General features: G+C 74.5%; 45 protein-coding genes (1 of these 45 running past the window's edge). 20 read left to right on the top strand and 25 right to left on the bottom strand.

Annotation, left to right across the window (positions count from 1 at the left end):
* The 3 genes from ACZ407_RS21525 to ACZ407_RS21515 form a co-directional block, all read right to left on the bottom strand.
* Positions 1 to 3659, bottom strand: the 5' portion of a protein-coding gene (locus tag ACZ407_RS21525; RefSeq protein ID WP_468130531.1) for a UvrD-helicase domain-containing protein. 124 nt of this gene lie to the left of the window's left edge; 3659 of the gene's 3783 nt are visible here — the first part of the coding sequence; the start codon lies at positions 3657 to 3659; the stop codon falls past the left edge of the window.
* 122 nt (positions 3660 to 3781) lie between these two features.
* Positions 3782 to 7429 (bottom strand): ATP-dependent helicase, encoded by a 3648-nt coding sequence (locus tag ACZ407_RS21520; RefSeq protein WP_468130529.1) that lies wholly within the window; start codon positions 7427 to 7429, stop codon positions 3782 to 3784.
* A 425-nt stretch (positions 7430 to 7854) separates the two neighbouring features.
* A complete protein-coding gene (locus ACZ407_RS21515; protein WP_468130527.1) occupies positions 7855 to 8271 on the bottom strand; it encodes an MGMT family protein in 417 nt (138 codons plus the stop codon).
* Between the two features lie 137 nt (positions 8272 to 8408).
* Here ACZ407_RS21515 and ACZ407_RS21510 point away from each other — a divergent pair, with 137 nt between their 5' ends.
* Entirely contained in the window at positions 8409 to 11228 is a 2820-nt protein-coding gene (locus tag ACZ407_RS21510; RefSeq protein ID WP_468130525.1) for a lysylphosphatidylglycerol synthase domain-containing protein, read from the top strand.
* 22 nt (positions 11229 to 11250) lie between these two features.
* Here the strand turns inward: ACZ407_RS21510 and ACZ407_RS21505 are convergent, their stop codons facing one another.
* Entirely contained in the window at positions 11251 to 12027 is a 777-nt protein-coding gene (locus ACZ407_RS21505; RefSeq protein ID WP_468130523.1) for a YwiC-like family protein, read from the bottom strand.
* A 391-nt stretch (positions 12028 to 12418) separates the two neighbouring features.
* On the opposite strand from ACZ407_RS21505, the gene ACZ407_RS21500 reads away from it, so the two are divergent.
* The 7 genes from ACZ407_RS21500 to ACZ407_RS21470 all read left to right on the top strand — a co-directional run bounded on the left by ACZ407_RS21500 (position 12419) and on the right by ACZ407_RS21470 (position 23350).
* On the top strand, positions 12419 to 16075 hold the full coding sequence (locus tag ACZ407_RS21500; protein ID WP_468130521.1) for a nitrate reductase subunit alpha: 3657 nt from the start codon (positions 12419 to 12421) through the stop codon (positions 16073 to 16075).
* A 4-nt stretch (positions 16076 to 16079) separates the two neighbouring features.
* Entirely contained in the window at positions 16080 to 17618 is a 1539-nt protein-coding gene (gene narH, locus ACZ407_RS21495; RefSeq protein WP_468130519.1) for a nitrate reductase subunit beta, read from the top strand.
* 14 nt (positions 17619 to 17632) lie between these two features.
* On the top strand, positions 17633 to 18292 hold the full coding sequence (gene narJ, locus ACZ407_RS21490; RefSeq protein WP_468130770.1) for a nitrate reductase molybdenum cofactor assembly chaperone: 660 nt from the start codon (positions 17633 to 17635) through the stop codon (positions 18290 to 18292).
* Positions 18292 to 19017: a respiratory nitrate reductase subunit gamma gene (gene narI / locus ACZ407_RS21485; protein ID WP_468130768.1), complete on the top strand. Its 726-nt coding sequence runs from the start codon at positions 18292 to 18294 to the stop codon at positions 19015 to 19017. The genes narJ and narI overlap by 1 nt, the downstream gene beginning before the upstream one ends.
* A complete protein-coding gene (locus ACZ407_RS21480; protein ID WP_468130517.1) occupies positions 19014 to 20279 on the top strand; it encodes a TIGR04053 family radical SAM/SPASM domain-containing protein in 1266 nt (421 codons plus the stop codon). Before narI ends, ACZ407_RS21480 begins: the two co-directional genes overlap by 4 nt.
* 65 nt (positions 20280 to 20344) lie before the next feature.
* Complete coding sequence (gene hemG / locus ACZ407_RS21475; protein ID WP_468130515.1) at positions 20345 to 21733, top strand: protoporphyrinogen oxidase; 1389 nt, start codon at positions 20345 to 20347, stop codon at positions 21731 to 21733.
* 102 nt (positions 21734 to 21835) lie between these two features.
* The gene (locus tag ACZ407_RS21470) at positions 21836 to 23350 is read left to right on the top strand and encodes an alpha/beta hydrolase (RefSeq protein ID WP_468130513.1); all 1515 of its coding nucleotides are present in this window, start codon (positions 21836 to 21838) and stop codon (positions 23348 to 23350) included.
* A gap of 107 nt (positions 23351 to 23457) precedes the next feature.
* Here the strand turns inward: ACZ407_RS21470 and moeZ are convergent, their stop codons facing one another.
* The 12 genes from moeZ to ACZ407_RS21410 form a co-directional block, all read right to left on the bottom strand.
* Positions 23458 to 24636 carry an adenylyltransferase/sulfurtransferase MoeZ gene (gene moeZ, locus ACZ407_RS21465; RefSeq protein ID WP_468130511.1) on the bottom strand — a complete coding sequence of 393 codons (1179 nt, stop codon included), beginning with the start codon at positions 24634 to 24636 and terminating at the stop codon, positions 23458 to 23460.
* A gap of 75 nt (positions 24637 to 24711) precedes the next feature.
* Positions 24712 to 25479 (bottom strand): spherulation-specific family 4 protein, encoded by a 768-nt coding sequence (locus ACZ407_RS21460; protein ID WP_468130509.1) that lies wholly within the window; start codon positions 25477 to 25479, stop codon positions 24712 to 24714.
* Entirely contained in the window at positions 25467 to 26462 is a 996-nt protein-coding gene (locus tag ACZ407_RS21455; RefSeq protein WP_468130508.1) for an NAD-dependent epimerase/dehydratase, read from the bottom strand. The genes ACZ407_RS21460 and ACZ407_RS21455 overlap by 13 nt, the downstream gene beginning before the upstream one ends.
* A gap of 129 nt (positions 26463 to 26591) precedes the next feature.
* Entirely contained in the window at positions 26592 to 27581 is a 990-nt protein-coding gene (locus ACZ407_RS21450; protein ID WP_468130506.1) for a hypothetical protein, read from the bottom strand.
* Positions 27578 to 29269, bottom strand: a complete 1692-nt coding sequence (locus ACZ407_RS21445) for a DUF3492 domain-containing protein (protein ID WP_468130504.1) — start codon at positions 29267 to 29269, stop codon at positions 27578 to 27580. Before ACZ407_RS21445 ends, ACZ407_RS21450 begins: the two co-directional genes overlap by 4 nt.
* Before the next feature lie 387 nt (positions 29270 to 29656).
* On the bottom strand, positions 29657 to 31375 hold the full coding sequence (locus ACZ407_RS21440; protein WP_468130766.1) for a dipeptide ABC transporter ATP-binding protein: 1719 nt from the start codon (positions 31373 to 31375) through the stop codon (positions 29657 to 29659).
* 101 nt (positions 31376 to 31476) lie between these two features.
* The gene (locus tag ACZ407_RS21435; protein ID WP_468130502.1) at positions 31477 to 32466 is read right to left on the bottom strand and encodes an ABC transporter permease; all 990 of its coding nucleotides are present in this window, start codon (positions 32464 to 32466) and stop codon (positions 31477 to 31479) included.
* Positions 32463 to 33470, bottom strand: a complete 1008-nt coding sequence (locus tag ACZ407_RS21430; RefSeq protein WP_468130500.1) for an ABC transporter permease — start codon at positions 33468 to 33470, stop codon at positions 32463 to 32465. The genes ACZ407_RS21435 and ACZ407_RS21430 overlap by 4 nt, the downstream gene beginning before the upstream one ends.
* Positions 33467 to 35209 carry an ABC transporter substrate-binding protein gene (locus ACZ407_RS21425; protein ID WP_468130498.1) on the bottom strand — a complete coding sequence of 581 codons (1743 nt, stop codon included), beginning with the start codon at positions 35207 to 35209 and terminating at the stop codon, positions 33467 to 33469. Before ACZ407_RS21425 ends, ACZ407_RS21430 begins: the two co-directional genes overlap by 4 nt.
* A gap of 172 nt (positions 35210 to 35381) precedes the next feature.
* The gene (locus tag ACZ407_RS21420; RefSeq protein ID WP_468130496.1) at positions 35382 to 35477 is read right to left on the bottom strand and encodes an Ms4533A family Cys-rich leader peptide; all 96 of its coding nucleotides are present in this window, start codon (positions 35475 to 35477) and stop codon (positions 35382 to 35384) included.
* A 56-nt stretch (positions 35478 to 35533) separates the two neighbouring features.
* Positions 35534 to 37057 carry a DUF3152 domain-containing protein gene (locus ACZ407_RS21415; protein WP_468130494.1) on the bottom strand — a complete coding sequence of 508 codons (1524 nt, stop codon included), beginning with the start codon at positions 37055 to 37057 and terminating at the stop codon, positions 35534 to 35536.
* An 8-nt stretch (positions 37058 to 37065) separates the two neighbouring features.
* Positions 37066 to 38028, bottom strand: a complete 963-nt coding sequence (locus ACZ407_RS21410; protein WP_468130492.1) for an alpha/beta fold hydrolase — start codon at positions 38026 to 38028, stop codon at positions 37066 to 37068.
* Between the two features lie 141 nt (positions 38029 to 38169).
* On the opposite strand from ACZ407_RS21410, the gene ACZ407_RS21405 reads away from it, so the two are divergent.
* The 4 genes from ACZ407_RS21405 (at position 38170) to ACZ407_RS21390 (ending at position 40092) form a co-directional block, all read left to right on the top strand.
* Positions 38170 to 38385, top strand: a complete 216-nt coding sequence (locus tag ACZ407_RS21405) for a hypothetical protein (RefSeq protein WP_468130490.1) — start codon at positions 38170 to 38172, stop codon at positions 38383 to 38385.
* A 168-nt stretch (positions 38386 to 38553) separates the two neighbouring features.
* Entirely contained in the window at positions 38554 to 39210 is a 657-nt protein-coding gene (locus tag ACZ407_RS21400) for a TetR/AcrR family transcriptional regulator (RefSeq protein ID WP_468130488.1), read from the top strand.
* Positions 39211 to 39361: 151 nt separating this feature from the next.
* Positions 39362 to 39589 carry a DUF3107 domain-containing protein gene (locus tag ACZ407_RS21395; protein ID WP_468130486.1) on the top strand — a complete coding sequence of 76 codons (228 nt, stop codon included), beginning with the start codon at positions 39362 to 39364 and terminating at the stop codon, positions 39587 to 39589.
* Between the two features lie 212 nt (positions 39590 to 39801).
* Entirely contained in the window at positions 39802 to 40092 is a 291-nt protein-coding gene (locus tag ACZ407_RS21390) for a hypothetical protein (protein WP_468130484.1), read from the top strand.
* 168 nt (positions 40093 to 40260) lie between these two features.
* Here the strand turns inward: ACZ407_RS21390 and ACZ407_RS21385 are convergent, their stop codons facing one another.
* Entirely contained in the window at positions 40261 to 41079 is an 819-nt protein-coding gene (locus tag ACZ407_RS21385; protein ID WP_468130482.1) for a ferritin-like fold-containing protein, read from the bottom strand.
* A gap of 422 nt (positions 41080 to 41501) precedes the next feature.
* Here ACZ407_RS21385 and ACZ407_RS21380 point away from each other — a divergent pair, with 422 nt between their 5' ends.
* From ACZ407_RS21380 to ACZ407_RS21370, 3 genes are all read left to right on the top strand, one after another.
* Positions 41502 to 43166, top strand: coding sequence for a DEAD/DEAH box helicase (locus ACZ407_RS21380; protein WP_468130480.1), 1665 nt, complete (start codon positions 41502 to 41504; stop codon positions 43164 to 43166).
* A gap of 85 nt (positions 43167 to 43251) precedes the next feature.
* Positions 43252 to 44133, top strand: a complete 882-nt coding sequence (locus ACZ407_RS21375; RefSeq protein ID WP_468130478.1) for an alpha/beta fold hydrolase — start codon at positions 43252 to 43254, stop codon at positions 44131 to 44133.
* A 233-nt stretch (positions 44134 to 44366) separates the two neighbouring features.
* Positions 44367 to 44519, top strand: coding sequence for a hypothetical protein (locus ACZ407_RS21370; RefSeq protein ID WP_007266367.1), 153 nt, complete (start codon positions 44367 to 44369; stop codon positions 44517 to 44519).
* A 111-nt stretch (positions 44520 to 44630) separates the two neighbouring features.
* On the opposite strand, the gene ACZ407_RS21365 is transcribed toward ACZ407_RS21370, so the two are convergent.
* The 4 genes from ACZ407_RS21365 to ACZ407_RS21350 all read right to left on the bottom strand — a co-directional run bounded on the left by ACZ407_RS21365 (position 44631) and on the right by ACZ407_RS21350 (position 47765).
* Positions 44631 to 45236 (bottom strand): MarC family protein, encoded by a 606-nt coding sequence (locus tag ACZ407_RS21365; protein WP_468130476.1) that lies wholly within the window; start codon positions 45234 to 45236, stop codon positions 44631 to 44633.
* A gap of 118 nt (positions 45237 to 45354) precedes the next feature.
* Complete coding sequence (locus ACZ407_RS21360) at positions 45355 to 46221, bottom strand: PHP domain-containing protein (RefSeq protein ID WP_468130474.1); 867 nt, start codon at positions 46219 to 46221, stop codon at positions 45355 to 45357.
* Between the two features lie 143 nt (positions 46222 to 46364).
* A complete protein-coding gene (locus tag ACZ407_RS21355) occupies positions 46365 to 47009 on the bottom strand; it encodes a DUF6758 family protein (RefSeq protein ID WP_468130472.1) in 645 nt (214 codons plus the stop codon).
* A 171-nt stretch (positions 47010 to 47180) separates the two neighbouring features.
* Positions 47181 to 47765, bottom strand: a complete 585-nt coding sequence (locus ACZ407_RS21350; protein ID WP_468130470.1) for a suppressor of fused domain protein — start codon at positions 47763 to 47765, stop codon at positions 47181 to 47183.
* Positions 47766 to 48166: 401 nt separating this feature from the next.
* Here ACZ407_RS21350 and ACZ407_RS21345 point away from each other — a divergent pair, with 401 nt between their 5' ends.
* Positions 48167 to 49279 (top strand): magnesium and cobalt transport protein CorA, encoded by a 1113-nt coding sequence (locus ACZ407_RS21345; RefSeq protein WP_468130468.1) that lies wholly within the window; start codon positions 48167 to 48169, stop codon positions 49277 to 49279.
* A gap of 92 nt (positions 49280 to 49371) precedes the next feature.
* Positions 49372 to 49887, top strand: a complete 516-nt coding sequence (locus ACZ407_RS21340) for a hypothetical protein (protein ID WP_468130466.1) — start codon at positions 49372 to 49374, stop codon at positions 49885 to 49887.
* Positions 49888 to 49930: 43 nt separating this feature from the next.
* On the opposite strand, the gene ACZ407_RS21335 is transcribed toward ACZ407_RS21340, so the two are convergent.
* A complete protein-coding gene (locus ACZ407_RS21335; protein ID WP_468130464.1) occupies positions 49931 to 50737 on the bottom strand; it encodes a hypothetical protein in 807 nt (268 codons plus the stop codon).
* Positions 50738 to 51032: 295 nt separating this feature from the next.
* On the opposite strand from ACZ407_RS21335, the gene ACZ407_RS21330 reads away from it, so the two are divergent.
* The 3 genes from ACZ407_RS21330 to ACZ407_RS21320 all read left to right on the top strand — a co-directional run bounded on the left by ACZ407_RS21330 (position 51033) and on the right by ACZ407_RS21320 (position 54186).
* Entirely contained in the window at positions 51033 to 52304 is a 1272-nt protein-coding gene (locus ACZ407_RS21330; RefSeq protein WP_468130462.1) for a magnesium transporter MgtE N-terminal domain-containing protein, read from the top strand.
* Between the two features lie 91 nt (positions 52305 to 52395).
* Positions 52396 to 52983 carry a DUF1003 domain-containing protein gene (locus ACZ407_RS21325; protein WP_468130764.1) on the top strand — a complete coding sequence of 196 codons (588 nt, stop codon included), beginning with the start codon at positions 52396 to 52398 and terminating at the stop codon, positions 52981 to 52983.
* Positions 52984 to 53025: 42 nt separating this feature from the next.
* On the top strand, positions 53026 to 54186 hold the full coding sequence (locus ACZ407_RS21320) for an Mrp/NBP35 family ATP-binding protein (RefSeq protein ID WP_468130461.1): 1161 nt from the start codon (positions 53026 to 53028) through the stop codon (positions 54184 to 54186).
* Positions 54187 to 54239: 53 nt separating this feature from the next.
* Here ACZ407_RS21320 and ACZ407_RS21315 read toward each other — a convergent pair whose 3' ends face one another.
* The 3 genes from ACZ407_RS21315 to ACZ407_RS21305 form a co-directional block, all read right to left on the bottom strand.
* The gene (locus ACZ407_RS21315; protein ID WP_468130762.1) at positions 54240 to 54953 is read right to left on the bottom strand and encodes a hypothetical protein; all 714 of its coding nucleotides are present in this window, start codon (positions 54951 to 54953) and stop codon (positions 54240 to 54242) included.
* A gap of 263 nt (positions 54954 to 55216) precedes the next feature.
* A complete protein-coding gene (locus tag ACZ407_RS21310; RefSeq protein ID WP_468130459.1) occupies positions 55217 to 55645 on the bottom strand; it encodes a sec-independent translocase in 429 nt (142 codons plus the stop codon).
* Positions 55646 to 55748: 103 nt separating this feature from the next.
* On the bottom strand, positions 55749 to 57128 hold the full coding sequence (locus tag ACZ407_RS21305) for a S1C family serine protease (protein WP_468130457.1): 1380 nt from the start codon (positions 57126 to 57128) through the stop codon (positions 55749 to 55751).
* Positions 57129 to 57671: the final 543 nt, after the last annotated feature.

Raw genomic sequence — 57671 nt, 5'->3', positions numbered from 1 at the left:
GTGGTGACCCGCTCGGGGTCGATGCCGAGGGATTCGGCCCAGGCCAGGCGGTAGACGGCGAGCTGGAGGGGGTCGGCCTCGGTGCCGTGGCCGGTCTTCCAGTCGACGATCTCGTACATGTCGCCTGCGGGGTCCCCGTCGGGGGCGGGCTCGCGGTAGACGGCGTCGATCCGGCCGCGGATCACGGCCCCGGCGAGGGTGAGCTGTACGGGGACCTCCAGCCGGTACGGGGTGCGGGCGGCGTACGGGCTGCGCTCGAAGGCGTCCTTGAGCAGGGCGAGGTCCCGCTCGTCGGCGATGTCGAGGGGGTCGTCGGGGTCGGATCCGGGGAGCTCGTCGGGGTCGGTGAAGGGGAGCTCCAGCTCGTCGAAGCGGGTCTCGACCCAGGCGTGGAAGCGGGTGCCGCGGCGGGCGGCGGGCTGCGGGGGCTTGGGCATGGGGCGGGCGAGCTCGCGTGCGAAGGCCTGCTCGTCGGCGGCCAGGCGCAGGAGGGCGCTGGCGGAGAGCGAGGCGGGCAGCGGCACGTCGCGCACGGCGGCACGGGAGCGGCGCAGTTCCCCGGCGAGCGCATCGAGGTCCCGGTCCCAGGACGCGACGAGCCGGGCTTCCTCGGGGCTGAGCCGGGGGCCGCCGGGGCGCGCGCCCCGGCCGCCGGGGGGCGCGGTCCGGGGGCGGGGTCCGGGCGCGGGGTGGGGGTCGGGGCGGTGGGCGCGGCGGGGCTCGCCGCCGTCCCGGTCGGGCTCGCCGGCCCAGAGGTCTTCGGCGGGGTACGGCTCGTCCCCCGGGTACTCCCCGTACGGGTCCGGACCGGCCGGGTCCCCGTACCCGTCGGGGGCCGCGACGGCGGGGTGCGGGTACGTGCCGGGGTCCGAGGGGTCGGCGTACGGGTCGGGGTCCGAGGGGTCGGCGTACGGGTCCGGGTCCGAGGGGTCGGCGTACCGGTCCGGGTCGGGGTCCGGGTACGGGTAGGGAGCGGTCGGGTCCTCATACGGGTCCGCGTACGGCTCGGGGTACGGGTCCGGGTCCGGGTGGGTGTCCGGGGGCGGGGTGGGGTCCTCGCCGTGGGGGGGCCGGAGGCGCTCCTCCGGGGTGGGCGGAAGCGGAACCGGGGGCCGGGGGGCAAGCGGAAGGAGTTCCGGGGTGTCCAGGAGGTCGAGGACGGTGTCGGCGGCCCGGCGGCGCCGGCGGAAGGAGACCGGGTCCAGCGGCAGGGGCCAGGACCGGTCGGCGGTGCCGGTCTCGGCGAGCGCCGGGTTCTCGGCGCCCTCCTCCGGCTCGTCCGCCCAGGCCTCGATCTCGCCGTGCCCGGCCGCGCAGTGCTCGTACAGCGCCCGGAGGAACGCGGAGGGGCCGCGGCGCTTCTTCTGGGCGGGCCCCCACCAGTGGCCGGAGGCCAGGAGGAGGGAGCGGGGCCGGGTGAAGGTCACGTAGCCGAGCCGGAGCTCCTCGGTGGCCTGGTGGTCCTTCTGGGCGGCCTTGAAGGCCTTGAGCGCGCCGGCGGTCCACTCGTCGAGGGCGGGCAGGGTCTGCGCGTCGCCGCGCAGGGCGTGCGGGAGGACCTGCGGCTGGGCGGTCCAGGACTCGCGGGGCCGCTCGCTGGGGAAGGCGCCCGCGACCAGGCCGGGGACGGCGACGACGTCCCACTCCAGGCCCTTGGACTTGTGCGCGGTGAGGACCTTCACGGTGTTCTCCCCGCCGGGGAGGGAGTTGTCGAGGCCCTTCTCGTACTGGGCCGCGGTGCGCAGGAAGGAGAGGAAGGCGAGGAGGGAGGCCTCGCCGTCGAGGGCGGCGAAGCCGGCGGCCACGTCGAGGAAGTGGGAGAGGGTCTCGCGGCGGCGGGCGGCGAGGGCGTGCGGGGAGGCGGAGAGCTCCACGTCGAGGCCGGTGGCGGCGAGGACCCGGTGGAGGATGTCCATGAGCGGGTCGGCGAGGGAGCGGCGCAGGTCGCGCAGCTCGGCGGCGAGGCGGGCGAAGCGGACGCGGGCGTCGGCGGAGAAGGGGAGGCCGTCGTCGGCGGTTCCGTCGTGGACGTCGAGGAAGGTGTCGAGGGCGTCGGCGAGGGAGACGACCTCGGAGGGGTCCACACCTTCGACGGCGGCGGCGAGGCGGGCGTGGTCCTGCGGGTCGGCCGCGGCCGGTCCGGGCTCGGCCGCGGCGGCGCGTTCGCGGGTGACGAGGAGGCGGGCGCGGCGGCCCAGGAGGGCGAGGTCGCGGGCGCCGATGCGCCAGCGGGGTCCGATGAGGATGCGGACGAGGGCGGCGTTGGCGCCGGGGTCCTGGAGGACCTCGCAGACGGAGACGAGGTCGGCCACCTCGGGGAGGTGCAGGAGGCCGGAGAGGCCGACGACCTCGACGGGGACCTCGCGGGCGACGAGGGCGGCCTGGATGGCGGCGAAGTCGCCGGCGGAACGGCACAGGACGGCGACCTCGCCGGGTGCGGTGCCGGTGCGGACCTGGTGGGCGACCGCGTCGGCGAGCCAGTCGATCTCCTCGGCGTGCGTGGGCAGCAGGGCGCAGCGTACGGAGCCGTCGCGTTCGGCGCCGGGGGCGGGGCGCAGGGCCTCGACCCCTTCGTGCATGGCGCGCAGCGGGGCGGCGAGTCCGTTGGCGAGGTCGAGGAGGCGGCCGCCGCTGCGGCGGTTCTCGCTGAGGGACTGGCGGGTGGCGGGGCGGCCGTCGGCGTGGGGGAAGTGCTGCGGGAAGTCGTCGAGGTTGGCCACGGAGGCGCCGCGCCAGCCGTAGATGGCCTGGCAGGGGTCGCCGACGGCGGTGACGGCGTGTCCGGTGCCCCCGCCGAAGAGCCCGGAGAGCAGGAGCCGCTGGGCGACGGAGGTGTCCTGGTACTCGTCGAGGAGGACGATGCGGAACTCCTCGCGCAGCAGGGCGCCGACCTCGGGGCGGGTGGTGGCGAGCTGTGCGGAGAGGGCTATCTGGTCGCTGAAGTCGAGGAGGTCGCGGGAGCGTTTGGCGGCCCGGTAGCGGGTGGTGAGTTCGAGGAGTTCGAGGCGGGCGCGGGCGGCCTCGGGGATCTTGCGGAGGTCCTCGTTGGTCAGCCGGGTGCCGGCGAGGGTGTCGAGGAGGGCGGTGTCGTGGGCGCGGAGGGCGGCGGGGTCGACGAGGTGTTCGGAGAGCTCGGCGTCGAGGGCGAGGAGGTCGCCGACGAGGTCGGGCAGGGAGCGGGTGAGCGCGGGGTACGGGCCGGGGGCCTCGCGCAGCACGCGGGCGGCGAGCTGGAAGCGGGTGGCGTCGGCGAGCAGCCGGGAGCTGGGTTCGAGGCCGATGCGCAGGCCGTGGTCGGTGAGGAGCTGCCCGGCGAAGGCGTGGTAGGTGGCGATGCGGGGCTCGCCGGGGGGTTCGGCGGCGGGGGACGGGTCGGGGTCGGTGACCCCGGCGCGTACGAGGGCGCCGCGGACGCGTTCGGCGAGTTCGGCGGCTGCCTTGTTGGTGAAGGTGAGGCCGAGGACCTGTTCGGGGGCGACCTGTCCGGTGCCGACCAGCCAGACCACCCGGGCGGCCATCACCGTGGTCTTGCCGGAGCCGGCTCCGGCCACGATGACCTGCGGGGCGGGCGGCGCGGTGATGCAGGCCGTCTGCTCCGAGGTGAACGGGATCCCGAGGAGCTCCTTGAGCTGGTCGGGGTGGGTCAGGGGTGCGGGCACGGTTCACCAGGCTAGCGGGCGGGTCGGACATTGCGGGCGGGCCGGCTTCCGGGGCTCCGGCCCGGGGGACGGGGCCCCGGCGGGCGGGGTGCCGGGAGGGCGGAGCCCCGGGCGGCGGGCGGTCAGTCGATGATCTGGCGGCCTTCGGGGAGGGCCGTGCAGGCGCTGCGGAAGGTGCAGTGCGTGCAGTGGCGGCCCGTGGCCGGGGTGAAGCGTTCGTCGAGGACGCGGCCGGCGGCGGTGGCGAGGAGCTCGCCGACCCATTCGCCGGCCAGCGGTTCCTGGGCCTGGACCTTCGGGTGCTCGTCGCCGCCGTCCTTCTTGGCCGCGCCCTGCCGGAGCTGGACGAGTTCCGCGCCGCCGGGCGCGGGGCGTACCCCGTCGAACGCCTCGTCGACGGCGCCTTCGCGGACGGCGAGCTGGTAGACGGCGAGCTGGGGGTGGCGGGCGACCTCGTCGCGGGTCGGGGCGGACTTGCCGGTCTTGAAGTCGACGACGTACGCGCGGCCCTGCGGGTCGGTTTCGACGCGGTCCATGGAGCCGCGGATGCGGACGCGGACGGTGCCGTCGGAGTCCCGGTCCGCGTCCGCGTCCGGGTCCGGGCCTGCGTCGGAGCCCGGCCGGTTCCCCGTACCCGTACCCGCTTCGAGGGTGATGTCGAACTCGTGCTCGGTGGCGACGGTGGTGCGGCCGGCGCGGTCGGAGACGTGCCAGCGCAGGAAGCGTTCGAGGGCGGCCCGGGCGTTCTCCTTCTCCTGGCGGGACTTCCAGGGCGCGTCGAAGGCGAGGGCGTCCCAGACGGAGTCGAGGCGTTCCATGAGGACGGCCAGGTCGGCGGGGGTGCGGCCGGAGGCGACCTCGTCGGCGAGTACGTGGACGACGTTGCCGAAGCCCTGGGCGGCGGTGGCGGGGGCGTCGGCCTTGACCTCGCGGCTGAGGAACCACTGGAGGGAGCAGGTGTTGGCGAGCTGGTCGAGGGCGCTGCCGGACAGGGCGACGGGCTGCCGCCGGTCGCGCAGCGGGACGCTGCTGCGGGTCGGCTCGTACAGGCCCCACCAGCGCTGCGGGTGGGCGGCCGGGACCAGCGGCTGGCCGTCCTCGTCGGCGAGGGCGGCGAGGGTGGCGAGGCGGCGGGCGGCGGCCTCGCGCAGGGCGGGCGAGGCCTCGGGGTCGACGGTGGTGGCCCGCAGTTCCGCGACGAGCGCGGACACGGCGAGGGGGCGGCGCGGGCGGCCGGTGACGTCCTTGGGCTCCACGCCGAGTTCGGCGAGGAAGCGGGAGGGCTGGTCGCCGTCCTCGGCGGGGGCCTTGACGGCGGTGACGACGAGGCGGTCGCGGGCGCGGGTGGCGGCCACGTAGAAGAGCCGGCGTTCCTCGGCGAGGAGGGCGCCGGGGGTGAGGGGTTCGGCGAGGCCGTCGCGGCCGATGCGGTCGGCTTCGAGGAGGGAGCCGCGGCGGCGCAGGTCGGGCCAGAGGCCTTCCTGCACGCCGGCCACGACGACGAGGCGCCACTCCAGGCCCTTGGAGCGGTGGGCGGTCATGAGGCGGACGGCGTCGGGGGCGGCGACGCGCTTGGCGAGGGTGTCGGCGGCGATGTCCTCGGCGTCGAGCTGTTCGAGGAGGTTGAGGGCGCCGCGGCCGCCGGTGCGCTCCTCGGCGCGGGCGGCGGTCTCGAAGAGCGCGCAGACGGCGTCGAGGTCGCGGTCGGCGTTGCGGCCGGCGGGCCCGCCGCGGCGGGCGGAGCGTTCGAGGCGGGCGGGCCAGCCGGTGCCGTCCCAGAGGGTCCACAGGGCCTCCTCGGCGGTGCCGCCGCCTTCGAGGAGCTCGCGGGCCTTGCGCAGCAGCAGGCCGAGGGTCTGGGCGCCTCGGGCGTAGCGGGGGTCGTGGGCGACGAGCCGCTCGGGCTCGGCGAGGGCCCTCGCGAGCAGCACGTCGGAGGGCGCGGGTACGGCGACCCCGGCGGCCCGCTCCTCGTCGCGCAGCGCCCGGCCCAGGCGCCGCAGGTCGGCGGAGTCCATGCCGCCGAGCGGCGACCCGAGCAGCTCGATGGCGGTCTCGACCCCGATCCACCCGGCCTCGGCGGCGGCCGACGGTACGGGCTCCTGCTCGGCGGCGGTGGACGACCGTACGGGGCCCTGCTCGGCGGCTTCGGGCGCGCCGGCGGGGTCACCGTCCCGGTCACCTGCGACTGCGATGCGCGTGTCGGCGGCGGCGCCGCCCCCGGCGGCTTCGGTCCCGGACGCAGGCCCGGTCCCGGACGCGGACCCGGTCTCGGGCGCAGGCCCGGTCCCGGACGCGGACCCGGTCTCGGGCGCAGGCCCGGTCCCGGACGCGGACCCGGCGGGTCCAGAGGCCGCGGGGAGGTCCTGCGGGGCCGCGTCGGCCGGGGCCGGGGCCGGCTCGGCAGACGCGGCGGCCGCGGGGGCCGTGGTGGGGGCCGGGGTGGCCGAGGCGTCGGCCGAGGCGGTGGAAGGCGGGGGCGCGGCGGCCGAGGGCGGGTGCGGGGGGAGGCCGGCGGCGGCGAGGGCGGTGACCCGGAGGGCGGTGAGGAGGGGGGCGACGGCGGGTTCGTGGCGGAGGGGGAGGCTGCTGGTGTCGGTGGTCGCGGGGACGCCTGCGGAGATCAGGGCGCGGCGGAAGGCGGGGAGGGTGCGGCCGCCGGCGCGGACCAGGACGGCCATCTCCTGCCAGGGGACGCCGTCCTCCAGGTGGGCGCGGCGCAGGATGTCCGCGATGTTGTCGAGTTCCGCGCCGGCGGTGGGGTACGTGTAGACCTCGACTCGGCCGCCCTCGCGGGTGGGCTTCAGGTCGCGGTGGGCGCGGACGGCGGCCGCGGGGAGCCGGGGCACGGGCATGCGGGTGGTCAGCAGCCGGGTCGCGGCGAGCAGGGCGCTGCCGGAGCGGCGGGCCGTGTCCAGGACGCGGACGGCGGCGCCGGGGAAGGCGTCGGGGAAGCCGAGGATGCCGCCTATGTCGGCGCCGCGGAAGGCGTAGATCGACTGGTCGGGGTCGCCGAAGGCGATCGTGTCCCGGCAGCCGAGGGCCCTCAGCAGCCGGACCTGGGCGGCGTCGGTGTCCTGGTACTCGTCGACGAAGACCGCGTCGTAGCGCTTCCACAGCTCGGTTTCGGGCCGTTCGGCGAGGAGGACGGCCCGGTGCACCAGTTCGGCGTAGTCGAGGGAGCCGGACAGGTCCAGGACGTCCAGGTATTCGGCGAGGAAGCCGGCGGCGGCCCCCCAGTCGGGGCGGCCGGTGCGGGCGGCGAAGGCGCCGAGGGCGTCCGGGGACAGGCCGAGCTCGCGGCTGCGCGCGAGGACGGCCCGTACCTCGTCGGCGAAGCCGCGGGTGGTCAGGGCGGCCCGCAGCTCGTCGGGCCAGCGGATGGAGCCGACCTGGCGCGTCCCGTCGAGGAGCTCGCGGACCATGACGTCCTGTTCGGCGCCGGACAGCAGGCGCAGGGGTTCCACGAACAGGTCGGCGTCCTGGTGGGCGCGGACCAGGGCGTAGCAGAAGGAGTGGAAGGTGGTGGCCTGCGGGGCGCGGGCGCCGCCGAGGCGCAGGGCGGTGCGGTCGCGGAGTTCGACGGCGGCCTTGCGGCTGAAGGTGAGGACGAGGATCCGGCCCGGGTCGGCCCCCGCTTCGACGCGGGCGGCGACGGCCTCGACCAGGGTGGTCGTCTTGCCGGTGCCGGGTCCGGCGAGCACGAGCATCGGCCCGCCGGGGTGGTCAACCACCGCCTGCTGCGCTGCGTCCAGTACAGGAGGATCCACCTGCCCCGGCCCGGTACGCACCAGTCGGTACGCGTCATGGGTCCGCGTACGACGGCCGGAAGGGGAGGAGCTCACGTGGATCGCCGGTCCTGGTGGTGGGTGTGCTGACGGTGTCTCGGGGGGCGCGCGGCGCGTCCGGGGCGGACGTGCGGGGATGCGCGCGAGGGAAAGACGCTACGCCACAACCGGTCCCCCGCGCACGGATCCCGGAAGCTCCCCCGTGCGGGCGTACCGGGCTCCGTACGGCCCTTGCATGGCCGAAGCTGTCCAGTGTGAGGTTCGTCAACTCCGGCGGCCCGGCCGTGCCGGGGACCCCGGCCGGCGGGCGCTCGGGACCGGCCGCCCGCCCCGCGCGCCCCGGCCGCCCCGTGCGGTCGGCGGCGGCCGGTGCCGCGCGCCGCGTCCCGTCAGCGCCCGGCGTGCCGTCAGGGCGCCCCCGCTCCGGGCCCGGGCCCGGTGCCGTCCCAGCGGGCCCGGGCCATGTCGAGGCGCGGTACGTGGCCCTCGGCGGAGCGGGGTGCGGGGCGCAGCGGGGTGCCTTCCTCGCGGTAGTGGCCGAGGGCGCGCAGTTCGCTGCCGGGCAGCAGCTGCCCGTCCGAGCGGACCACGCGCCACCAGGGGACGGCCCCGCCGTAGAGGGCCATGGCGCGGCCGACCTGGCGGGGGCCGACCCGTTTGCCGGGGCCGGTCCGACCGGTGCGGGCCTCGTGTTCCTCGTCCTCCTGGGCGAGCCATTCGGCGACGTCGCCGTACGTCATCACCCGGCCGGGCGGAATCCGCTCGGCCACCTCCAGCACCCGCTCCGCGTATTCGGGGAGCTCGGGCAGCACCGCATCGCTCATCCGGCCCATGCTGCCGTACCGCACCGACACCGCACCCTGCCGAAGGCCCGTACCGTCCGGACGTGCCACCATCTTCCGGGCGGTGACTGGTGATACGAGATCAAGAAGAGACGGCGGAGACGGCGAAGGAGCAGGGTGTGAGCCCTCCGGATGCGGAGTCCACTCCCGGGAGCGCGCACCCCGGGCAGCCGCCCCTGCCTGCCTCCGGGTCCGAGCGGCCGCCCGGCCGGGACGGCGCACCCGCCGGTGACGGGGGAAGCGGCGTGAACGGCGGGGCCGACGGGACCGGCGGGGCCGACGGGGCCGACGGGGCCGACGGGGCCGACGAGCAGCGCGGGACCGGCGGGGAAACCGTGTCCGGCGGCGGGGACGCCCCGCTCCCCGGGCAGGCCGAGCAGGTCGAGGTGGACGAACCGCTGCTCGCCGCCCGCGTGCACCGCCCCTCCGACCTGGTGCGGGTCCTCGTCGGCATCCTCGGCATCGCCGTGGTCCTCGCGATCGCCGCCTTCGCCCACGGCACGACCGTGGGTCTGGAGGCGGACATCACCAAGGGCACCGGCCAGGCCCCCGCCCTGCTCATCAAGATCGCCGGTCTGGTGTCGAGCATCGCGGTGCTGCTGGTGCCGGTCGCCTTCGCCATCGAGCGGCTGATCAAACGCGACGGCCTGCGGATCGCGGACGGGGTGCTCGCCGCGGTGCTCGCCCACGGGGTCACCCTCGCCACCGACCTGTGGGTGGCCCAGGCCGCCCCGGACACCATCCGGGACGCGCTGACCCGCCCGCAGGCGGGGGACGCGCTGAGCGATCCCGTGCACGGCTACCTGGCGCCGGTGATCGCGTACATGACGGCGGTGGGCATGACCCGGCGGCCGCGGTGGCGCGTGGCGCTGTGGGTGGTGCTGCTGCTGGACGCGCTGGCCATGCTGGTCGGCGGGTACACGACCCCGTTCTCGATCCTGCTGACGGTGCTGATCGGCTGGTCCGTCGCGTACGGCACGCTGTACGCGGTGGGTTCCCCGAACGTGCGGCCCACCGGGCAGAACCTGCTCGCGGGCCTGCGCCGGGTCGGCTTCCAGCCGGTCACGGCGATGCGGATCGAGGAGCCCGAGGTCCCGGAGCACAACGACCGCGGCCGCCGCTACCTGGTCACCCTGGAGGACGGCCCGCCGCTGGACGTGACGGTCGTGGACCGCGAGCAGCAGGCGCAGGGCTTCTTCTACCGGGTGTGGCGGCGGCTGACCCTGCGCGGGATCACCACGCGCCGCAGCCTGCAGTCCCTGCGCCAGGCCCTGGAGCAGGAGGCGCTGCTCGCGTACGCGGCCATCGCGGCGGGTGCGAACGCCCCCAAGCTGATCGCCACCTCGGAGCTCGGCCCGGACGCCGTGATGCTCGTGTACGAGCACCTGGGCGGGCGGACCCTGGACGCGATGCCCGACGAGGAGATCACCGACGAGCTGATCCGGGGGGCGTGGCGGCAGGTCAAGGCGCTTCAGTCGCGGCGCATCGCGCACCGGCGGCTGGCGGGTGACGCGCTGGTGGTGGATCGTTCCGGCACGGTGATCCTGACGGATCTGCGCGGCGGCGAGATCGCGGCCGGGGACCTGGTGCTGCGCATGGACATCGCGCAGCTGCTGACCACGCTGGGCCTGCGGGTGGGCGCGGAGCGCTCGGTGGCCGCGGCGGTGGCGGTGCTGGGCGGGGACGCGGTGGCGGACTGCCTGCCGCTGCTCCAGCCGATCGCGCTGACCCGGTCCACGCGGGCCACGCTGCGCCGGCTGGCCCGGGAGCGCTCGCAGCGCGAGCGGGAGGCGGTGCTGGAGGCTTCGCGGGCCGCCAAGGAGGCCCGGGAGGCGCTGTCGGAGGCGGCCCGCAAGTCCCCGAAGGCGGAGAAGAAGGCCGACAAGAAGGCCGAGAAGCAGGCGCTGGACGTGGCGCTGGACGAGGCCCGCGAGGAGGACCTGCTCTCGCAGATCCGCAGGCAGGTGCTGCTGATCCGGCCGCAGGCGCCGGTGGAGCCGGCCCGGCTGGAGCGGATCCGGCCGCGGACCCTGGTGAGCTTCATCGCGGGCGCGTTCGCCGCGTACTTCCTGCTCTCGCAGCTCACGCACGTGCAGTTCGACAAGGTGATCGGCGAGGCGCAGTGGGGCTGGGTGGCGGCGGCGGCCGCGTTCTCGGCGCTGAGCTACTTCGCGGCGGCGATGAGCCTGCTGGGCTTCGTGCCCGAGCGGGTGCCGTTCCTGCGGACGGTGCTCGCCCAGGTGGCGGGGTCGTTCGTGAAGCTGGTGGCGCCGGCGGCGGTCGGCGGCGTGGCGCTGAACACGCGGTTCCTGCAGCGGCAGGGGGTGCGGCCGGGGCTGGCGGTGGCCAGTGTCGGTGCCTCGCAGCTGTTCGGGCTGGGGAGCCACATCCTGCTGCTGCTGTCGTTCGGGTATCTGACGGGGACCGAGAAGACCCCGGAGATGACCCCGTCCCGGACGGTGATCGCCGGTCTGCTGACGGTGGCCGTGCTGGTGCTCGTGGTGACGGCGATCCCGTTCCTGCGGAAGTTCGTGGCGAGCCGGGTGCGGGCGCTGTTCGCGGGGGTGGTGCCGCGCATGCTGGACGTGCTCCAGCGGCCGCAGAAGCTGCTCACGGGCATCGGGGGCATGGTGCTGCTGACGGGCTGCTTCGTGATGTGCCTCGATGCGTCGATCCGGGCGTTCGGCGGGGGGCAGGCGATCAGTTACGCGAGCATCGCGGTGGTGTTCCTCGCGGGGAACGCGCTGGGGTCGGCCGCGCCTACGCCGGGTGGTGTGGGGGCGGTGGAGACGACGTTGACCCTGGGTCTGATCGCGGTGGGGCTGGACAAGGAGATCGCGATCTCCGCGGTGCTGCTGTTCCGGCTGATGACGTTCTGGCTGCCGGTGCTGCCGGGGTGGCTGTCGTTCAACCACCTCACGCGCAAGGAGGCCCTGTAGGCCCTCGGGGCTCCGCCCCCGGTCAGAAGGCCGCGGGGAGGGTGGCCAGGAGGAGGGCGGAGCAGGCGATCTCGAGCGCGCCGACGACCGCGACCCGGGGACGCCGCGGGGGCATGAGGACGGCCCGCCCCAGGTAGACCGCGAAGGGCAGGGCCAGCCGGGGCGAGAGCCACACGGCCACCGCGAGGGCCGCGACGTGGCTCGCGGCCGAGCCCCACCGGTAGGCGGCGGAGTCCCGCTCCCGGATCATCGTCTTCACGTACGGCACGGTGCCGGCGAAGTACAGCAGGCAGGCCAGGACGGCCGGCCAGGCCCCCGCGTACCCGCCGCTGCCCAGCCGGTACGTCACCGCGAGCATCCCGCAGGCGGGCACCACGGCCGCGAGCCCGTTGAGCAGGGCCCGCTCCCGGTTGCGCCACGCGTGGTACGCGTTGACGGCGAGGAAGGGCAGGGCGCAGGCGGCGGCCGACAGCAGCCAGGGGTGGGCTGCGGCGAGCGGCAGCCCGAAGGCCGCGGACACCGCCGCGAAGACCAGCCCGGGCCGTACGTGCCGGTCCGCGGCCCGCGGGTGGCGCCGGCCGGCCCTGCGCCGGGCGAGCGCGCGCAGCCGCAGCCACTGCTGCCCGTGGTGCACGGCGACGTACCCGGCCGGCCAGGCGACGAGCAGCGGCAGGTCGGCGAGGGCCGGGCCGCCGAGCAGGATCCCGGCGAGGCAGGGCACGGCGAGCATCGCCCAGGCGCCGTGCTGGTCGGGCAGCCAGCGGGTGCGCCGGCCCGGCCGGGTGTTCGTTCCGCCCACGGACGGTCCCCTTTCCCTGTTCCGCGTTCCGTTTTCCCGCGCTCCGTTCCGCGTTCCGTTCCGCGTTCCGTTCCGCGTTCCGTTTTCCCGCGTTCTGTTCCGCGTTCCGTTTCCACGTGCCGTCCCCGCGTTCCGTTCCGTGTTCCGTTCACGGGAATTCCGGCGCGTCATCTCTTTCCCCCGGCGCGAGTTGGGGTTTTCCAGGATGGCATCCGGGAGGCCCGGAAAACTCCGGAAGGAGGTCACGGCCGTACGGGACCTTTGGCACCGGGACGGCTCCCGCGGCGGGCGTACGGTCGAAGTGCGGGGCTGCCTGCCCGGAATTCCGCCAGGGAATCGCCCGGTGCACCGCGCCCCTCCCCATTCGCGTGTTCCGGCCTGGAGGGTCGCTTTGCAGGAGCATCAGGGCGGGCCCCGGGGGGCCGCCGATTCGCTGGTCAGGGCGGGGAGTTTCTTCACCCGCGCCGAGGTGTCCGAGGACCTGCGCACGGTCCACCGGACGGGCGGCCGGGAGGCGGAGGCCTTCTACCGGGACCGCTGGAGCCACGACAAGGTCGTGCATTCCACGCACGGCGTGAACTGCACCGGTTCGTGCCGCTGGAAGGTCTACGTCAAGGACGGGATCATCACCTGGGAGACCCAGGCCACGGACTATCCGTCGGTGGGTCCCGACCGGCCCGAGTACGAGCCCCGCGGCTGCCCGCGCGGCGCCTCGTTCTCCTGGTACAGCTACTCCCCCACCCGGGTCCGCTACCCGTACGTGCGCGGCACGCTGCTGGAGATGTACCGGGAGGCGAAGAAGCGGCTGAAGGACCCGGTGGAGGCCTGGGCGGACATCCAGCGCGACCCGGGCCGGCGGCGCCGCTACCAGCGGGCCCGCGGCAAGGGCGGGCTGGTCCGGGCGAGCTGGGAGGAGGCCGTCGAGCTGGTGGCCGCCGCGCACGTGCACACCATCCGCGAGCACGGCCCGGACCGGGTGGCGGGCTTCTCGCCCATCCCGGCGATGTCGATGGCCTCGCACGCGGCCGGGGCCCGGTTCCACTCCCTCATCGGTGCGCCGATGCTGAGCTTCTACGACTGGTACGCGGACCTGCCGGTGGCCTCCCCGCAGGTGTTCGGCGACCAGACCGACGTGCCCGAGTCGGGCGACTGGTGGGACGCCGCCTACCTGATGATGTGGGGCTCGAACGTCCCGGTGACGCGGACCCCGGACGCGCACTGGATGGCGGAGGCCCGCTACCGCGGCCAGAAGGTGGTCGCGGTCTCCCCGGACTACGCGGACAACACGAAGTTCGCCGACGAGTGGATGCACCCGCACCCCGGCACGGACGGGGCGCTGGCCCTCGCCATGGGGCACGTGATCCTCAAGGAGTTCTTCGTCGAGCGGGAGACCCCCTTCTTCGCGGACTACGTGAGCCGGTACACCGACCTGCCCTTCCTGGTGTCGCTGAAGGAGACGGAACGGGGCCTGGTCCCGGGCAAGTTCGTGACGGCGGCCGATCTGGGGCAGGACACCGAGAACGCGCAGTGGAAGACGGTCCTGGTCGACGACGCGACCGGCGGGCCGGTGGTGCCGAACGGCACCCTCGGGCACCGCTGGGGCGCGCCGGACACCCCGGACTGGAACCTCGACCTCGGGGGGACCGTGCCGCGGCTGACCCTGTACGGGGAGGGCGGCGGGGCCGCGGAGGTGGTCCTGCCGCGGTTCGAGGAGGACGAGGCGGGCACGGTGGTGCGCGGGGTGCCGGTGCGCCGGCTCGGCGGCCGGCTGGTGACCACCGTCTTCGACCTGATGCTCGCGCAGTACGGGGTGTCCCGGCCGGGTCTGCCGGGCAGCTGGCCGGTCTCGTACGAGGACGCCTCCGCGCCCGGTACGCCGGGTTGGCAGGAGTCGCTCACCTCGGTGCCGGCGGCGCAGGCGGTGCGGGTGGCGCGGGAGTTCGCGCGGACGGCGGAGAGTTCGCGGGGCCGCTGCATGATCCTGATGGGGGCGGGCACCAACCACTGGTTCCACTCCGAGACGATCTACCGGGCCTTCCTGGCCCTGCTGACGCTGACCGGCTGCCAGGGCCGCAACGGCGGCGGCTGGGGCCACTACGTGGGCCAGGAGAAGTGCCGGCCGGTGACCGGGTGGGCCACCCTGGCGGCGGCCTCCGACTGGTCCCGCCCGCCCCGCCAGATGATCGGCGCGGCCTGGTTCTACCTGCACACCGGGCAGTGGCGGTACGACACGCTGCCCGCGGATGCGCTGGCCTCGCCGCTGGCCACGGGCGCCTTCGCGGGGATGTCGGGCGCGGACTGCCTGGCCGCGTCGGCGCGGATGGGCTGGATGCCCTCGTACCCGACGTTCGACCGCAATCCGCTGGAGCTGGGCGAGTCTTCGGATCCGGTGGCCGATGCGGTGCGCGAACTCCGGGCGGGCACGCTGGGGTTCGCGGGCGAGGATCCGGACGCGCCGGGCAACTGGCCGCGGGTGCTGAACGTGTGGCGGGCGAACCTGCTGGGGTCCAGCTCCAAGGGCAACGAGTACTTCCTCAAGCACCTGCTGGGCACCCACTCCAACCTCCCCGAGGACGGGCCGCGTTGCACTCCGAAGGAGGTCAGGTACCGGGAGGAGGACGTGGAGGGCAAGCTCGACCTGCTGATGTCCATGGACTTCCGGATGACCTCGACCACCCTGCTGTCGGACGTGGTGCTGCCGGCGGCGACCTGGTACGAGAAGCACGACCTGTCCTCTACGGACATGCACCCGTTCCTGCACGCGTTCACCCCGGCCGTGGACCCGCCCTGGCAGGCCCGTTCGGACTACGACGCCTTCCTGGCGATCGCCCGGCGCTTCGGCGAGCTGGCCGCGGAGCACCTGGGCGTGCGCCGCGACCTGGTGGCGACCGCCCTCCAGCACGACACCCCCGGCGGGGAGATGGCCCAGCCGGGCGGGGTGGCGCTGGACTGGTCGAAGGGCGAGTGCGAGCCGGTGCCGGGCCGGACCATGTACAACCTGGCGGTGGTCGAGCGGGACTACGGGGCGGTCGGCGAGAAGTTCGCGGCGCTCGGCCCGCTGGTGGACCGGCTGGGGGTGACCACGAAGGCCGTCACGTACGAGGTGTCCGAGGAGGTCGCCCACCTGGCGGCGCAGAACGGCACGGTGCGTACGGGCGTGGCCGCGGGCCGCCCCCGGCTGGACACCGCGCAGCGGGCCTGCGAGGCGATCCTGTCGCTCTCGGGCACGAGCAACGGCCGGCTTGCCGTGCAGGGGTTCGAGGCGCTGGAGAAGAAGGTGGGCACGCCCATGGCCCATCTGGCGGCGGAGGCCGAGGGCAGGCGGATCGGCTTCGCGGACACGCAGGCCCGGCCGGTGCCGGTGATCACCTCGCCGGAGTGGTCGGGTTCGGAGGCGGGCGGCCGCCGGTACACGGCGTTCACGGTGAACACCGAGCACCTCAAGCCGTGGCACACGCTCACCGGCCGCCAGCACTTCTTCCTGGACCACGACTGGCTGCACGAGGTGGGCGAGGCGCTGCCGGTGTACAAGCCGCCGCTGGACATGCACCGGCTGTACGGGGAGCCCGAGCTGGGCCGGGTGGAGCAGAAGTCGGTGGCGGTGCGGTACCTGACCCCGCACAACAAGTGGGCCATCCACAGCCAGTACCAGGACAACCTGTACATGATGACGCTGGGCCGCGGCGGGCAGACGGTGTGGATGTCCCCGCAGGACGCGGCGGCGATCGGGGTCGCGGACAACGACTGGATCGAGGCGGTCAACCGCAACGGCGTGGTCACCGCCCGGGCGATCGTCTCCCACAAGATGCCTCCGGGCACGGTCTACATGAACCACGCGCAGGAGCGCACGGTCGGCGTGCCGAAGACGGAGCAGACCGGCCGCCGCGGCGGCATCCACAACTCGCTGACCCGCGTGATGCTCAAGCCCACGCACCTCGTGGGCGGTTACGCACAGCTGACGTGGGCTTTCAACTACCTGGGCCCGACCGGGAACCAGCGCGACGAGGTGACGGTCGTCCGCCGCCGCTCGCAGAAGGTGGAGTTCTAGTCGCATGCGCGTGATGGCACAGATCGCGATGGTCATGAACCTCGACAAGTGCATCGGCTGCCACACCTGTTCGGTCACCTGCAAGCAGGCGTGGACCAACCGGCAGGGCACCGAGTACGTCTGGTTCAACAACGTCGAGACCCTCCCCGGCCAGGGCTACCCGCGCCGCTGGGAGGACCAGGAGCGGTGGAAGGGCGGCTGGGAGCGGACCCGTTCGGGCCGGCTGCGGCTGCGGGCCGGCGGGCGCCTGGCCCGGCTGGGAAGGATCTTCGCCAATCCGGACCTGCCGGAGCTGGGCGACTACTACCAGCCGTGGACGTACGAGTACAAGAACCTCACGGAGGCCCCGGCGGGCGAGGACCTGCCCACGGCCCGTCCGGTCTCGCAGGTCACGGGCGAGCCGATGGACAAGATCGAGTGGGGCCCGAACTGGGACGACAACCTGGGCGGGGCGCCCGAGCACGCCCCGAAGGACCCGGTGGTGGAGAAGATCCGCGAGCAGGTGGGCGAGAGGATCCGCTTCGAGTTCGAGCAGTCCTTCATGTTCTACCTGCCGCGGGTGTGCGAGCACTGCCTGAACCCGGCGTGCGTCTCCTCCTGCCCCTCGGGGGCCGTGTACAAGCGCGAGGAGGACGGGATCGTCCTGGTCGACCAGGACGCCTGCCGCGGCTGGCGGATGTGCGTGACGGGCTGCCCGTACAAGAAGGTGTACTTCAACCACGCCACCGGCAAGGCCGAGAAGTGCACGTTCTGCTTCCCGCGGATCGAGGCGGGGATGCCGACCGTGTGCTCGGAGACCTGCGTGGGCCGGATGCGCTACCTGGGCGTGATGCTCTACGACGCCGACCGGGTCGCGGAGGCGGCGGCGGTGGAGGACGAGCACGACCTGTACCCGGCGCAGCTGGAGTGCTTCCTCGACCCGCACGATCCGGAGGTGGTGGCCGCCGCGCGGGCGGCGGGGCTGAACGAGGAGTGGATCGGGGCGGCCCGGCGCTCCCCCGTCTACGACCTGATCGCGACCTACCAGGTGGCGCTGCCCCTGCATCCGGAGTACCGGACGATGCCGATGGTCTGGTACGTGCCGCCGCTGTCGCCGGTGGTGGAGGCGGTGGCCGCGACCGGCGAGGACGGCGAGGACGCGGGGAACCTGTTCGGGGCCGTGGACGCGCTGCGGATCCCGGTCGAGTACCTGGCGGAGATCCTGACCGCGGGCGACACGTACCCGGTGGAGGCGGTGCTGCGGCGGATGGCGGCGATGCGCTCGTACATGCGGCGGATCAACCTCGGCGAGGAGCGCGACGAGTCGGTCGCGGCCGCGGTGGGGCTGACCGGGGCGGAGATGGAGGACATGTTCCGGCTGCTGGCGGTGGCCAAGCAGGAGGACCGGTTCGTGGTGCCCTCGGCCGCCCGTGCCGACGCGGAGGCGCTGGCCGGCGGCCATCCGCTCGACCCGCAGGACGCGGGCTGCCCGGTGGCGGGTGCCGCCGGGGTGCAGGGGCCGCGCGTCATGCTCAACCTCGGTCCGACGAGGAGGGCCTCGTGAGCCTTTCGGAACCGATGAGCGGCGATGCCCTGGTGCGCCTGGTCGCCGGCTGCGTCCTGCAGTACCCGGGCGACCGTTTCCACGACGAACTCCCGCGGCTCCGTGCGGCCCTCGCCGGGGCGCCCGCCGAACCGGCCGCACTGCTGGGCGGGTTCCTCGACGATGCCGGGCGGCGGACGGCGGTGGAGCTGTGCGAGCGGTACACGGACACCTTCGACACCCGCAACCGGCGCTGCCTGTACCTGACGTGGTGGACCGATGGGGACACCCGGCGGCGCGGCCTGTCGTTGGTGCGGATCAAGCGGATCTACCGGGACTTCGGGCTGGAGTTCGCGGGCGCGGAGCTGCCCGACTTCCTGCCCGCGGCCCTGGAGTTCGCGGCCCTGCGGGAGGCCGCGGGCACCGAGCTGCTCCAGGAGCACCGGGCCGGGCTGGAGCTGCTGCGGCTGGCGCTCGCGGACGCGGACAGCCCGTACGCGCCGGTGCTGGCGGCGGTCTGCGCCACCCTGCCGGGGCCCTCCCCCGAGACGAAGGAGGCCGCGCGGGCGCTGGCGCGCGGCGGGCCGCCGCAGGAGCTGGTGGGGGCCGGTACGGCGTCGGAGCCGTTCGGCCCGGGGCTCGAACCGCCGGCCGACCTCCCCTGGCCCGCCCTCCCGGAAAGGACCCCGGCGTGATGGACCTGCTCCTGTTCGGCGTACTGCCGTACGTGTCGATCGCCCTGCTGGTCGCGGGCACCGTGTGGCGGGCCCGCCACGACCGCTTCGGGTGGACCGCGCACTCCTCGCAGCTGCACGAGTCGCGGCTGCTGCGGATCGGCTCGCCGCTGTTCCACTTCGGCATGCTGTTCGTGGTGCTCGGCCACGTGGTGGGCCTGCTGATCCCGATGGGCTGGACGGAGGCGCTGGGGCTGAGCGACCACGCGTACCACCTGGTGGCGGTGTCCACGGGCGCCGTGGCGGGGGCGGCGGCGGCCGCCGGCATCGCGGTGCTGGTGTGGCGGCGGCTGCGGGTGCCGGCGGTGCGCCGGGCCACGCTGCGCAGCGACCACCTGATGTACGCGTTCCTGCTCGGCGCGATCGTGCTGGGGCTGACCGCGACGGTGCTGAACTCGACCGGGCAGACGGGCGGTTACAACTACCGGGAGGGCATCTCCCCGTGGTTCCGCAGCCTGTTCGCCTTCTCGCCGGACTACGCGCTGATGCACAGTGCGCCGCTCGCGTTCAAGCTGCACATCCTGTTCGGGTTCACGCTGTTCGCGCTGGTCCCGTACTCGCGGCTGGTGCACGTGTTCTCGGCGCCGCTCGGGTACCTGTTCCGGCCGTACGTGGTCTACCGGCGGCGGGATCCGGCGCTGGCGGCGGAGCGGCGGCCGAAGCGGGGCTGGGAGCGGGTGTCGTGAGCCGGGTGCACGGCGGCGGCCGGGCGGTGGTGCGCCGGCCGCGGCACCCGGTGGCCGAGCGGCCGTTCCTGGTGATCTGGGAGGCCACCCGGGCCTGTCCGCTGGCCTGCCTGCACTGCCGGGCCACCGCGCAGACCGTGCGCGATCCGGCGGAGCTGGACGGGGCGGACGCGCGGCGGGTGATGGACGCGGTCGCGGAGTTCGGGCGGCCGGCCCCGCTGTTCGTGATCACCGGCGGGGACCCGTTCCAGCGTCCCGACCTGTGCGGGCTCATCGCGTACGGCACCGGGCTGGGGCTGCGGGTGGCGGTCTCGCCCTCCGGTACGCCGACGCTGACGCGGGAGAACCTGGCGGCGGTGCGGGAGGCGGGCGCGGTGGCGCTGTCCCTGTCGCTGGACGGTGCGACGGCGGCCCGGCACGACGCCTTCCGCGGGGTGCCCGGGGTGTTCGACTGGACCCTCGGCGGCTGGCGGGAGGCCCGCGCGCTGGGCCTGAAGGTGCAGATCAACACGGCGGTGACGCGGGAGGGCCTGACGGACCTCGCGGACATCGCGGCGCTGGTGCGGCGGGAGGGGGCCGTGCTCTGGTCCGGCTTCCTGCTGGTGCCGGCCGGGCGGGGCGGCGGGCTGGCGGCGCTGTCACCGGCGGAGACCGAGGACGTGCTGCACTTCCTGTACGACTGCGGGGCGGTCATGGCGGTGAAGACCACCGAGGGCCACCACTTCCGGCGGGTGGCGCTCCAGCGGGCGGTGCTCGACGCGAAGGGCGAGCGGCCGCGGCTGGGCCCGCTGTACGGGCTGCTGTCGCGGCGGGCCGCGGAGCTGGGCCTGTTCGAGGGCGGGCGGCGGGCGGTGCGGCGGCCCCCGCTGGACGTGTCCTCGGGGCGCGGGTTCGCCTTCGTCTCGCACACGGGCGAGGTGCACCCGAGCGGCTTCCTGCCGGTGTCTGCGGGCAACGTGAAGGACCGCCCGCTGACGGAGATCTACCGGCGGTCGGCCCTGTTCAGGCGGCTGCGGGACCCGGGGCTGCTGCGCGGGGCGTGCGGGGCGTGCGAGTTCAAGGCGGTGTGCGGGGGTTCGCGGTCCCGGGCGTACGGGGCCACGGGGGACGTGCTGGCGGCGGACCCGTACTGCGGGTACCGGCCGGGCAGTTTCCCGTACCAGGCGGAGGTGCGGGCGCTGCTGGGCGGGGAGGGGGGCCTGCCGGGCGGGGAAGGGGCCCCGGCGGGCGGGGAGGGGCCGGAAGCCCGGCCGAAAGCATGAGGACACAGAGCACATCCCGCCCATATGTTCACTTCAGGAACTTACCTCTCCGGGAGAGCAGCGACATGCGTTCAGTGATCGTGATCGGCGGCGGCATCAGCGGTCTCGCGGCGGCCTGGCAGCTGCGCGGACGGGCCGATGTCACGGTCCTGGAGAGCGCGCCGAAGGTCGGCGGCAAACTCCGCACCGGCACCCTCGCGGGGGTCGCTGTCGACGAGGGCGCCGAGTCCCTGATGGCCCTGCGGCCGGAGGCCGTGGACCTGGCCCGGGCGGTGGGACTGGGCGGCGCGCTGTGCGATCCGGCGCAGGCCCCGGTCACGGTCTGGACCCGCGGTGCGCTGCGCCCGCTGCCGGCCGGGCACGTCATGGGCATCCCCACCGACCCGGTCGCCCTGGCCGGCACCGGGCTGCTGTCCCCGGAGGGGACCGCCCGGGTGACCGCCGAGGAGCGGCTCGACGCCCCGCCGCTCACCGGGGACCTCCCGGTGGGCGCGTACCTCGCGGGGCGGTTCGGGCAGGAGGCGGTGGACCGGCTGGTCGAACCGCTGCTCGGCGGGATCTACGCGGGCCGGGCCGACCGGCTCTCGCTCCGGGCCGTCATGCCGCGGATCGCGGCGCTCGCGGAGCAGGGCGGGGCGCTGCTGCCTGCGCTGCGCCGGATCCGGGCGCAGGGCGCGCCCGCTGCGGCGGCCCCGGCCCCGGCCGCGGTGCAGGGCGTGGCGGGCGGCACCGGCCGGCTCCCGCAGGCGGTGGCGCAGGCCTCCGGGGCCCGGATCCTCACCGGGACGGCGGCCCGTGCGCTGCTGCGGACGGCGGGCGGGCGGTGGCGGGTGCAGGCGGTGACGGACGACGGGCCGCTGACGATGGAGGCGGACGCGGTGGTGCTGGCGCTGCCGGCCTTCGCCGCGGCGGAGCTGCTGCGGCCGCACTCCCCCGCGGCGCAGGAGGAGCTGTCCGCGATCCCGCACGCCTCCACGGCCGTGATCACCATGGCCTTCGCGCGGGACCGCACGCACTTCCTGCCCGCGGGCAACGGCTTCCTCGTCCCGCCGGTGGACGGGCACACCCTCAAGGCGGCCTCCTTCCTCTCCAACAAGTGGTCCTGGCTGCACGATGCGGCTCCCGGCCTGTTCGTCCTGCGCGCCTCGGTCGGCCGGATCGGCGAGGAGGACCTCCTCGACCGCCCCGACCGGCACCTGGTCCGCACCGCGATCTCCGAGCTGCACCATGCGGTGGGGGCGCTGGGGGAGCCGGTCGCGGCGCGGGTCACCCGCTGGGATCGGGGCCTGCCGCAGTACGGGGTGCACCACGTCGAGCGCGTCGGGCGCATCCGCGAGGCGGTGGCGAAGCTGCCGGGGCTGTCCCTCTGCGGGGCGGCGTACGAGGGCGTCGGCGTCGCGGCGTGCGTGGCCACGGGGCGCCGGGCGGCGGACGAGGCCCTGCCCCCGGCCTGACCCGTCCGGGGCGTCCTGACCCTTCCGGGGCTCAGCCCCGGGAGACACCCGCATGGGGCACCGGGCGGGCGCTTGTGCGGGCGCCCGCCCAGGATGGAGCGCATGACGAGATCCCTCGCCACCGCCACCGCGCTCACCCTCGCGCTCACCCTGTCCGCCTGCTCCGACGACGGCGGAACCAACGGGTCCGCAGGAGCGCAGAAGCTCGTGTGGGACTCCTGTCCCGCCCCCTCCGTCGCCGAAGGCGTCGGCGCGGCCCCCGGCGCCGAATGGGAGTGCGCGGCCCTCGACGTGCCCCTCGACTACGCGAAGCCCGACGGCGACACCATCGAGCTCGCCCTGATCCGCGCGAAGGCCCTGGACAAGAAGAGGCGGATCGGCTCGCTGGTCTACAACTTCGGCGGCCCCGGCGGCTCCGGCGTGGCCGGCCTGCCCCCCGCCGCCAAGGACTACCAGCGGCTGCGGGCCCGCTACGACCTCGTCAGCTTCGACCCGCGCGGGGTCGGCCGCAGCGCCGCCGTGCGCTGCGAGGGCGACCGGGAGCTGGACGCGTACTACCAGGGCGACTCCTCCCCCGAGGGCCCCGCCGAGGAGAAGGCGTTCACCGACGGGATCAAGAAGTACGCGGCCGCCTGCGAGGAGAACTCCGGCACCGTGCTCCCGCACGTGGGCACCCGCAACGCGGCCCGGGACCTGGACCGCATCCGGGCCGCCCTCGGCGACGAGAAGCTGCACTACTTCGGCATCTCGTACGGCACCGAACTCGGAGGGGTCTACGCCCACCTGTTCCCGGACAAGGTCGGCCGGGCCGTCTTCGACGCCGTCGTGGACCCGACGAAGACCGCCGAGGAGTCCGCGCTCGGCCAGGCCAGGGGCTTCCAGCTGGCCCTGGGCAACTTCGCGCAGGACTGCATCGACCGCGGCGAGAAGTGCCTGCTGCCGGGCAGCACCGCCAAGGAGGTCGAGCAGGGGATCGTGGCGCTCCAGAAGCGGCTGCGGGCCAAGCCCGTGCCGGTCGGCGACCGCAAGCTCACCGAGACGGCCGCCACCAACGGCATTGCGCAGGCGCTGTATTCGAAGGAGTACTGGCCGCTGCTGGAACAGGGCATCGACGAAGCCGACGGCGGCCAGGGGCAGTTGCTGCTCGCCCTGTCCGACGCCATGAACGGCCGCAACCCGGACGGCACGTACAGCAACCTGGGCGCGGCGAACACCGCCATCAACTGCGCCGATTCCAAGGAGCGTTTCACCCTGGAGCAGACGAAGGCCCGGCTGCCCCGCTTCCGGGCCGCCTCGCCGGTCTTCGGGGACTTCCTCGGCTGGGGCCTGATGGGGTGCAGCTCCTGGCCGGTGCCGGGAGCCTGGCGGACCCCCGACGTGGGCGCGGCGGGCGCGGCCCCGATCCTGGTCGTCGGCAACACGGGCGACCCGGCCACCCCGTACGAGGGGGCCCGCCGGATGGCCGAGAAGCTGGGCCCGGGCGTGGGCGTGGAGCTGACGTACGAGGGCGAGGGGCACGGCGCGTACAACAGCGGGGACCGGTGCGTGCAGCAGACGGTGGACGCCTACCTGCTGGAGGGCAGGGTGCCGGCCGCGAAGAAGGTCTGCCCCGCCTGAGCCGCGGCCCCCGCCCGCCACGCGGGCCGCGACGGCGGTACGGGGAAGGGCCCCGGCCGGTCTCCCCGGCCGGGGCCCTTCTCCGCACGAGCGCTGCGCGGCGCGGCCTAGTAGACCGGCTTCTGCGGTTCGATCTGGTGGACCCAGCCGATCACGCCGCCGCCCACGTGCACCGCGTCCGCGAAGCCCGCGGACTTCAGCACGGCGAGGACTTCCGCACTGCGGACACCCGTCTTGCAGTGCAGGACGATCTTCTTGTCCTGCGGCAGGTCCTGGAGGGCGTTGCCCATCAGGAACTCGCCCTTGGGGATCAGCTTCGCGCCCGGGATCGAGACGATCTCGTACTCGTTCTTCTCGCGGACGTCGATGATCTCGATCTTCTCGTCCGCGTCGATCCACTCCTTGAGCTGCTTCGGAGTGATCGTGGAGCCGAGCGCCGCCTCCTGGGCCTCCTCCGACACGACGCCGCAGAAGGCCTCGTAGTCGATGAGCTCGGTGACGGTCGGGTTCTCGCCGCAGACCGCGCAGTCGGGGTCCTTGCGGACCTTGACCTGGCGGTACTGCATCTCCAGGGCGTCGTAGATCATCAGGCGGCCGACGAGCGGCTCGCCGATGCCCGCGAGGAGCTTGATCGCCTCGTTGACCTGGATGGAGCCGATGGAGGCGCACAGCACGCCCAGCACGCCGCCCTCGGCGCAGGAGGGGACCATGCCCGGCGGCGGGGGCTCCGGGTAGAGGCAGCGGTAGCAGGGGCCGTGCTCGGACCAGAACACGGAGGCCTGGCCGTCGAAGCGGTAGATCGAGCCCCACACGTACGGCTTGTTCAGCAGCACGCAGGCGTCGTTGACGAGGTAGCGCGTGGCGAAGTTGTCCGTGCCGTCGACGATCAGGTCGTACTGGCTGAAGATCTCCATCACGTTCTCGGCTTCGAGCCGCTCTTCGTGAAGGACCACGTTCACGTACGGGTTGATGCCCAGCACGGAGTCGCGGGCCGACTCGGCCTTGGAACGGCCGATGTCGGACTGGCTGTGGATGATCTGGCGCTGCAGGTTCGACTCGTCGACCTCGTCGAACTCGACGATGCCGAGCGTGCCGACACCGGCTGCGGCGAGGTACATGAGGGCGGGGGATCCGAGACCGCCGGCACCCACGGCGAGCACCTTGGCGTTCTTCAGGCGCTTCTGCCCGTCCATCCCGACGTCCGGGATGATCAGGTGGCGGGAGTACCGACGGACCTCGTCAACGGTGAGCTCGGCAGCCGGCTCGACCAGGGGTGGCAGCGACACGGGGACTCCAGGGTCATCCCCGCGGGTGCGGGGAGATTCAAAGGTTGTTCTTCCGTAACACTGCCACGCCCCTCTTCATTCCGAGACACCCCGTCCGATACGCGAGACGATTTCGTCCCAGTAGCCGGGCATCGCCGCCCACGGGTCCCCGCTGCCGGGCCGGCCGGAGCGGTCGGTGAACCAGATGGTCCCCGCCCCTTGCCAGCGGGCGATCCGCAGGGCCTCCTCCAGGTGGGTGCGGGGCACTCCGTGGACGAGGTGGCAGAACCGCTCGGGCGGGTGCTCGGCGGTCCACTCGGCCACCTGGGACCACCGGTAGTCGGCCCAGGAACCGGCGAACGTGACCAGCTGGTCGGCGAGTTCGGCGTATCCGGGGTACGGGTGGATGCCGTGGCCGAGGACGATGCGGACCCCTTTCGAGGCGGGCTCGCCGAGCGTGCGCAGCGTCTGCACCAGCCGCTGCACCCCGGCCAGCGCGGCCGCCCCGGACGGGGCGCCCGCCAGGTAGAAGCCGTCCACCCCGTACCAGTCGCGGAACCGGTGGGCGTCGGAGACCAGCTCTCCGAAGCTCCGCTCGCCGTCTCGCATGGCGAGATGCCCGAGTACGGTGCCGCCGGCCTCGCGGAGCCGCCCGGAGGCCTCGGTGCAGTGCGGGTCGGGCCGCTGTCCGGGGCCGTCCGAGACGTTGAGCACGGCCCAGTGCAGCGGGGTGCCGGGACGGGTGAGCTCGGCCCATTCCACGGGGGCGACCAGCGGGTGGGCGTAGCCGGGGGCGCCGACCCCGATCCCGCCGGCCTCGGCGGCTGCCGGCCGGGCCGCCCCGGTGCTGGTCAGATGCGACATGCCGCCTCCATCCAGATGTCCGCGAGGGACTCCTCCAGGTTGATCCGGGGCCGCCAGCCGAGGCGGTCGCGGGCGGTGCGCACATCGGCCTGCTGCCAGGCCCCGCACCCGTCGGGGTACGGGTAGGAGGGCGGCACGGCGGCGGCGATCTGGTCGGAGGTGGCCTCGGAGCGGGGGGCCCCGATGGCGGCGAGGGGCGGGCGGCTGCCGTAGCCGGGGTGCTGCGGCGGAGCGTCCACCTCGTGCAGGGAGCCGCCGTAGCCGGCGACCCGGGCGAGCACGGCGGCCGCGTCGCGCAGCCGGACGGCCCGCCCGGTGCCGATGTTGACCACGCCCTGGGCGGCGGAGAGCGAGGCCGCGTGCACGGCCCGGGCCACGTCGCGTACGTCGACGAAGTCGCGCTGCACCCCGAGCCCGCCGAGCTTCAGCTCGCTGTCGCCGGACTGCATGGCCCGGCGCATGGCCTCGGCCAGCCGGCCGAGCGGGGAGCCGGCGGGGGTGCCGGGGCCGACGGGCGAGAAGACCCGCAGGACCACGGCGTCGAGGCCGGAGCCGAGGACGAGTTCGGTGGCGGCGAGCTTGCTGACCCCGTACGGGCCGCCCGGTCTGGGCACGGCGTCCTCGGCGGTGGAGGATCCGGGCTGGCTGGGCCCGTACTCGGCGGCGCAGCCGAGCTGGACCAGGCGGGCTCCGCAGCCGCTGCGGCGCAGCGATTCGCAGATGGTGGCGACGGCCACGGTGTTGTGCCGGGTCAGTTCGCGGGCCCCGCCGCGGGTGGTGCCCGCGCAGTTGATCACGACGCCGGGGTGGACGGCGTCGAGGAACCGGGTGAGGGCCCCGGGGCTGCCGGTGGCGAGGTCGAAGCGGACGTCGGCGTCGTCACCGCGGCCGAGGGCGGTGAGCTGGACGGCGGGGTCGGCGAGGAGCCGGTCGGCGACGTAGCGGCCGAGGTATCCGTTGGCTCCGATCAGCAGCACCCTCATCGCGTGCCTCCTCGGTGCCGACGGGGCGTGGCGGTCGGTTGGGCGGTCATCTGTCGTTTCTCCTTCTGAGGCGGGTGTTCCGGATGGGGCTGGGACCGTGGCGTCGGCTCCACGGCCCGTGGACGGCGGTCAGGCCCGGGAATGGGCGGAGGCGCGGGACAGGGCGGCGCAGGCGTGTACGAGCAGCGCGAGGGCGGCGGCGGCGAGCCCGGCGCCGGGGAGCCCGGCGGCCAGGGCCGCGGCCTCGGCGGCGCAGGCCGCGCCGAGGGCCGGGCCGGCGGGGAGGCCGTGGACGGCGAGCAGCCGGGCCTCGAAGAGGAGGACGCCGAGGGCGAGCCCGGTGAGCGGTGCGCCGCCGGTGAGGAGGAGCAGGCCGGCGAGGGCGGTGGCGTGGAGCGCGGTGACGGCGAGGCAGAGCGGGCGGGTGCCCGCGGCGAAGTCGTCCAGGGCCCGACTGGCGGCCAGTCGGCGGCGGGTGCCGGCGGCGAAGAGGGCGGCGCAGCCGACGGCGGGGGCGAGGGACAGGGCGAGGGCGGCGGCGGTGGCCGCGCCGGTGTACCAGCCGTAGCCGAGGAGGAGGGCGGCGGCGGTACGGGTCAGGGCGGGGGCCCGGCCGGGGGCGGCCGCGCGGAGCGGGCCGCGGCGCAGGCAGAGCAGGAGGGCGGCGAGGACGGCGGCGGCGCGGGCGGCGGTCCCGGCGGGTCCGCCGCCGGGCGCCTGCGCGGCGGTGACCGCGAGGGCCCCGGCGAGCAGGGCGTACCCGTACGCGAGGGCGTGCTCGCGGGCGCGTCCCGGGGGCGCGGGTCGCGGCCCGGCCGGGGCGGTCTCGCCGCGGGGGACCCGGGCGTAGAGCTCCTCGGCGAGGGAGAAGACGTCCCGGTGCCGGAACCGGGCGGCGGTGCGGTCGGTGACCCCGTGCGCCTCCAGTCCGACGGCGATCTCCAGCGGGTCGACGGCCCGCTCGCACAGTTCGCGGTGCCGGTGCATGAGCGCCTTGACCGGGTCGGCCGCGCCGCGCCGGCGGGCCGCCGCGTTGACTGCCGTGTTGACGCCCGGGTCAATGCGGGCGGCGGCCGGTTCACCCGGCCGGCCCCCGCTCGCTCCGTGTCCTCGGTTCATACCCGTGCCTCCGCCCCGACATGGGTCCCGGGCGCGGGGTCCGGCCCGGCGGCCGGGTCCGGTGCGCCGGGGCCCGGGGGGCCTGCGGCCGGGTCCGGTCCGGCGGCGCCTGCCGCGCCCCGCCAGGCGCCGGGGAAGCGGGCCTCGGGCGGGAGGCCGAAGGGGACCGCCGGGTCGGCGGGGCCTGCCGGGTTGCGGGCGATCAGGTCCAGGTAGAGGGCGTGGAAGGCGGCGGTGTTCTGCTCGACCGTGAAGAGTTCGAGGGCGCGGGCCCGGGCCGCGGCGCCGAGCCGGGCGGCCCGTTCGGGGTCGCGCAGCAGTGCGGTGCAGGCCTCGGCGAGCGCGCGCGGGTTGCGCGGGGGCACCACCAGTCCGGTGCCGCCGATGACCTCGCACACGGCGCCTGCGTCGGTGGACACGGTGGCCCGGCCGCAGAACATGGCCTCGACCAGGCTGATCGGGAAGCCCTCGACCACCGAGGACAGGACCACGACCCGCCCTGCGGCGTAGGCGTCCGCGGGCTCCGGGGCCTCGGGGCCGCCGATCTCCTCGAAGGAGACGGGGTTGTCCCCGGCGCTGCGGACGTCCGCGGCCTCGTCGGGGAAGAGCTGGGCGGCCAGGGCCCGGCAGTGCGCCAGGTAGCCGGCGGCTTCGGCGGTGCGGACGGGGGCCCCGAAGAGCCGGAGCCGCGCGGCCGGTTCCTCCTTGCGCACCTCGGCGAAGGCGTGCAGCAGCCCGATCAGGTCCTTGGCGGGCTCGATCCGGCCGACCCACACCAGCGTGAGCGGGTCCCCGGCCTCCGGGTCCTCGCCGACCGAGGCGAATCGGTCCGCCTCCATGCCGGGGTAGACCGTGCGCACGCGGGCCCGGTCGGCCCCGCACCGCTCCTGCCAGCGCCGGGCGTGGGTGTTCCCGGGGGTGAGGGCGTCGGCCTGCCGGTAGATCTCGGCGGCGAGCCGCCCGTGGAAGGCCGCCAGGAGGGCGCGTACGGCCGCGGAGCGCGGGGCCCCGGCCTGCTCCAGGTAGTGGGCGCGCAGCTGGACCCCGTACTCGGTGACCAGCAGCGGGACCCCGCAGAAGCGTTTGGCCAGCAGCCCGGGCAGGGCCGCGATCCCGCCGGCGGCGGCGTGGCACAGGTCCACCGCGCCGAGCCCGGTCCCGGGTGCGGTGCCGTACCAGTCGAGCGACAGGGGCCGCAGGGCGCGCTCCAGTTCGTCCGCGAAGGCGAGGAGGTCGCAGACCTGGACCGTGTGCAGGGCGCGGCTCGCGCCGGGGGCCCGGCAGGCCGCCTCCAGGGCGCGTACGGCGGTCTCGGAGCGCAGGGCCGCGTACAGGCCGCCTTCCTCGCGGGCGAGTTCGGCCAGACCGTAGAGCCCGCGGGCGAAGGGTTCGGACGCGCCGGCGGTCACGCCGTCCACCAGTTCGCGGAAGGCGGCGGCGAACCGCCTGCGTTCGCGGCGTCCGTGGCTGCGGCCGTCGTCGGCGGGGGCCCACAGCGGGGCGGTGTGCACCCGGGTGACGTGGGGCGGCAGCGGCACCCGGCCGCGCTCCTCCTGCTCGGCGCTGCGGCTCAGGGCGTAGAGCTCGAACGCGTGCCGGTCGAGGCCGCGCACGAGCCGGTCGCACCAGAGCCGCGCCTCGCCCGTCGCATACGGATAGCCGCCTTCGGTGACCAGTCCGATCCGCACGCGTACACCCCCGCTCTCCCGTTTGGGGCGGCCGCCTTCGGTCCGGGCGACCCGCCGCGGGAGAACTCAAGCGGATCCGCCGGTGGCGCGGCGGACGGTTGTCCGTCGCGCCACCGGAAGGGGTGAAGAGTCGTAACTTTCGGATGCCGAGGGCGTTCCCCCGCGCTAGGCCGTGTCTTCCGGATCTTGCCTGACCCGCGACGCCTGGCACCGCGCCTCGCCGCACTGCGCTCGCTCCGCTCGCTTCGTCTCGGCTCTTCTTGAAGGCCCTTGGATGCCGAGCTGTCGGGCAGACCGAGTACGTCCAGTACGGCGGTCTACCCTCCGCCTTGCGATGCGCGGCACCAGACGCCGCGGGCTTGACCGGCAATATCCGAAAGACACGACCTAGGCCGCCCGGGTTCCGGCTGCGGATCCGGCGGTGGCCGCGGCGGCCGGGTCGGAGTCGGGGCCGGACGCCTGCCCGGTGCCCGGCTCCGCCGCCGGGCCCCCGTCCGTCCCCCCGGTGCGGCCGCGGCGGGCCGCGCGCCGGGCGGCGGCGAGGTCCGGGTCGAGGGCCGGCACGGCGGCCAGCAGCTGGCGGGTGTAGGCGTGCTGCGGGCTGCCGTACACCTCCTCGACGGGTCCCTCCTCGACGATCCGGCCGCCCCGCATGACCGCGACCCGGTCGCTGACCTGCCGTACGACGGCCAGGTCGTGCGCGATGAACACGAGGGCGAGGCCCAGTTCCCGCTGGAGCTCCGCGAGCAGCTCGGTGACCTGGGCCTGGGTGGTGACGTCGAGGGCGGAGACCGGTTCGTCGCAGACGATCAGCCGGGGCCGGGGGGCGAGCGCGCGGGCGATGCCGACGCGCTGCCGCTGGCCGCCGCTGAACTCGTGCGGGTAGCGGTCGTAGTGCCCGGCCTCCAGGCCGACGCGGACCAGGAGTTCGGTGACCCGGGCCCGGACGGCCGCCTCGTCCCGCTCCCCCGCGGCCCGCAGCGGGTCGGCGATGGACTCCCCGACGGTGCGCCGGGGGTTGAGGGAGGAGACGGGGTCCTGGAAGACCATCTGGACCCCGGGCACGACCCCGCGGACCTCCCGGCCCTCGTGGCGGACCTGCCCGCCGGAGGGTTCCAGCAGGCCGACGAGCATCCGTCCGAGGGTGCTCTTGCCGCTGCCGGACTCCCCGACGATCCCGAGGGTCTCGCCGGGGCGGACGGCCAGGGAGACCCCGTCCACCGCGTCCACGGCCGCCTTGCCGCGCCCGAACCGGCGCCGCAGCCCGAAGGTCTCGGCCACCGGCTCGGCGTCCGCGCCGGCGGGGGCGGGGTCCGGTCGCTGCGCCCGCGGCCCGTCCACCCGGGGCACCGCCGCGAGCAGTGCGGCGGTGTACGGCTCGGCGGGGGCGGACAGCAGGGCGGCGGCCGGGCCGTGTTCGACGGCCCGTCCGTGCCGCATGACGAGCAGCTCGTCCACGCTCTCGGCCGCAACGCCCACGTCGTGGGTGACGAGGAGCAGGGCCAGGCCGCGTTCCTCGCGCAGCCCGTGCAGCAGGTCGAGGATCTGCGCCTGCACGGTGACGTCGAGGGCGGTGGTCGGCTCGTCGGCGATCAGCAGCCGGGGCTCGCAGGCCAGGGCCATGGCGATGAGGGCGCGCTGGCGCATGCCGCCGCTGAACTCGTGCGGCCGCAGCCGGGCCTTGCGGGCGGCGTCGGGGATGCCCACCCGGTCGAGCACCTCGGCGGCGCGGGCCCGGGCGGCCCGCCGCGAGACGTCCGCGTGCACCCGGTAGACCTCGGCGATCTGGTCGCCGACGGAGTAGTAGGGGTCGAGGGAGGACAGCGGGTCCTGGAAGACCATGGCGGCGGTGCCGCCGCGCAGGGCGCGCAGTTCGGCGGGGCGGGCGGCGGCCACGTCGAGCCCGCCGACGCGCACGGTGCCTCCGAGCCGGGCGCCGGTGCCGCGGTGCAGTCCCAGGAGGGCGCCGGCCACGGTGGACTTGCCGCTGCCGGACTCGCCCACGATGCCGAGGGCCCGGCCGGGGGCGAGGGTGAGGGAGAGGGAGTCCACGGCCCGCAGCCACTGCCCGTCGCCGACGGGGAAGTCCACGGTCAGCCCGTCGATCTCGACGAGCGGCGGGTCCGTCGGCGTGCCCGGAGGCGTGCCCGGGGACGTGCCCGGAGGCGTGTCCGGGGACGTGCCCGCGGGCGTGTTCGGCGGTGTGCTCACGTCAGGGCCACCCTTCGGTCCGCGACGGCGTAGAGGAGGTCGGCGAGGGCGCCCGCGAGGACGACGGCGAGGCCGGTGACGAGGACCACGCCGGTGACGACCGGCAGGTCGATGACGCGTACCCCGTCGATGAGGGTCTTGCCCAGTCCGGGGATGCCGAAGAGGGACTCGGTGAGGACGGCCCCGCCCATCATCGTGCCGAGGTCGATGGCGCTGAGCGCGATCACCGGCGGCAGGGCCCCGCGCAGCGCGTGCCGGGTGACGACGGCCCGCTCCCCCACCCCGTAGGCGCGGAAGGTGCGGATGTGGTCCTCGGCGAGCGTCTCCAGGGCGGAGCTGCGGGTGAGGCGGGCGTACTTGGCGCTCTCGAAGAAGCCGAGGGTGATCCAGGGCAGCAGCAGGTTCCAGGCCCACTGCTCGGGGTCCTCGGTGAACGGCACGTAGGTGGGGAACGGCAGCCACTGGAGGTAGGCGCACACCAGCATGAGCAGCAGCAGCCCGAGGATGAAGACGGGGGTGCCGGTGCCGGCGAGGGTGAGCACGGTCAGGGCGCGCTCGGTGATCCCGCCGCGGCGCAGGGCGGACAGCAGTCCGGTGCCGACGCCGATGAGGAGCCAGAGCACGAGGGCGCCGAGGGCGAGGGAGAAGGTGGCGGGCAGCCGTTCCAGGAGCAGTGCGGTGACGGGCTGGTCGTTCTGGTACGAGAAGCCGAGGCAGGGCGCATCGCAGTGGAGGGTGCCGGTGCCGGCGGAGTAGTCGCGGCCGGCGACGAGGCCCTGGAGGAAGTGGCCGTACTGGGCGAAGACGGATTCGTTCAGCCCGAGCTGTTCGCGGACCTGGGCCACCTGCTGCGGGGTGCAGCGCTCTCCGCAGGCGAGCCGGGCGGGGTCGCCCGGGGCGAGGTAGAAGAGGGCGTAGACGGCGAGGGACAGCGCGAGCAGGACGAGCAGGGCCCCGGCGAGTTTCTTGAGGACGAAGCGGGTCACCGCGTCCGCTCCTTTCGGGTGCCCGCCCGGCCCGCCCGGGTGCGGCCGACGCGCAGCCGGCTGCTTTCGCGCGGGTCGAGCGCGGTGCGCACGGCGTCACCGAGGACGGTGAAGGCGAGCACGGTGGCGAACAGCAGCCCGGCGGGCAGCAGGACGTACATGGGGTCGGCGCGGAACCAGGTCTGCGCGGTGGACAGCATCTGCCCCCAGGAGGGGGTGGGCGGCTTGACGCCGACCCCGAGGAAGGACAGGGAGGCCTCGACGACGATGTTGGCGGGCAGCAGGATCGCGGCGTACGTGATGACGGGCGCGGCCAGGGAGGGCAGCAGTTCGCGGCGGGCGATGCGCAGCGGGCCGTTGCCGGCGAGCCGGGCGGCGGCCACGAAGTCGAGGCTGCGCAGGCTGAGGGTCTGGGCGCGGACGACGCGGGCGGTGCCGCCCCAGCCGAGCAGGCCGATGACGAGGATCAGCAGCAGCGGGCGCGGGAAGTCCGGGGGGACGACCGCGGTGAGCGCGATGGCGAGGATCAGCATCGGCAGGGCGAGCATGACCTCGGTGATGCGGCTGATGACGGTGTCGGCGAGGCGGTTGCCGAGTCCGGCGGCGAGCCCGGCGGCCAGGCCGACGGCCACCTGGACGGCGGTGGCGCCGAGGGCGACGAGCAGCGAGATGCGGGCGCCGTGGAGGAGCCGGGTGAGCAGGTCGCGTCCGGTGCCGGGTTCGACGCCCAGCCAGTGGTCGGCGGAGGCGCCGCCGAAGGAGCCGAGGGGCACGCCGCCGCGGGCGGAGTCCACGAGGTCGTCGTGGAAGGCGGCCGGGTCCTGTCCGGTGAGGTGGGCGACCAGCGGCGCGGCGGCGGCGAGGAGGACGAGGAGGGCCAGGACCGCACCGGCCGCGACCGCCGACGGGCGGCGGCGCAGCCGGTGCAGGACCTGGCGGGCGGCGCCCGCGGCGGGGGTGGCGCTCCCCGCCGCGGGTTCCGCCGTCTTCGGTGCGGTGGTCACTTGACGGCGACCTGCGAGATGTCGAGGACGCCGGTCCAGTCGCTGATCACGACGTTCTTGACGTCCTTGCCGACGAGGCGCTTGTAGACGGGGTGGAACAGCGGGACGTCGAGGGCCTGCTCGCCGATCTTGCTGTCGAGGGCGCCCCAGCGCTTGGCGGCGGCGGCCAGGTCGGTCAGCTTGGCGATCTCGTCGATCTCCTTGTTGACGGCCGGGTCGTTCAGCTGGGCGTGGTTGTAGTTGGAGCCGTTGGTCACGATCTGCCGGCCGTCGAAGATCGGGGCCAGGAAGGGGGCGCCGGAGGGCCAGTCGGCGCCCCAGCGGGAGAGGAAGAAGCCGGGGGTGTTCTTGGCGTCCCAGCGGCGCTCGTTGAAGGCGTTGTTCTCCAGGCCCTCCAGCTTGACGGTGATGCCGGCGGCGGCGAGGGCCTGCTGCACGGCGGTGGCCACCTCGGGGCTGGTCTGCCGGTTCTGGGCGGTGGAGTGGGTGAGGGTGACGGTCAGGCCGTCGGCGTATCCGGCCTCCTTGAGGAGGGCCTTGGCCTTGGCGGGGTCGCCGGTCTTGCCGGCGGGGAAGTGGTCGTACTTGGTGAAGCCGAAGGCGGCCTGCTCGGGCAGGAAGGTGGTGGCGGGCTCGGCGAGGGCGGAGCCGCCGGCGGCGTTGATCACGCTGGTGCGGTTGACCGCGTACGAGATCGCCTGGCGGACCTTCGGGTTGTCGAAGGGCTTCACCTTGGGGTTGAAGGCGAGGTAGTTGACGTAGCCGAAGTGGCCGGTGCCGACGCGGGCGGCGAGCTCCTTGTTGCCGCCGATCTGGGCGAGTTCGGCCGGGCCGAGGTTGGTGTCGGTGGTGATGGCGGCCGCGTCGGCACCGGAGCTGGTGGACAGGCGCTGGTTGATGACCGCGGAGTCGAGGCCGGAGCGGACGTCGATCTTGTCCGGGTAGGCCTTGCGCTCCTCGTCGGTCTTGGGGTCCCAGTGCGGGTTGCGCTCCAGGACCAGGCGCTCGCCGTCGTTCTCGTTGGAGACGACCTTGTACGGGCCGGAGGAGACGGGGTGCTCCTCGTACTTCACGCCGGTGTCCTTGGCCTTGGGCACCGGGGCGAACTGGGTCTGGGTGGCCACGAAGGGGAATTCGCCTTCGGGCTTGCGCAGCTTGAAGACGATGGTCTTCGCGTCCGGGGTGACGATGGACGCGAGGCCCTTGCCCGTCTTGTCCTTGTAGGGGCCCTGGTACGTGTCCCCGCCGACGAGCCAGTCGCGCAGGTAGGGGGCGCCGCCGGAGAGCTCGGCGGCGAAGGAGCGCTCGATGCCGTACTTGATGTCGGCGGTGGTGATCGGGGTGCCGTCCTCGTACTTCAGCCCGTCCTTGAGCGTGTACGTCCACTCGGTGGCGTCGGCGTTGGGGCGTCCGGTGTCGGTGGCCAGGTCGGGGACGACCTGGGTGCCGGCGGCGCCGTTCTCGCGGTTGCGGGTGGTGAGGGTGCGGAAGATCAGGGAGGGAACGTTTCCGCCGCCGGAGGTGTAGAGGCGGGCGGGGTCGAAGTCGTTCTGCGGTTCGTTGTTGAGGACGGTCAGCGTGCCGCCCTTCTGCGGCTTGCCGGCGGCGCCGGTCTTGCCCGCGCCGCCGCCCGCACCGTCCTGCCCGCTCTCGGGACCGCAGGCGGCGAGGCCCCCGGCCAGTACCAGGCTGACGGCGGTCGCGGCCACGCGGCGCGATATGAGGGACTGAGGACGCATCGGAAAAGAACCTCTCGGCGTGTCGGGGTGAGTCAGGATGCCGCGCGAGGGGTTGCAGCCGACAGGCTCGAACAAGCCGTGCCGGAAAGAGGCGTGCAGAGACCGCACCCGCGGGCAGGGAATGCCCGGGCGCGGTGAACGGAAGGGATGCCGACGCGCGCTCAGGCGGGTGTCAGCTACAGAAGATGTCGGCCACGCTGTGCGCGGTCACGCCGAGGAGCGCCAGCTCGATGGCGGCGCTCGCGGTGACGGCGTGGTGGTGCGACATGCGGAGAACAATTGCCGATGGCCGGACTCTTGTCAACGCGGATTGCGGACGGACCGTCAGTTATCGGGATACACCCAGGGGTTGGGCTTGCAGGTGATCCCGTCGAGGGTGAGCGATTTGGTCTGCTGCTGCATGATCGGGGCGGGCGCGCCCGGGGTGGTGCAGTTCACGTGGCCGTGCTTGAGCCGGTGTCCGACCTCGTGGTTGATCAGCATCTGGCGGTAGGCGAACATCTTGTCCGGCCCGAAGGTGTCCGAGCCCTTCGCCCACCGGAACGCGTTGATCATGACCCGCTCGGTCTGGGCGGAGTCGCAGGAGACGTTGTCCACGGTGGTGTCGAGGTCGGACTTGGCGCACCAGACCCCGGTGGTGCCGGGACTGGCCAGGGTGATCACGAAATCGGCGTCCCCGGAGGGCACCCGCTCGAAGGTCATGTCCCCGTCGCCGGCCCAGCTGCGCTTGTCGTTGAGGGTGCGCTGCACGGCCTCCGCGAACAGGGCGCCGTCGAGGCCGAGGCCGTTCTCGACGTCCACCCGGTAGTGCACGGTCTTCCCCTTGCCGGGGGCCTTGGCCACGCCCGGCACGGTCTGGAAGGTCCCCGGGCCCTTGAGCTTCGGGTCGATCGGGTACTGCGCGGCCATCTTCTGGTCGTACGTCTTCTCCTGCGGGGCCACGGGCTGCCGGGCGGGCGCGGGCCGGTCCTCGGAGCGCGAGGCCGGGGGCTCGTCGGCGCGCACCTTGCCGCCGGTGGCGGCCTCCGCCCCGGCCTTGCCCTTCTCCCCCGTGACCTGGCCGGCGACGAACACGGCGAGTCCGGCGGTGACGAGCGCGGCGGCGATGCCGGTGTACGTGCGCACCCGCAGGCCGCGGCGGACGGGCCGGCGGGGTGCGCCGGGGGCCGGGACCCGGCGGTGCGAGCCGGTGGCCGAGGAGGCGGACTCCCCGGGTTCCGCGGCTGCGGGCGCGGGCGCGGCGGCCGGGGCGGACTCCCGGCGCGGACCGGGCACCACGGGTGCGGGGGCAGGGGCGGCTGCGGGCGCGGAGGCGGTGGCCGCCGGGCCGGTGACGCGGACCTGCGGGATGCCGAAGGCGGGCGTGTCGGTGGTGCGGGGCACCCCGCGCCAGTCCCCGTAGCGGGTGGTCGGGCCGTCGCCCCAGGCCCCGCCGGGCTCGCGGGTCTCGGGGTGGCCGCCGCGGGCTCCGGGGGCCGCAGAACCGTATCCGCTGTGGGTGACGGTGGGTTCGGCGGGCGCGAAGACCGAGGGGCCGCCCTGGGAGAGGGCGGTGAAGGCGGGGAAGGCCTGGTGGGCACCGGTCTCGGTGAACTCGGGGTACTGGGCGTGCGCGGAGAACTCGGAGTGCTCGGGGAAGCCGGGCACCTCCTCGTAGCGGCCGCTGCCGCCGGGCGCGCCGTGCGGGGTGCCGTATCCCGCGAAGGGGTCGTACGGGTCCTCGCCGGCGGGGTACGGGCCTGCGCCGGTGTCCCCGGCGCGGTCGTACGGCTCGTACGGCTCGTACGGGCCGGGCGCCGGCGGTGCGGCCGGCTCGGGGGCCGGGCCCTTGCGGCTATGTCGTCCCACGGTGGTCCTCAGCCCCTGTCCGCGTCGCGCTGCAGATCGCGGAAGGCGGCCGCGACGGCCTGCGGGTACTCCATCATCGCCACGTGCCCGGCCTCGGGGAGGGTCAGCAGCCGCGAGCCGCGGAAGGCGGCAGCGGCCCGGCGGGCCATCCGGTACGAGACCAGCCGGTCGCGTCCGCCGTAGACGAGCAGGGTGGGCGCGAGCACCCGCTCGGCCTGCCGCCACAGCCCGTGCTGGCCGGGCAGCGTGTACGCGTCGACGATGCCGCGCGAGGACTTGACCATGGCCTCCCAGAACCAGGGCAGGGCGAGCCGGCGCTCCATCTCCTGCACGGCGTCCCGGAAGCCCTCGGGGGTGACCCGGCCGGGGTCCCCGTAGCAGAGGCCGAGGACCCCGCGGGTGCGCTGTTCGGCCGTCCAGTCCCTGCTGAGCCGGCCGAAGAGCCGGCCGGCGCCGGGGAGGGCGAGCAGGGCGGTGGGCACCGCGGAGGGCTGCACGCGCAGTTCGGGCAGGGCCGGGGAGACGAGGGTGAGGGTGCGCACCAGGTCGGGGCGGGCCGCTGCGACCCGGGTGGTGACGGCCCCGCCCAGCGAGTTGCCGAAGAGGTGGACCGGGCCGCGCCCGCTCGCGTCGAGGTGCCGGATGACGGTCCGGGCCAGTGCCGTGACCGAGTAGTTGCCGTCCTCCGGCGGCGGGGAGTCCCCGAAGCCGGGCAGGTCGAGCGCCTCGCCGTCCACGCTGCCGGCGAGTTCGGCCATCAGCGCGGACCAGTTGAGGGAGGAGCCGCCGAGGCCGTGGACGAACAGGGCGGGCGCCAGGCCCCCGGCGGCCGGGGGCCGCGAGCGGACCGAAAGGGTCAGGCCGGGCAGGGAGACCCGCCGGAGCTGCTCCCCCTCGGCCACGCGCACCGCGCTCACCTGCACATCCACCGCGGTGGTCGCCCGGACGTCCGGCAGCTCGGTCGAAGACATGCGGCCAATGTTACGAGACGATCACGCGCGGACTCGTGTGTTCGCAGTCACAGGTCCGGCCCGGTCCGGCAGACACCGCCTAGCGGGGCACCCCGCGCTCTCCTAGGCTCGTAGGTGAGCGACAGAAAAGAGGGGAGCCACATGACGGTCGACCCAACGGAGCCGGACACCTTCCAGGATCAGCTCCAGAAGGTGCTCGACACCGAGGCCCCTGAGGCGGACGCCGCGGAGCAGCACACCGAACTGACCCCGCACGAGGACGACCCGCTCGCCGGCCGCGAGCGCGCCGAAGCAGCGGAGGGAGACGAGGCCGAGCAGGCCCGGGTGGTCGCCCTCGACGAGGACGACTACCGGTGACCCGCTCGGCTACCGCCGAGTACCCCGTCCGGCGTCCCTGACCAGCCCCGGATCCGTGTCCGAAGACCGAGAAAACTCCGTCTCGACCCCCCAGATCCGGTTACCGAAAAGTACGATGGCGGGCGCGGCGCAGAGCGCACTGTGCACATGAAGAAAGTGGGAGGCGGCGTGACAGCCATCGAGCAGACCGAGGCGGCGCGCCCGCGGGGCACCCGCCTGCCGCGCCGTGCCCGGCGCAACCAGCTCCTGGGCGCCGCCCAGGAGGTGTTCGTCGCGCAGGGGTACCACGCGGCCGCGATGGACGACATCGCCGAGCGCGCGGGCGTCAGCAAGCCGGTGCTGTACCAGCACTTCCCCGGCAAGCTGGACCTCTACCTGGCACTGCTGGACCAGCACTGCGAGGCGCTGCTGCTGGCGGTGCGCGGGGCCCTGGCCTCCACCACCGACAACAAGCTGCGCGTGGCCGCGACCATGGACGCGTACTTCGCGTACGTGGAGGACGAGGGCGGCGCCTTCCGCCTGGTCTTCGAGTCCGACCTGACGAACGAGCCCGCGGTGCGCGAGCGCGTGGACCGGGTCTCGCTCCAGTGCGCCGAGGCCATCTCCGACGTGATCGCCGAGGACACCGGCCTGTCCAAGGACGAGTCGATGCTGCTGGCCGTGGGCCTGGGCGGGGTCTCGCAGGTGGTGGCCCGCTACTGGCTGTCCAGCGAGAGCCCGGTGGCCCGGGACAAGGCGGTCGGCCTGCTGACCTCCCTGGCCTGGCGCGGCATCGCCGGCTTCCCGCTCCACGGCACGGAGGCGGGACAGCCGGGCCAGCACTGACGCACCGCGCCGGTCCGCCGGCGGGGGCGCGCTCGTTGTTCGCTCGCAGCGTGCCACGGCACGGGCGTGCGTGTCCCCTCTCCGGGCTAATGTGGTCCGGGTACGGCGCGGTTACCCCGCGCGACCCGGACACCGTCGGAGGGACATAGCCGTGGAGGTCAAGATCGGCGTGCAGCACGCACCCCGCGAGATCGTGCTGGAGAGCGCGCTGGGCGCCGAGGAGCTGGAGAGCATCGTCTCCGACGCTCTGTCCGGCAAGTCGCAGCTCCTCTCGCTGACGGACGTCAAGGGCCGCAAGGTCCTGGTGCCGACCGACCGGCTGTCGTACGTGGACATCGGCGAGCCGACCGCGCGCAAGGTGGGCTTCGGCACCATCTGAGCGGACGCGGGCGCAGCGGCACGCAGCGCGCGAGCAGGGGTGAACGGCCCGGCGGTTCCGACCGCCGGGCCGTTCCCGTATGCCCGGAGCAGCCCGCGGGAGGTGCGTCCGGCACGAGCGGAGCAAGGCGTACCGGAAGAGGGTTGTGTTTCCCGTGCACCGGGTAGGACCGCGTACGACCCGATTTGCCCGGACGTTGCGGGAGGGACCCCATGGTCGTGGAGACACTCGGCTCGGCGCTGCTCGGCCTCGCGCTGTCCTGGCTGGCCCTGCGCAGGCTGTCCGGCCGGCTGCCGTCCGCTTCCGCGGTCCTGGCCTGCGGCGCCCTCGGCGGAGCGTTCGGCGGCTATCTGACGCATTACGCCTTCGGGCCCGGGCACTCGACCGTGACGGCCTCGCTGGCGGGCGGGGCGCTGGTGGCGGCGGTGCTGGTCTCCCTGCTGCTGCGGCCGGCGGCGGCGGGCTCCCGCCGGCGGCCCTTTTCGGTCCCGTCGGGGGGCTGACTCCCGCCGCACCGGCCCGCCGGGCCCGCTCGCCGGCCGGCGGGGAGGCACCGCAGGCACCCCGGACGGCTCAAGCACCGCAGCGGCCACGGCAGACGGTGCAGGCACCGCGAACGCAGACCGGCTCCGGCGGAGGTTCCGCCGGAGCCGGTGAGCTGCCGTCTTCCGCTACGCGGCCAGGCCCAGCGCGGCCATGCGCTTGGTGTGCGCCTTGGTGATCCGCGTGAACATCTCGCCGACGGCCGCGAGGTCGAAGCCCGCGGCCATCCCGTCCACGCCGCCGACCAGCATGGTCGAGAGGGCGTCGCGCTCGGCGACGACCCGCTGCGCCTGGGACAGGGCCTCGCCCATGAGGCGGCGGGCCCACAGGGCGAGCCGGCCGCCGACGCGCGGGTCGGCCTCGATGGCGGCGCGCACCTTCTCCACGGCGAAGTTGCCGTGGCCGGTGTCGTCGAGCACGCCGAGGACCAGCGCGCGGGTGTCGGCGTCGAGGTGGGTGGCGACCTCGCGGTAGAAGTCGCTGGCGATCGAGTCGCCGACGTAGGCCTTCACGAGGCCCTCCAGCCAGTCCGAGGGAGCGGTCTGGCGGTGGAAGTCGTCCACACCCTTGGCGAAGGGCTCCATGGCGGCGGTGGGCTCGGCCTCGATGGCGGCGAGGCGGTCGCGGAGCCGCTCGAAGTGGTGGAATTCGGCGGAGGCCATCTTGGCCAGCTCGGCCTTGTCGGCGAGGGTCGGGGCCAGCTTCGCGTCCTCGGCGAGCCGTTCGAAGGCCGCCAGCTCGCCGTACGCGAGGGCGCCCAGCAGGTCCACCACGGCCGCGCGGTACTGCGGGGTGGCGGAGGCCGTCGCCCAGTCCTGGGAGGCGATTCCGGCCGGGGTCTCGGCGCCGTCGGTCTCGTCGGCGGGGGTCGCAGCGGCCGTGCCGCCGTCGGCGGTCGGGGCGGTCGCGGCGTTCTCGGCAGTTTCGGGGTTCTCAGCGCTCGGCATGCCGGGAACAATAGCCCGCCCGGGGGCACCCGGAACTGCCTGGTCAGTCGGGGGAAACCTGCCGCACTGGTGAATTCGCCCGACACACCTGCGCGAATCCGGGGTACAGTGGTAATGCGCCTGCCGAATACTCGGCGGGCCATCCGAATGAGGATGCCCGGTCGGTGGCCCGATCGGCTCCAACCCGACCGCCCTCGGCGTGGTGTGTGCGTCCATGCGTGCCGCCGCCCATGAGGGGCCCCCTCAGCGGTATGAGCGCTTGAGCGAAGGCCGTGGTCCCGCGCAGCTGTGTGAAAGCCAGGCACGGTGAGACCCCCTTCCCGCCTCATGCCGCGTCTCACAGAAGAGGCAGCACCCTGACTACGTTCCGAGACCTCGGGATCTTTCCCGAGACCGCCGAAGCCCTTGAGGCCGTCGGCATCGTGTCCCCCTTCCCCATCCAGGAGATGACCCTCCCCGTCGCCCTTTCCGGCACGGACGTCATCGGCCAGGCGAAGACCGGAACCGGCAAGACGCTCGGTTTCGGCCTTCCGCTGCTGGAGCGCGTCGTGGTCCCCGCGGACGTCGAGGCCGGCCGGGCGAAGCCCGAGCAGCTGACCGACTCCCCGCAGGCCCTGGTCGTCGTACCGACCCGCGAGCTCTGCACCCAGGTGACCAACGACCTCCTGACGGCGGGCAAGGTCCGCAACGTCCGCGTGCTGGCCATATACGGCGGCCGCGCGTACGAGCCCCAGGTCGAGGCGCTGAAGAAGGGCGTCGACGTGATCGTCGGCACCCCCGGCCGCCTGCTGGACCTGGCCGGGCAGAAGAAGCTCGACCTGTCGAAGGTCAAGGCCCTCGTCCTCGACGAGGCCGACGAGATGCTCGACCTGGGCTTCCTGCCCGACGTCGAGAAGATCATCAACCTGCTGCCGGCCAAGCGCCAGACGATGCTGTTCTCGGCGACCATGCCGGGCGCCGTCATCGGCCTCGCCCGCCGCTACATGTCGCAGCCCACGCACATCCGCGCCACCGCGCCGGACGACGAGGGCGCGACCGTCGCGAACATCACGCAGCACGTCTTCCGCGCCCACTCGATGGACAAGCCGGAGATGGTCGCGCGCATCCTGCAGGCCGAGGGCCGCGGGCTGGCGATGATCTTCTGCCGCACCAAGCGCACCGCCGCCGACATCGCCGAGCAGCTGGAGCGGCGCGGTTTCGCGTCCGGCGCGGTCCACGGCGACCTCGGCCAGGGCGCCCGCGAGCAGGCCCTGCGGGCCTTCCGCAACGGCAAGGTCGACGTGCTGGTCTGCACCGACGTGGCCGCCCGCGGCATCGACGTCGAAGGCGTGACCCACGTCATCAACTACCAGTCCCCCGAGGACGAGAAGACCTTCCTGCACCGGGTCGGCCGCACCGGCCGCGCGGGCGCGAAGGGCACCGCCGTCACCCTGGTCGACTGGGACGACATCCCGCGCTGGCAGCTCATCAACAAGGCGCTGGAGCTGGACTTCCACGAGCCCGAGGAGACGTACTCCACGTCCCCGCACCTGTACGAGCTCCTGCACATCCCGGCGGGCACCAAGGGCATCCTGCCGCGCGCCGAGCGCACGCGGGCCGGCCTGAAGGCCGAGGAGATCGAGGACCTGGGCGAGACCGGCGGCCGGGGCGGCCGCCGCGCCGCCGCCACCGCGGTGGAGGAGCGCCCCGCCCGCACCCGCACCCCGCGCCAGCGCCGCCGCACCCGCGGCGGGGCCGAGGTGGGCGCCACCGACGGGGCCGCGGCCCCGGAGGCGGCCGCCGTCGTGCCGGCCCCGGAGACGGACGCGCCTGCGGAGCCGCGCAAGCCGCGCCGCCGCCGCACCCGCTCCGTCTCGGCCTCGGCCTCGGCTGCGGCCGCGGTCACCCCGGTGGAGGCCCCCGCGGCCGCCGCGGCGGAGGAGGCCCCGGCCGCTCCGCGCCGCCGGACCCGCACCCGCAAGACCGCCGAGGCCAAGCCGGCCGCCGAGGCCGTGGCGGCTCCCGCCGCCGAGGCCGAGGCCGCGCCGGCCGCCGCCCCGCGCCGCCGCACGCGCACCCGGAAGGCCGCCGAGGCCCCCGAGGCGTAAGGCACGCACACGGTCCGCAGGCCCGGTCCCCCGCTCGTCGGGGGGCCGGGCCTGCGGCGTGTTACGGGCCGGTAGGTTGGGCGTCATGAGCAAGCCTCCGCGTCTGACCCTGCCGTCCTGCGCCCGTGCGTACCGCCTGCGCACCGCGCGCGGGGAGTTCGCCGTCCACGAGGCCCGGCCGGCTTCCGGGTCCGCCGGGGCGGGGGGCACGGCGCTGCTCGTGCCGGGGTTCACCGGCAGCAAGGAGGACTTCATCGGCCTGCTGGAGCCGCTGGCCGCTGCGGGCCGCCGGGTGGTGGCCGTGGACGGCCGCGGGCAGCACGAGAGCGCGGGCCCGCGCGAGGAGTCCGCGTACGCGCTGGAGGAGCTGGCGCGGGACCTGCTGGCGCAGGCGGCCGCGGTGGCGGACGGCGGGCCGGTGCACCTCGTGGGCCACTCCTTCGGGGGGCTGGTGGCCCGGGCGGCGGTGATCCGCGAGCCCGGCGCCTTCGCGAGCCTGACCCTGATGAGCAGCGGTCCGGCGGCGATCGCGCAGGACCAGCAGGAGCGTACGAAGCTGCTGGTCGCGGCGCTGGAGTCGACGGGCGGGGACATGCCGGGCATCTGGCAGGCGATGCGTGCGATGGACCCGGAGGGCACCCCGGCCGACCCGCCGGAGCTGGCCGCCTTCCTGCGGGACCGGTGGCTGGCCACCGTGCCGGAGCAGCTGATGGCGGCGGGCCGGGTGCTGGTCTCGGAGCCGGACCGGGTGGCCGAGCTGCGCGCCGCCGCCCCGGACCTGCCCAAGCTGGTGCTGTCCGGGGAGGTGGACTACGCCTGGCCGGTGCCGCTGATGGACGAGATGGCCGGCCGGCTGTCGGCCGCCCGCACGGTCGTCGCGGGCACGGAGCACTCCCCCAACGCGGAGGCTCCGGAGGAGACGGCGGCGGCCCTGCACGCCTTCTGGACGGCCGCCGGGCGCGGCTAGACGGGCCCGTCCCTCCGCACTGGCCCCCGCGCTGCTCCTGCTGCGTTGCTCCGGTCGAGGGGCGGGTCTCGGGGTTTGTCCCTAGGATGGTCCAATGTGACCGACGTCACGCATAAGGTCCGCTGCACTGGCTAATATTTAGCCAGTGAAAAAATTTCCTTAGCGTAGGGAATGTTTGGCCCCTACACCTCGTTGGACCCTGTGCAAGGAGTACACAGACGAAGGGAGAAGCCGTGCGCTTCGAGATTCTGCGCCTGGACGACGTCGACGGAACCGCCGTGGACAGCACCGTCGTGGACGCCGCCTCCGTCAACCGGATCGTGCAGCAGGCCGCCGCGATCGGCCAGCGCATCCTCATCCGACCGGCCGAGTCCGCGTCCTCCTGACCGGCGGCACACCCGCACACACGTGCAACGCCCCCGCACCTCGAAGGTGCGGGGGCGTTCGCGTTCACGGACGTACGGCCGGCCGGAGCGGGCCGGGCCGGGGGGCCGGGGTCAGGCCCCGCGGACCACCTGGAGCACGCCGTTGATGATCTGCTGTACGGCGATGGCCGAGAGCATCATGCCCGCGAGGCGGGTCACCAGGACCACGCCGCCGTCCTTGATGACCCTGATGATCACCAGCGAGTAGCGCATCACCAGCCACAGGACCACGTGCATGGCGGCGATCGCCGTCCACACCGACAGCTGGCCGCCGAAACCGTCCGCCTTCTGCACGGCGAGGATCACGGAGACGATCGCACCCGGGCCGGCCAGCAGCGGCATGCCCAGCGGGACCAGGGCCACGTTCACGTCCTTGGTCTGCTTCGGCTCGTCGGTCTTGCCGGTCAGCAGGTCCAGTGCGATCAGGAGCAGCAGCAGACCGCCGGCGATCATCAGCGCGGGCACGGAGACGTGCAGGTAGTCCAGGATCTGCTGGCCGCAGAGCCCGAACACGGCGATCACCCCGAAGGCCACGCAGACGGCCTGCCAGGCCATCCGGCGCTGCACCTTGGCCGGCCGGCCCGAGGTGAGCGCGAGGAAGATCGGGGTGATCCCCGGGGGGTCCATAATCACAAAAAGGGTGAGAAAGAGGGATCCGAAAACAGCAACGTCGAACACAGTGATGGCCTTGCAGGAAGAGGTGTACGCCAAGTACGGCGCACGGCGGAAAAGGGGCGCGCGGAAGCGCCTGCGGGGGCGGCCGGAGAGAGCCCGGCCGGCAGGGGTGTGGAACCCGTCAGGCGCGGGTGGATCCGCCCGCGCCCGGCACCGGGAAGGCCCCGAAGGCACGGCGGGTGATCTCGCCGTAGATCTCCGGGTCGGTGGTGTACTCCCCGAGCCGGCAGGTCTTGCGGGTGCCGTGGTAGTCGCTGGAGCCGGTGGTCAGCAGCCCGAGCTCGGCGGCGAGGGCGTGCAGCCGGGCCCGCGTGGCGCCGTCGTGGTCCATGTGCTCGACCTCGATGCCGTCGAGGCCGGCTGCCGCCAGCTCGGCTATCGCGCTCTCCGGGACGACCTCGCCGCGCTTGACGGCGCCGGGGTGCGCGAAGACCGCCACCCCGCCGGCCGCCTTGACCAGGCGGATCGCCTCGAACGGGTCGAGCTCGTGCTTCTCCGCGTACGCACGGCCGCCGTCGGCGAGCCACTCGGGGGTGAAGGCGTCCGAGACGGTCTCCACCACGCCGAGCTCCACGAGTGCGGTGGCGATGTGCGGGCGGCCCACGGAGCCCTCGCCCGCGATGCGGGACACCTGCTCCCAGGTCACGGGCACGCCGAGGGCCTGGAGCTTGGCGACCATGGTGCGGGCGCGCGGGATCCGGTCGTCGCGGACGAGCTCGCGCTCGCGGGCGAACTCCGGCTCCGCGGGATCGAAGAGGTAGGCCAGCATGTGCAGGCCCACGCCGTCGAGACGGCAGGACAGCTCGGCCCCGGTGACCAGGGTGAGCCCGGGCGGCAGGGCCGCGATCGCCTCGGCGTGTCCCCGGACCGTGTCGTGGTCCGTCAGCGCCACCACGTCCAGCCCGGCCGCGGCCGCGTTGCGGACCAGTTCGGCGGGGGTGTCCGTGCCGTCGGAAGCCGTGGAGTGGGCGTGCAGATCGATGCGCACGGCACACGGCTCCTGGGGGCGGGGCGGAAAGGGGACACCCCAGTCTAAGGGGGCCAGCCCCGCGCAGTCGCCGGGACCCGCACCCCGCACACGTGAATCCCCCCACGTCCGGGGCTTCCGGAAGGGGCGGGGTGCGGAGAGGTTCAGCCCGATTCCAGGATGCGGGGGCTGAGGGCCCCGCACGGGAGGAGGTCCAGCTCGGCACCCGCATCACGCAGGTCCGTCAGGACGAGCTCGTCGTACATCAGCAGACCGGACTGCTCGGGCCACACCACCGCCCACAGCCACAGCCCCCGCGCCTCCCCCACGAACACCGCCCGATCCTCCGGCGTCCCCGTCACGTGCCACAGCGGAGTCGGCCGCCCCGCGGCGACGACCTTGGCGTGCGGCGGAGCCGAGACGTTGAAGCGGGGCCCGGGATCCGGCCCGTCGATGCCCGCGTACCGCGCCCCGAGGCCCACGCCCAGCTCCTCGGCCACGAGCACCAGCTCGCCCATGCCGCCGAGCGGTCCCGGCCCGGAGCAGGCCACGGCGGTGGCGCGGCCGCCGCTGCGGTCGTCCCCCGCGCAGGCCACCCCCGTGAACAGCCATCCGACGGGCAGCGGCCACGGCATCCACACCGGCACCTGGGCCCGGTTCACGACGACCCCGAGGCCCTCCACGCTGGGCGGGATGACCGGTTGCAGCGGCTGCACGGCGCCGTGGACGGCGCACTGCCAGGAATCGGAGAAGAGACCGGGCGCCCTGACCCGGCCACCGCACTTAGGGCACGTCGGTTCACCCCTCATAACTGCCCACGCTCCTCCCCGGTCGCCGCCCCGTCAAGGCACGATCACCCGTCCGGATGCCATGCGTACCCCCCGTGGCGGCCCTCAGTCCCGCCCGGGCCCGCCGCGACCCGCGACCCGGGCCGGCCGAGGTCGGGCCGGGTCCGGCCCGGACCCGGCCCGCCCCGCCCCTCAGTCCAGCGCCACCGACGCCCGCAGCGGGTCCCGCAGGTCCGTGCCGCGGGCCAGCCACCGCTCCTGGAGGGCCGCCGCCCCGTGCACCCGCTTCCACGCGGCCTCGTTCGGCGTCATCGGCAGCAGCGGCAGGAACCGTACGGGGTCCAGGGGCTCGTCCAGCTCCAGGTCCTCGACCAGCCCGCCCGGCTCGGCGACCAGCACGGAGGTGAACGGCGCGCCGGGCCACAGCGGTTCGCCCACGTCCAGCGAGGCGCCCGGGCTGACGACCAGTCCCTCCACCTGCGGGGAGGCGGCGAGCACCGCGAGCGGCCGCAGCACCTTGTCGGTGTCGGCGGCTCCCGCCCTTACGGACAGCACCAGTTCGGCCCGCGGACCGCGCAGCGGGTCGGCCACCACCGCCGTCGGGTCGGCCATCGGCTGCCCCGACATCCCGAGGGTCGCGTACCGCAGCACCTCCCCGTCCGTGAAGCGGAGCACCTCGATGCGGTCGGTCCCGAGGAAGGTGACCGCCGCGCGTGCATCGGGTTCGCCCAGCGCGGTGCGCAGCCGGGCCTCGACCAGAGCCAGAACTTCTGCCATGCGGTGAGCATAGAACTGCTATCCGCCGGGTAAAGGACCCGTCTTGACCATCTGTCGGCTGATAGTGTTGACCGCTGGTCGGGGCAGCGTGCAGAAGCACCGCTTCCGTGCCCCGACATCAGGACATCCCCTACGGGGGACCGGCCGGAGGAGGTGGGGCTGCGGTGGACCGAAGTCGATCGTGCAGTACCAATCGCTCTTCCGCGGGGTCCCGCCTTCCGGTCTGACCCCCTCCGCCCGGCCGCACGCCGGGCCTCCGGTCCCCGTCCCGTGCGACGGCATCCCGCTTCGGTGAAGAGCGACGGCAGAACTTTTCCTCCCGTCCTGTGCCTTCCGCCCTGCCCTCAGGGGGCGGAGGGTCTCCCGTCCGTGCGGCTCGCGGCCGTACGAAGGAGCCTGCCATGTCGATGATCCGTGACCTGCGCGCGGTGGTCCGTCCGTCCCTGCGCAAGCCCAGCCCGGCGCACAGCCTGTACGACCCCACCCGCGACCCTTCGGCGAGCAGTGCGGTGGTGGACTGCGCCGTCTACCGCGACGGCCGCCGGCTGCCCGGCGACTGCCTGTCCCCGCGCGAGTCGGTGCGCCGGGTCCGGGAGGACGGCGGCTTCGTGTGGATCGGGCTGCACGAGCCCACCGAGGCCGAATTCGCGGGCATCGCCAAGGAGTTCGGCCTGCACCCGCTGGCCGTGGAGGACGCGGTGCACGCGCACCAGCGGCCCAAGCTGGAGCGGTACGACGACACCCTCTTCACCGTCTTCAAGACCATCCACTACGTGGACCACGCCGAACTCACCGCCACCAGCGAGGTGGTGGAGACCGGCGAGGTGATGTGCTTCACCGGCCGGGACTTCGTCATCACGGTCCGGCACGGCGGCCAGGGCTCGCTGCGCGCCCTGCGCCACCGGCTGCAGGACGACCCGGAGCTGCTCGCGAAGGGCCCCTCGGCCGTGCTGCACTCGCTCGCCGACCACGTCGTGGACGGCTACATCGCGGTGGCGGCGGCCGTGCAGGACGACATCGACGAGGTGGAGAGCGCGGTGTTCGCCGCACCCGCCAAGGGCAGCCCGCGCGGGGTGGACGCCGGGCGGATCTACCAGCTCAAGCGCGAGGTGCTGGAGTTCAAGCGGGCGGTGGCCCCGCTCCAGCGGCCGCTGGAGCTGCTGAGCGAGCGGCCCATGCGGCTGGTGGACCCGGACATCCAGAAGTACTTCCGCGACGTGGCCGACCACCTGGCCCGGGTGCACGAGCAGGTCGTGGGCTTCGACGAGCTGCTGAACTCGATCCTCCAGGCGAACCTGGCCCAGGCGACCGTCGCGCAGAACGAGGACATGCGCAAGATCACCTCCTGGGCCGGCATCATCGCCGTGCCGACCATGATCTGCGGCGTGTACGGGATGAACTTCGACCACATGCCGGAGCTGCACTGGAAGTACGGCTATCCCCTGGTGATGGCGTCCATCGTCGGGATCTGCCTGACCATCCACCGCGCCCTGCGCCGCAACGGCTGGCTCTGAGGCCGCCACGCCCGGTGCAGGCCCGCGCCCCGGGACCGGCCGCAGCCCCGGGCGGCCCCGGACCGGACCCCGCCAGGCCCTAGGCTGTGCGCATGACACTCAGCACGCTCGAACTGGCCCTCGTCGAGGAGGCCGCGAAGAAGTCCGGCCTCATCTGGGTCCGCGGCACCGGGCCCGACCGGGCCCTGTGGCACGCCTGGGTGGACGGGGCCGCGCACGTGCTGGGCGACGGTCCGGGCGAGCAGCCGTTCCCCGGGCTCGCCGACGGCGGCACCGCCGAGGTGACGGTCCGCAGCAAGGACAAGGGCGGCCGGCTGGTGGCCTGGACGGCCTCCGTGACCGAGCTCGCGCCCGCGTCCGAGGCCTGGGAGGCGGCGGTCGCCGAGCTGAAGGGCAAGCGGCTGAACGCGCCCGACTCCGAGACCATGACCGACCGCTGGGCGCGCGAGTGCCGGCTGCTGCGCCTGGAGCCGGTGGCCGTGGCGGCCGCGCAGCCCGGGGGCTCGCTGGCGGCGGCCCCGCTGCCGTCCCCGGCGATCACCCGCCGGCCGGTCCCGGCGGCCCTGCCGAAGCTGCTGCTGAAGCGCAAGCGCGCCAAGAAGGGCTAGCAGGCGGGGGGCCCGCCGCGGGCCCGGCCCCGGCTCCGGTGCGTCAGCCCTCCGAGCCGGTCCCGCCGCGGGACGGGAGCTGGGAGCCGTAGTCGAGGGTCTCGTCCTTGGGCGGGGCGGTCAGGGCGAACGGCTTGTCCCAGTCGGCCAGCTCCACCACCCCGGCGCCCCCGGCCCGTTCCAGGCGCAGCGGGTACGGGGTGCCGATGAGCGAGACGTCGAGGCGGCCGCCGGCCCCCTTGTCCGCGGTGAGCTCGATGGTGCGCACCGTGCCGACCTTCCGGTACGCGCCCTTCTCCAGCTTGCCGTTCAGGCCGAGCAGCCCGTCCAGGAGCACGTCCATCTCGGTGAAGCCGCGCAGCTGCTTGTAGGAGGGGTCGCCGGCCGGGACCTTGACGTACTTGTCGCCGAGCTTGTCGGCTGCGGCTTCGCCGTCCTCGGAGTCCTCCCCGCCCGCGGAGGCGGAGGGCTGCGGGGAGGCGGTTCCCGCGCCCCGGCGGCCCCAGAACCCGGCGTCCGCCTTCAGGTAGAGCTCCTCACCCACCCGGAGCAGCTCGAAGGTGCTGCCGGTGGACTTCACCCGGCCCGTGGCCCCCTTGCCGTTCAGCCGCATGTCGAGGGTGAAGGACTTGCCGGCGCTGACCAGGGTGCCGGAGAGCCGGACGGCGTCCGCCGCGGTCGCCGCCGCGCGCGCCTTGGCCTCGATGCGGTCGGCGGAGAGCTTGCCCACTCCGTTGGTGCCCTCGTCGGGGTCCTCCCCGCAGCCGGTGGCGGCCACGGCCAGGCCCGCGCACAGCACGCCGGCTACGGCGGCCCGGCGGAGCCGGGCGGCCGGGGGGAAAGCGATCACGGGCGGGCCGCCTCTCGTCTGGGCTCGGTGCAGCAGGCAGCGTACCCGGGCGTAGCCCCTGGTCCGGGACCCAGGTGCCCGCGGGGTACCGCCCCCGGGTGCCGCAGTGCGCAGGTGTGCGGTGAAGCGGTGCGTACGGGTGCGGTCCGCGGTGCGTACGGGGCGGTGCCCGCCGGGCGCGCGGGTGCGGGGCCGCGCCCGGTCCCCGCCCGGCCGCCCCACCAGCGCGGACCTCCGGGGCACGGGCTAGCCTGAGAGCCGTACCAGGCGAAACGGTTCACGAGGAGGCGCACGGATGGCAGGAGGCGCCCCCCGGATCTTCGTCTCGCACCTGGCGGGAGTGCCCGTCTTCGACCCCGCCGGCGACCAGGTCGGCCGGGTCCGGGACCTGGTGGCGATGCTGCGCGTGGGCGGCCGCCCGCCGCGGCTGCTGGGCCTGGTGGTCGAGGTGGTCAGCCGGCGCCGGATCTTCGTCCCCATGACCCGGGTGACGGGCGTGGAGTCGGGCCAGGTCATCACCACCGGGGTCGTCAACATGCGGCGCTTCGAGCAGCGCCCCACCGAGCGTCTGGTCCTCGGCGAGCTGCTGGACCGGCGGGTGCGCCTGGTGGACGGCGGCGAGGAGGTCACCGTCCTGGACGTGGCCATCCAGCAGCTCCCGGCCCGCCGCGACTGGGAGATCGACCGGATCTTCGTCCGCAAGGGGAAGGGCGGGGCGCTGCGCCGCCGCGGCGAGACCCTGACCGTCGAGTGGTCGGCGGTGACCGGCTTCTCGCTGGAGGAGCACGGGCAGGGCGCCGAGAGCCTGGTGGCGACGTTCGAGCAGATGCGCCCGGCGGACCTAGCGAACGTCCTGCACCACCTGACGCCCAAGCGACGCGCCGAGGTGGCCAACGCCCTCGACGACGACCGGCTCGCGGACGTGCTGGAGGAGCTGCCCGAGGACGACCAGATCGAGATCATCGGCAAGCTGAAGGAGGAGCGCGCGGCCGACGTCCTGGAGGCGATGGACCCGGACGACGCGGCGGACCTGCTCTCCGAGCTGCCCGAGGTCGACCAGGAGCGGCTGCTGACGCTGATGCAGCCGGACGATGCGGCGGACGTGCGCCGCCTGCTGTCGTACGAGGAGCGCACCGCGGGCGGTCTGATGACGACCGAGCCGATCGTGCTGCGTCCGGACGCGACGGTCGCGGACGCCCTGGCGCGGGTCCGGCAGGCCGACCTGTCCCCGGCGCTGGCCGCCCAGGTGTACGTGTGCCGGCCGCCGGACGAGACGCCGACCGGCAAGTACCTGGGCACGGTGCACTTCCAGCGGCTGCTGCGCGATCCCCCGTTCACGCTGGTCAGCTCGATCGTGGACACGGACCTGCCGCCGCTGCGGCCGGACGCTTCGCTGCCCGCGGTGACCAGCTACCTGGCCGCCTACAACATGGTGGCGGTGCCGGTCGTCGACGAGAGCGGCTCCCTGCTCGGCGCGGTCACCGTGGACGACGTACTGGACCACCTGCTGCCGGAGGACTGGCGGGAGACGGGGTTCCACGCCGAGGAGGGCGTCGGTGGGCACTGAGCGCAGCCGGCGCGAGCCGGCGCGGGACAAGGGCCGCGAGCGGGCGCGCGAGCACGCCCGGGAGCACGGCCTGGCGGACCGCCTGGAGGAGCTGGCCGAGCGCGCCCGGGAGCGGGCCGAGCGCTCGGAGCGGGCCGAGCGGGCGAAGGCCGGGGCGACCGGGTCGAGCGCCCTGTCGCGCTCCCGGGTGCGGCTCGACCTGCCGAAGGCCCCGCGCCAGAAGCTGCTGCCCGAGTACGACCCGGAGGCGTTCGGGCGGACCTCGGAGCGGATCGCGCGGTTCCTGGGCACGGGCCGGTTCATCGTCTGGATGACCCTGGTCATCATCGTGTGGGTGCTGTGGAACATCTTCGCGCCGGCGGCCCTGCGGTTCGACGAGTACCCGTTCATCTTCCTGACCCTGGCGCTGTCCCTCCAGGCCTCGTACGCGGCCCCGCTGATCCTGCTCGCGCAGAACCGGCAGGACGACCGGGACCGGGTCAACCTGGAGCAGGACCGCAAGCAGAACGAGCGGTCGATCGCGGACACCGAGTACCTGACGCGGGAGATCGCGGCGCTGCGGATGGGCCTGGGCGAGGTGGCGACCCGCGACTGGATCCGCTCGGAGTTCCAGGACCTGATCAAGGAGATGGACGAGCGGCGGCTGTTCCCGCACGAGAGTGACGAAGGCGACCGCTGACGGGCTTTCCCGGCGCGTGCTACCGGGCCGTACCATCGGGTCATGGCTACCGACACACCCTCCGCCGCCGTGCCCGAGCAGGACGCGATCCTGGACGCGCTGGCGACGGTCAACGACCCCGAGATCAACCGGCCCATCACCGAGCTCGGCATGGTCAAATCGGTCGAGATCGGCGAGGGCGGCGCGGTCGCGATCACGGTCTACCTCACGGTGTCGGGCTGCCCCATGCGCGAGACCATCACCAAGAACGTCCGCGAGGCGGCCCTGAAGGTCGCGGGCGTCACCTCCGTCGAGGTGTCGCTGGACGTGATGAGCGACGAGCAGCGCAAGGAGCTGGCGGCCTCGCTGCGCGGCGGCACCGCCGAGCGCGAGGTGCCCTTCGCGAAGCCGGGCTCGCTGACCCGGGTGTACGCGGTCGCGTCCGGCAAGGGCGGCGTCGGCAAGTCCTCGGTGACGGTGAACCTGGCCGCGGCGATGGCCGCGGACGGTCTGAAGGTCGGCGTCGTGGACGCGGACATCTACGGGCACAGCGTGCCGCGGATGCTGGGTGTGGACGGCAAGCCCACCCAGGTCGAGAACATGATCATGCCGCCGTCGGCGAACGGCGTGAAGGTGATCTCCATCGGCATGTTCACCCCGGGCAACGCCCCGGTGGTGTGGCGCGGCCCGATGCTGCACCGCGCGCTCCAGCAGTTCCTGGCGGACGTGTTCTGGGGCGACCTGGACGTGCTGCTGCTGGACCTGCCGCCGGGCACCGGTGACATCGCGATCTCGGTGGCCCAGCTGGTGCCGAACGCCGAGATCCTCGTGGTGACCACCCCCCAGCAGGCGGCGGCCGAGGTCGCCGAGCGGGCCGGCTCGATCGCCGTGCAGACCCACCAGAAGATCGTCGGCGTGGTCGAGAACATGTCCGGGCTGCCCTGCCCGCACTGCGACGAGATGGTCGACGTGTTCGGCACCGGCGGCGGCCAGCTGGTCGCGGACGGCCTGACGAAGACCACCGGCGCCACGGTGCCCGTGCTCGGCCAGATCCCGATCGACGTGCGGCTGCGCGAGGGCGGGGACAACGGCAAGCCGGTGGTCCTGGCGGACCCGGACTCCCCGGCGGGCGCGGCCCTCCGGGCGATCGCGGGCAAGCTCGGCGGCCGCCAGCGCGGCCTGTCGGGCATGTCCCTGGGGATCACCCCGCGCAACAAGTTCTGAAAGAACGGGGTGCCGCTCCCGGCGGCACCCCGGTTTGCCCGCCTCGGGCACGGCTACTCGTACGCGCTGACGTCCTTCAGCTCGCTGAAGGCGAGCCCGTACGCGCTCATCCCCCGCCCGTACGCCCCGAGGTGCACCCCGTTGGCCGTGGACCCGGCCAGCACCCAGCCGAACTCGGATTCCCGGTAGTGGAACGGCGTCGGCACCCCGTCCACCGGCAGCGACAGCGAGGACCAGTCCGGCCCGTCGAGGTCGTCGGCGAGCTCCCAGGCCGTCTCGGTCTGCTGGTCCAGCCAGCTGCTGCGCAGGGTGTGGTCCATCTGGCCGGGCCAGGTGAAGGCGAGCAGGCCGGAGCCGGCCAGCCAGGCGGCGGAGGACACCGAGGTGGCCTCCAGGACTCCGGTGCCGTCCCCGCTGCGCCGGTTGGGGCTGCTGGCGACCGTGATCACGACGGCGAAGCGCTCGCGCTCGGCGCCCGTGGCCTCGCTGCGTACGGTCGGCTCGTCGCCGTGGCCCACCGAGCCGTGCTCCACCGTGCCGTCGGCGGCGGTGCCCACCTGCATCAGCCAGCGGGGGCCGGTGAAGGCCTCGTCCAGCCCGTACCAGGGGAAGGCGGCCCGCAGGTAGCCCTCCGCGGCGCGCCGGGCGGCCGGGACCGCGGTCCCGGATGCGCCCTCGGCCGCTTCGGCCGCGGCCTCCTCCGGCTGCGCGGGAAGACCGGGTTGCCCGGTGAGCCCGGGATGCTCGTGCCCGGGTGGGACGGTCACGGCCGTCTCCGCCGCCTGCGGGGGCGTCCCCTCGGGCGCCTGCCCGGGTTCCTGCACCGGCGCCTGTCCGGGCGTACCGGCCGGGCCGTCCGGCGCGATCGCCGGCTGGAGCCCCTGCTGCACGCCTACCCGGCTCGTCGTCTCCATCAGTCCGGCCGCCTCTCGTTCCGTGGGGTCCGGAGCGGCCCGCCCCCCTCGGGCGTCCTGGATCCGGACAGATGGAGGATAGCCATCTCACCCCGGCATGCCCGGAAGGCGAGGAATCAGGTGGCGTCGATGTCGAAGCGGGCGCGCTCCTCGCGGGCGGGCTGCGCGGGCTTCTTGGCGAGGTCGGGCGAGGTGCCGCCGGAGGCGGGGGCGGCCGGCTCGGGCTCGGTGCCGTTCACGGCGTCCGCGACCTCGTTCATCTCCTTGCGGAGGTCGAGGCTGCTGCGGATCTCGCGCAGGTCCTCGTTCTCGGTGAGCTGCTTGCGCAGGAAGGTCTTCGGGTTCAGGTCCTCGAACTCGAAGTCCTTGAACTCCGGACCGAGTTCGGAGCGGATGTCCTGCTTGGCATTGTCCGAGAACTCGCGGACCTTCCGGATGAAGCGGGACACGTCCTGGATCACCTTGGGCAGCTTGTCCGGGCCGAAGATGAGCACGGCGAGGACGACGAGCGTCAGCAGCTCCAGTCCGCCTATGTCAGTGAACACCTGGCCGCTCCTCGGTTCCGTCAATGCAAGCCCTTCAACGGTACCCGGCGCCCGTCGCAGGTCGGTACCTCCCCGGTGCCTCATGACGGGATTCACCCGCGCGTCATGATCCGTTGGCCGAACCGAGGACCAGCTTCACGGTGCGCTCGCGGCCCCCGCGGACCACGGTGAGCGTGAGCGGGTCGCCGGGGCGCTGGGCCCGGATCTTGATGATCAGCTCCTCGGGGGCGTGCACGCGGGTGCCGTCCACCTTGGTGATCACGTCCCCGGGCCGGATGCCGGCCTTGGCGGCGGGGCCGCCCGGGGTGACGGGGCGCTTGCCGTCCCGGCCGGGGTCGGTGCCCACGCGGGCGCCGTCGCCGGTGTAGTCCATGTCGAGGGTGACGCCGATGACGGGGTGGGTGGCGGTGCCCCGGTTGATGAGCTCCTGGGCCACCCGGCGGCCCTGGTTGATCGGGATGGCGAAGCCGAGGCCGATGCTGCCGGACTGGCGGGCCGCGCCGCCCTCCTCCTCGTCCCCGGAGCCGTCGTCGGCGGAGCGGATGGCGCTGTTGATGCCGATCACCCGGCCGCGGGAGTCGAGGAGGGGGCCGCCGGAGTTGCCGGGGTTGATGGGGGCGTCGGTCTGGAGGGCGTCCACGTAGCTGACGTCGCTGCCGTCCTCGGCCTTGCCGCCCGCGGTGATGGGGCGCTCCTTGGCGCTGATGATGCCGGCGGTGACCGTGTTCGACAGGTCGAAGGGGGCGCCGATGGCCACGACCGGGTCGCCGACGCGCACCCCGTCGGAGTTGCCGAGCGGCAGCGGGCGCAGGCCCTTGACCCCCTCGACCTTGACCACCGCGAGGTCGTAGCCCGCGTCCCGGCCGACGATCCGGGCGCTCGCGGTTTCGCCGCCGCTGAAGGAGACCGTTATCCGGCCGGACTTCGCGGCGCTGTCCACGACGTGGTTGTTGGTGAGGATGTGGCCCTTGCCGTCGAGGACGAAGCCGGTACCGGTACCGCTGCCGCCACCGCCCTGCACGTGCAGGGTGACCACGCCGGGCAGCGCCCGGGCCGCGATCCCGGCGACGCCGCGCGGGGCGGCGCCGCCGCCCTCGCCGTCCGCGCCGTCGGGCTGGGCCAGCTCCAGGGTGGTGGTCCCGGTCCGCTCCAGGTACACCCCGAGCCCGCCGCCGATGCCGCCGGCGAGCAGTGCGAGCAGGACGGCCCCGACGACGAGGGCCGGGGTACGGCGACGGGGCCGCGGGGTGTCGGCGAGCTGGAGCGGTGCGACGGCCCAGGGGTCGTAGCGGGGGGCCGGCGCGTCTGCCGCGAGCGGGGCGGGGGCGGGGGCGGGCGGGGCGGGGCGGCTCCACCAGGCGGGGGCGGGGGCGGCGGGGGGTTGTTCCTGCGCGGCCTGCGGTGCCGGCTCCGGGCTGGTGCCGGGGCGGCTCCACCAGGTGGGGGGTACGGACGCCGAGTCGGTCGGCCGGCCGTCGTTCATCTGCACTCCCCGGTGTTCCCCACGCGTCGCGGACGCCTTCGCGAGGATTCAACCAGGTCGCTCCCCGCACGTCACCGCCCCGGGGCCCCGCGGCCGGGCCCGCCGCACCCGCACCTTCCGGGGGCTCCGCCCCCGGACCCCCGCGCCTCAAACGCCGGCGGGGCTCGATTTCACCCCGCGGGGTCCTGCCCCCACGGGCAAGCCCCAGCGGCTCCAGCCTCGCGGGCCACCCCTCCGCCCTCACGGGGCAACCTCCAGCCTCGGCGGGCACGCCCCAGCCTCGCGGGGCAACCTCCAGCCTCCCCGGGCACATTCCAGCCTCGCGGGACCCATTGCAGCCCCGCCGGGCACGCTCCAGCCTCGCGGGGCACATTTCAGCCTCGCCGGCGTTTGAGGCGCGGGGTCTGGGGCGGAGCCCCAGTTCGGGAAGGGGCGGGTAGGGGAAAGCCCCGCAGGGTCACGGCCCGGGCCCTGGGGGGGGGGGGGGGGGGGGGGCGACCCCCCCCCCCCCCCCCCCCACGATGCTCCGTAGTTCGTTACCGA

Source organism: Streptomyces sp. NPDC030809, from assembly GCF_055572195.1.
The sequence above is the reverse complement of the archived record's forward strand: the minus strand, read 5'-3'. Positions and strand labels throughout refer to the sequence as shown.

Coding starts and splice junctions, on each gene's coding strand:
- ACZ407_RS21405 (WP_468130490.1), top strand. CDS start 38,170: ATGACGGTCGACCCAACGGAGCCGGACACCTTCCAGGATCAGCTCCAG.
- ACZ407_RS21350 (WP_468130470.1), bottom strand. CDS start 47,765: ATGGCAGAAGTTCTGGCTCTGGTCGAGGCCCGGCTGCGCACCGCGCTG.
- ACZ407_RS21425 (WP_468130498.1), bottom strand. CDS start 35,209: ATGCGTCCTCAGTCCCTCATATCGCGCCGCGTGGCCGCGACCGCCGTC.
- narH (WP_468130519.1), top strand. CDS start 16,080: ATGCGCGTGATGGCACAGATCGCGATGGTCATGAACCTCGACAAGTGC.
- ACZ407_RS21390 (WP_468130484.1), top strand. CDS start 39,802: ATGGTCGTGGAGACACTCGGCTCGGCGCTGCTCGGCCTCGCGCTGTCC.
- ACZ407_RS21305 (WP_468130457.1), bottom strand. CDS start 57,128: ATGAACGACGGCCGGCCGACCGACTCGGCGTCCGTACCCCCCACCTGG.
- ACZ407_RS21470 (WP_468130513.1), top strand. CDS start 21,836: ATGACGAGATCCCTCGCCACCGCCACCGCGCTCACCCTCGCGCTCACC.
- ACZ407_RS21450 (WP_468130506.1), bottom strand. CDS start 27,581: ATGAACCGAGGACACGGAGCGAGCGGGGGCCGGCCGGGTGAACCGGCC.
- ACZ407_RS21460 (WP_468130509.1), bottom strand. CDS start 25,479: ATGTCGCATCTGACCAGCACCGGGGCGGCCCGGCCGGCAGCCGCCGAG.
- ACZ407_RS21410 (WP_468130492.1), bottom strand. CDS start 38,028: ATGTCTTCGACCGAGCTGCCGGACGTCCGGGCGACCACCGCGGTGGAT.
- ACZ407_RS21320 (WP_468130461.1), top strand. CDS start 53,026: ATGGCTACCGACACACCCTCCGCCGCCGTGCCCGAGCAGGACGCGATC.
- ACZ407_RS21375 (WP_468130478.1), top strand. CDS start 43,252: ATGAGCAAGCCTCCGCGTCTGACCCTGCCGTCCTGCGCCCGTGCGTAC.
- ACZ407_RS21420 (WP_468130496.1), bottom strand. CDS start 35,477: ATGTCGCACCACCACGCCGTCACCGCGAGCGCCGCCATCGAGCTGGCG.
- ACZ407_RS21345 (WP_468130468.1), top strand. CDS start 48,167: ATGTCGATGATCCGTGACCTGCGCGCGGTGGTCCGTCCGTCCCTGCGC.
- hemG (WP_468130515.1), top strand. CDS start 20,345: ATGCGTTCAGTGATCGTGATCGGCGGCGGCATCAGCGGTCTCGCGGCG.
- ACZ407_RS21515 (WP_468130527.1), bottom strand. CDS start 8,271: ATGAGCGATGCGGTGCTGCCCGAGCTCCCCGAATACGCGGAGCGGGTG.
- ACZ407_RS21385 (WP_468130482.1), bottom strand. CDS start 41,079: ATGCCGAGCGCTGAGAACCCCGAAACTGCCGAGAACGCCGCGACCGCC.
- narJ (WP_468130770.1), top strand. CDS start 17,633: ATGAGCGGCGATGCCCTGGTGCGCCTGGTCGCCGGCTGCGTCCTGCAG.
- ACZ407_RS21340 (WP_468130466.1), top strand. CDS start 49,372: ATGACACTCAGCACGCTCGAACTGGCCCTCGTCGAGGAGGCCGCGAAG.
- narI (WP_468130768.1), top strand. CDS start 18,292: ATGGACCTGCTCCTGTTCGGCGTACTGCCGTACGTGTCGATCGCCCTG.
- ACZ407_RS21330 (WP_468130462.1), top strand. CDS start 51,033: ATGGCAGGAGGCGCCCCCCGGATCTTCGTCTCGCACCTGGCGGGAGTG.
- ACZ407_RS21455 (WP_468130508.1), bottom strand. CDS start 26,462: ATGAGGGTGCTGCTGATCGGAGCCAACGGATACCTCGGCCGCTACGTC.
- ACZ407_RS21355 (WP_468130472.1), bottom strand. CDS start 47,009: ATGAGGGGTGAACCGACGTGCCCTAAGTGCGGTGGCCGGGTCAGGGCG.